The sequence below is a fragment of the Legionella stuttgartensis genome (assembly GCF_977063405.2).
Genome location: NZ_CDRUHA020000055.1, coordinates 1 through 57,671, shown reverse-complemented (window position 1 = coordinate 57,671; position 57,671 = coordinate 1). Strand labels below are relative to the sequence as shown.

Here is a 57,671-nt window from a genome sequence, read left to right as displayed (position 1 = left end):
TGATGGTATAAGCGCATTCATGGGAATTTTTACTTATATTCCATCTCTTGCAGTTATTGCCGTTGGGCTTGCATTTTCAATTGTTTCCATAATTGTATTTTGCAGTTTTGATTTAGTTGAGATTTCAAAGAACCTGGGGGTTAAATCTTCAGAAACCCCCAAATTAATTGATGCTGCACTTGACGAGTTTAACCAAATAAAAGCGGTACGTGCCCGCCTTACGCATTTTTCCAAAAAATCGAAAGAAGAACTTGAAGAATACCTTCAGCTGGCGCAAATGTTACTCCAAAAACACCGAGCATTAGATGTAATCCGCTATGAGCTAACATTAGCTTCAAATGATGGGCTCTTATATTATGCGAAAAAGATTACAGCTGGTGTTGCGGGCTTTATCTTTTTTAGTGGCGGTTTTTTTGCAGGGCAAACTGTATCCTTGGCGATTGGAGGTTTATTTGTTACTACATTGTCTGCAACTGCATGGCCTATTCTTGTTGCATCTGTAGCGATTGGTTTGGCAGCGTTGGCTGTGTACTGGTATGTAGAGCGTCCAGGAATTGAAAATTTAATCAGTCGGTGGAGAGGATTGGATAAAGAGAAAATTGATGAATTATGTAAAAGTGATGTTGTGGATAAAGAAACGCATAAACTAAGTGTATTAATTGAGGAGCTTACTTCTGAGATTGACTTGCTTAATGATAGGGCTACAGATAAAGCGCAAATCGAGGCAATGCAAAAAGAAATAGAACTTTTAAAGAGTGAGAAAAAAGCCTTAGGTTTACAAGCGATCGCCGCGGAAGAAAGAGCAGCTGGATTAAGTGCGCAACTAATGATTAAAGAAACACAACACGTACCAGAATCTGAACCCGCACATGCTGGGGCAGTGGATGCACCCTTTGATGAACCAGAATCCACTGTGCCATTTCAAATTTCTGGGAAACAAGGGTTTCCGTCAGTTTCTGAGAAGCACTCATTCTTTAGTATGAAAAGATCCGCATCGACCGGAGATCTTGTTTCTTTGCAAAAAAGTTTTTCTAAGTGAGTTAGCCTGTATTAGTAGCTACTAACTAATACAGGCTCGCGCAGTTTACAGGGAAGAATGACTCAATGTAGCATCGAGGTCCAAAGAGATATCCTGTTCCAATGAACGTTCTTTTTTTCCAGAAGAAGCCAAGAAACCGTTCCTCAAAAGCCCCTCGGTTACCCTATGCTTAGTCGCAGGTTGTTGCCAGACCGGTACTGTAACCGGTGTTTGCCCAAGAGCAGTTGGTGGTTGCGGTATCGGCCTTCTTCCGGGATTCAGTTCATTTTCCTCAGCCTCCAAGAATTTAAGTTGCTCTGCAGTCGGTGTTTCGACTTGGCTGGAATAAATAAAAGGTAACATACGAAGTTTGAACACCAATAAGAACGCCTCGAATTTATTACTTAACTCAGTGTATCCATGTCGAGATGGTGCAGCTAATGTTGCCTGCAATTGAGAAGGGGATAAAATCTCAATGTGATTGAGATCGGTACGATAATAAATTTTACCGTCATCTCCCTGTAAAATTAAGGGCTGTGGTTGGCGATATTCTTTATCAACATCCGGCATTTGTTCCAGACCGCCATATTGAGTCTGTTCAGGCAACTTGCTTCCGTTAAACACAGAATTTAAATCGTTTAATGAACAGGTCATACCTGCCAAACAGGCTTGTTTATTAAAATAATTATTTGCAGTATTAAAATCATCATCGCCACCTGCAGTAACCGGAGGCTCGCTTTTATCGGGTGAAGGATCGTAAATACGTTTGGTATAAACGGTTACTTTGTTTAACTCATCATGCAAATTGTTGACTAAAATACTACCCCAAACTCCAAAGCGTTGTGGAAGCAGGGCACGTAGATCCCCCATAAATGAAATATGACCTGCAGCAAAGTGATCGGTATAATAATGGAAGCAAAAGAACTCCATACCTAATGCCAAAGCTTGATATCGATGGGCTAGATCCTTCAGTTTTTCTGGTGTCAAGCCATTAGGAGTCTGTTTGAGAACCTCAAGTAGTGCAGTGAAGTCGCTGTTCTTTGATTGATAATCTGCATGCGTAATATATTGTTTTAACTCATAATGAATGAGTGCATATTTGAGAGCTATATGATGGCCTATAGTATAAACACGGACAGACCATGGGGTAAAATGCGATAAATTTCGATTCAAAATGTCACTGTAATTGTTTACCCTCAGAGCAAACATGAGCTGTTGAACGTAGAAATTTAAAGTAGTAGAAAAGGGGATGTAGTTGCCGTTATTTATAGTATAAATGGTATCAATATCACTTTGTTGTACGTTTTTATTTGCCAGTCGTTTATAAGAGCTAATTAATTTGTGTTCCTCATTCGCGGTAACTGGCTTTTTAATTAAATATTTACCTAAGGTTTCACTAGATCCTGTTCGATCAAAAGTTCTTCGTTGCGCCTTAAATTCACCAATGCTTGGTAAATCAAAAGAGACTTCTTTTCCACCAAAATAGTCGCCAGACATGGCAATAATGACGCCTGCAGATATATTTAATCCAATGGGTTCAGGAAGGCCCATTTCATTAAACCCTTGTAATTGCAAGTGCAAGCCTCCCTTCTCATCGATTGTTAGGTATGGATTGCCTTCTAAGCTCTCCCAATCTTGAAATCGTAATGCATCACCCAGTTCCGTATGTTCATTGGTGTTCATAAGCAAGCTCCATTTTTTATTTTTATTACGCTTTAAAAACAATGAACTTCTTAATCCTTTTACATTATGAGCTGTACGACACAATGCAAACAGACCAAGTTCTGTTCAAATTTTTGTTTCAAAAAAAGAAGGGTAAAAAATAAATATAGAAGTGGGGTCCAATATTTTCAAATAGGAGCGCTTGCTTCTGGGGCATCCCTCTAAGTTTATATTTCGCATCTATAATTAAAATTATCCCCGCAGTTGGAGATGATTATGAAAGATGAGAAAACCGAAAAATTAGTAGGAACCAACCGCAATACTCTATTTTCGGCAACAGAAAATACGGTCTCTTCTAAAGATCGCTTAAAAGATTTTGATGCATTGAAACAGGATCAATGGCTGGAGTACAGTAAAAAAGTGATTCATGAATTGGGATCGAAAATATCTTCTTTTCCAGAAGTGCCTCCCCCCGTTAGTAAAGATATTAATTGCCCTCCAGATATGTTGAGCTCTCAAGTAGGTTGTGCTTATGCTTGGTTGGCTGATAAAAGACGAGAAGTAGCGAAAATGTTGAAACAAGGCCCGCTAAGACATCAATTCGGATTAATCAATAAAGCAGGGTTTGTGTCCACAGATGATTTTAATTTATCAAAGCATCTTCCTACCCAAAAGGATATGATCTATGAGCATTTAATGGTTTTGATTCATCAAAAAAATAATCATGTTGAGGTAATGCGACAAGAACACAAATCCGAAGAGGGTGCAAAATATACGATTAAAATTAAATTAACTGCTGAGGAATTTGATTTATTACATAAGAAGAATACCTCATCCCCCTTTCCCTTTATTGAAGATGATGTTGTTCTTACGATTACCTTCGATGATTATGGGAAGAACGATAGTAAAACAGGGATCGTTATTGATCATTGTCCTACTCCTTTTCATCAAGATTATCGTGATCGCTCCAGCTATTTTCAGGTGCAATTTGAATTAATCCAACCTTATTTTAAGGAATGTGTTGATTGGACTCCTGAGCAGGATATAAAGGATTTTCTCATGAATGCGGGAAAACTTGCCTATAGTCTTGCCCGATTACAACCCGTTGGTCGAGGAAACTCAGCCATTGTTGAATGGATGGTTAGAGGACTTGCTCATGAAAAGAATATTGAATTAGGACCTTTTAACCACAATGAATTAGGTTGGGATTTTAAAGCCTTCCTAACCCCAGAGATTGATGACTATGCACAATGGTTTGCTGAAAAAGCATTTACAGGATATGTACTAACAGAACCTGACGATTTAACTCCGAAAATGTAAACTTCGAAAAAAGATTAGGGTATCGAAGTACTCATCCACATCAGTAATAAATATTTAATTATTTTTATTTTCGATAATTTACAAATTTTCGAAAATAATTAATACTATTCAAAATTTTTAAATTGAAGAACAATAACATGTCTCAAATTAAAGTGAAGCAATCAAAGACGAGCACGGTATTAGAGAAATTACGTCTTGATCTAGTGAACGGCTATTTTGAGCCGGGTCAAAAATTGCAAATGGAACAATTAAAAGAACGTTATGAGGTAGGATACAGTCCTTTACGCGAAGCGTTATCTCGCTTAGTAAGTCATGGCTTAGTCAACTTTGAGGATTTATGTGGTTTTTCTGTTCCTTCTTTATCTTTAGCAGAATTATATGACCTCTATGCCGTTAGGATTCAGATCGAAACACGTGCTCTGGAATTATCCATACAATATGGGGATGAGTATTGGGAAGCAGATATTATTGCCTGTTGGCATCGATATGCAAAATACCTCTGCCCATCATCAAATAAACGATTAAATCCTATTGAATGGGATGCGTTACAAAAAGAATTTACCTATACCCTGATCAAAGCCTGTCAGTCTCCTTGGTTACTCAAAATCCAAGATATGTTGTATGACCATTCATCACGGTATCGCTTTTTATGCTTAGGGCTCCATCATAACGATGAGCAAGTATTAATGGAATTCAAACAAGAAAATGAGGAGTTAGTCTCTGCGGTATTAGCGAGAAATACTGAGAAAGCAATTCAAATTTCGCAAATGGGTTGGGATAACTCAATTCAAATGATGGCAGACCGTTTGAAAGATAAAAATGCTTAGGGATAAAGCAATGAACGAACATAAAAAAAATTATCTACTCATTCCTTCGGTACCTACCCCTAATGGTCGATTGCATTTAGGCCATATTGGCGGTCCATTTTTGAGTGCAGATATACTATCAAGATACCTACGACTTCTTGGGCATACCGCATTGATAATCTCAGGAACCGACAGTTACGAGTCCTACGCAGCAGGAAAAGCAGAGGAGGAACATTTAAGTCCTGAGGAAACATGCCATCATTATCATGCATTAATTGCACATGATTTAGAACAAATGAACATTCAATGCGAACAATTTATTAATCCCCTCGATAAGCAATGGCATGCATCGTATCAGAAATGGCATGAGAAGATTATGGGGCAATTATTGGATAATAAAGCCACGACGCGATTAAAAGAAAAAATGCTCTGGGATGAAACGAATCAACGCTATCTCAACGGGTACTGGCTGCAAGGGGATTGCCCTATATGTTATGAACAAACCGCTAGTTATTTTTGTGAGCATTGTGGTGCCCATTTTCGCCCAGAAGAAATGATTCATGATCACAATTTAGAGCAAAAGGAAGTTGAAAATATTTTTTTACAACTTCCCAGAGATATTGATCTCATTTCCAAAGGAATTAATCCAAACATCCAATCACTATTTCAAAGTTATCAAGTGTTGCAAAACAATCGATTCAGGCTCACGACTCAGTGCGATTGGGGTTTAGTCGATAAGACTGATCCTGAGCATCCCAGAACGTTGTTTAGTTATGGTTTTGTATTTGCCTATTTTTTGATGTTGGGAGAACTGGCGGCAAGGCTCATGGATACCAACAGAAATGCGTTTGCGGCTGATTCTGAGGTGATTACTATTTCCAGTTTTGGTATTGATAATTCATTACCTTTTTTAAGCAGTGCCTTGGGAATTAGTTCTGGATGTCCTCAATATAAACCATTTGATTATTACCTCGTGAATTATTTTTATTATCTTGATGGCAGTAAATTTTCAACAAGCCGACAGCATATGATTGGCGTGGATGAGGCCATCAATCAAAAAGGGCTTTCCAGTGATATTATTCGGTTGTATCTGGCTTCGATTGATGTACGTAATCAAACAGGTAATTTTGTCATGGATGAGTTCATCCAATATTATAACAAAATTGTAGATTGGCTTGAACGCAGTGTTGTTCAAGGGATACAAAACGTTCCTGAATCCGTCATGAACTCTTGTACTCAATCGTTACAACATCAATTATGCGAATTGTTTACCATTCAGGAGAATGCATTACAACCGGCTCAATTTGTTCCCCACATAGGGGTTCAATCCCTAAATGATTGGATGCTTTTAAGTCAAAGCATCGATCCTTGCTCTGAGGATTATTTCTGGTGGTTAAAAGGGTTTTCTTTGATGATTTATCCTTATATGCCCGAACTCGGAGAAACAATCTGGCATGCTCTGGGATATGGGCAATTACCTACTTACGCTGACTTTTTTGTTAAGCCAACTCGGACAGTCCAGAAAAAAATACAACTCACACTAAAACGAATTACTCAGGAATTTGAGACACAAGCAGAGGGAATCTGTTATGAACAAAATAAATCATGAAATTTCCGATTTACTTGGAGTAGGTGTTGGACCATTTAATTTAAGTATTGCGGCTCTTTTATCATCAGTCGAAGAGATTTCCAGTATTTTTTTCGAGCAAAATGAAGAAATGATTTGGCATCCTGGAATGTTATTTCCTAAAGCTGAAATTCAGGTTAGTTATTTAAATGATTTGGTGACGCTTGTCGATCCTACTAATGCCTATTCATTCATTGCTTATCTTGCAAAACACAAACGCTTGTATCGTTTTATTAATGCACAATTTAAACAGGTGTTACGCACTGAATTTAGCCATTACTTAAATTGGGTGAGTGGGTCATTACCTAATTTATTGTTCAATGAACAGGTTGAGGATATTTATTTTGATAAATCGCATTTTGTCATGCATACAACGCAGAGAAAAGTTAAGGGAAAACATCTTATTTTAGGTAATGGCTTAACTGCAAGAGTTCCTGATTGTGCCAAACCTTATTTAGGTAACAATGTATTACATAATAAGAATTTTTTACTTAACCCCATAAATTGGCAGGGAAAACGAGTTGCTATTATTGGTGGTGGGCAAAGTGGTGCCGAAATTGTACAGCATATTTTATCTCATGATGAGCAATTACCTTTAGAACTAAATTGGATTTCGAAGCGACATCAACTCTTACCGATGGATACTTCTCCATTTGTAAATGAATTTTTCACGCCTAAATATACGGAATATTTTTTTCATTTATCTGAAAAAGAAAAAGCCTGTTTATTGCAAGAGCAACTCTTAGCCAGTGATGGTATTTCCTTGCACGTCTTACAAGCAATTTATCAAAAACTTTATAGCCTCGAATTTTTGGAAAATAAAGGGAGGTTGTTTAAGTTTTTACCGCGTCATGTATTAACAAATATGGAGAGCGAATTAGGTACCTATCAGTTAATACTGACCGAGCTTGATACGATGGAAAAAAGATTAATTTCTGCGGATATTGTTATTCTGTGCACCGGTTATCAGTGGGAGTTTCCCTCTTATCTTGCTTCGCTTGCCGATAAAATACCCTTAAATAATGGTGCATTTTGCGTCAATCCGGATTTTTCCATTGCCTGGGATGGGCCCAAACAACATCGCATTTATGTCCAAAATGCAGCGCACAAGGCTTATGGGATCGCTGAGCCCAATTTAAATGTTATGGCTTGGCGAAGTGCAAAAATAATTAATAGTATTGCACAAGCAAAAATCTATGAACTGGATCAGGAGAGCACGGTCTTGGATTGGGGACGGGAATTCCATGAGGAACAAAAATATGTCTCAATTGCTTGAAACGGATATTTGTGCAGCCCCTGGGTTAGTTTTTTCTAATCCTGAACATATTGCTCCCGGAGTGGTGGTAAATCCTATTGATTTTGCACAAAAAAAGGCATCGCCTCCGTTCCAAACAACTTATTTCCAAGTGTTGCCTCAGTGTGAAACTCCAGTGGATTATCATCAGGAAGAAGAAATTTGGATTGTATTAGAGGGCGGTGGTATTTTGACTTATGAAGGGGAGGTTCACTGTCTTAAAGTACACGATTTTTTTTACTTTGCAGCGTTTAAAAAGCATCAAATCCGTAACTCTTTGACCATCCCACTTCTGATTTGCTCTATTTATTGGTAAGCGATTATTGGGTGGTGGAGTTCTTGAGTATGCTCTTTGGCTAAGTAGCAAAAAATAACCCAACGGAACGAGTTACAACTGATTGAGAATTTAATGAAGAATTACAAGGTACGATGGTTACAGTCCATTGATAAAGAAGAGTGGTTTGCAATGTGGCATGAATATATGGAGTTTTATCAAGTATCTCTGCCTTCAGAAGTGGTCAATAATACATTTGATAAACTACTCTCTGCAGATAAAAAAATAGGATGTCTCATTGCGTGTGACTCCCAAAATGTCGCAGTGGGATTTTTGACTTTTATTATTCAGTTAAGCACTTGGAGCATTGCTCCCGAATGTTATTTACATGATTTATATGTAAAACCAGAACATCGAAAAGCTGGGGTGGCGAGAATGCTCATCGATGAATTAAAACAAATTAGTCAATTGCGGGATTGGAATAAAGTCTATTGGTTAACCAAACCAGATAATCAGGTCGCACGAGCACTGTACGATAAAATTGGACGAGGTGAACCATGGATCGTCTATGTTATGACGGATTAAGTTAATCCTTATTTTCCTTCGTATAAGCCCCATTTTAGAAAAAGTTAAATAGGATATTTTTTAGTATTAAATTCTAATAGACTATTAGAAAATCGCTGAAAAATAAGGATGTTTCATGCAAGACTTCATCAAGCCGGCACTTTTTAATGCGCAGTTAATAAGAAGCTTGGGATGTGCAACCTATCAAGGTGCTGAAATTGGAGAATGTTTTGCTATAGCAAGTCAAATAGAGCCGGGTGATAAAGAAAGCTGGTATGCTCGATGGACTGCCTTTGGTGATAGCAATTTTAGTATGGCTGAAACCTACCGTAGCCAAGGGTTGCACTTTGATGCAAAAATGGCATTTCTGCGTGCATGTACTTATTATCGGACCGCGTTTTTTTTCTTGGAGGATGTACCTACTGATCCCAGGATTGAGCAGGCATTACAATATAGCATTCGTGCTTTTCATCAAGCACTTGAGTATTTTGAAACTCCAGTAGAAAAAGTAGAAATTCCCTTTGAAAATACCTCCTTGCCTGGATATCTCTACCTAAATCAGACTCAATCTAATCATCCCAAACCCATTCTTATTGATACGGGTGGGGGCGATAGCACCAAGGAAGAATTATATTTTAGTACAGCAGCCGAAGCGCTACAGAGGGGCTTTCACTGCCTAAACTTTGAAGGTCCAGGTCAAGGCAGCATGCTCCGATTAAACAAAATGCCTTTTATCCCGGATTGGGAGCGAGTAATTGAGCCAGTCATTGATTTTATTATCAATCGTCCTGAAATCGATCCTAATAAGATTTTCTTAATGGGCCGAAGTTTTGGTGGTTATCTTGCTGCTCGAGCGGTAACAAAAGAAAAGCGAATTGCAGGTTGTATTGTGGATCCCGGTATATTTGATGCAAGTGGTAATCTCGAGGCTAAATTTAATTCTTTTATGACTCAGTTCCCAGATTTGCAGGATGTTCCTTTAGAGCATGCGTTAACACATCTCATGAGGACAGATGAAAATTTAAGGTTTATGCTAGAAAGTAGGAAGTGGCGGTTTGGTGCGAAAACGGTTGAAGAAATGCTCAGTAGAACTCGTGCGTATACTTTGAATGGATTGGTCGAAGGTATTCAGTGCCCCATGCTGGTTTGTGATAATACTTTAGAATACATCACCTTAGGTCAAGCAAAAAAATTATATGATCAGTTGCAATGCAAAAAACAATACATACTTTTTCATGATGAGGACGGTACTGGTGGTCATTGCGAACCGCTTGCGCCACGATTATTTAGTGCAAAAATTTATGAGTGGCTCAGAACTTTATAAAGATTTGGTAGCAAATGAAAAGAAATGAATCTAGAAATGAATAACAATAAGTGTTTAAAGAGTCAGGAAAGGTAAAATGCATTCTATAGGTACCTGGTGGTTATGGTTGTTTTTTATTGTCTTAATACTCATCGTCTTAAGTATTGATATTATTTTTTTAACCCGTAAAAAAGGGGGCCATACTTCGTTAAAGTTATCGATTATATGGGTCACGGTGTGGATTTTGTTAGCGTTACTATTCAATGCCTTTTTATGGGTGTATCTACTGCATAGTGAAACAAGCCATATTGCAAACCAAAAAGCACTTGAATTTTTTACTGCTTATTTGATTGAAGAGTCATTATCTATCGATAATATATTCGTTTTTGTCATGATCTTTAAATATTTTTCTATACCTATGAAATATCAGCGTCGTCTACTCTTGTTTGGGGTATTGGGTGCTATAGTGATGAGAATAACACTTATTATTGTTGGCATATGGCTTATCAATAAATTTCATTGGATTTTTTACTTATTTGGATTATTACTCCTTTATTCCGCATCTAAATTCTTTACTTTATTTAAAGACGAACAATTTATTGCGAATAATTTTGTTCTAAGAACATTAAGAAAATTCTTTCCCATAACAAAAACCATTACCGATGAACGTTTAATTGTTAAAAAGAATAATTCGTATTTTATAACTCCTTTATTCGTAGTTCTTATATTTATCGAAGTAAGCGATTTAATTTTTGCTGTCGACAGTATTCCTGCCGTATTGGGAATTACTCAAGACCCATTTATTGCGTGCTCTTCGAATGCTTTTGCCATACTGGGACTGCGATCCTTGTACTTTATCTTGGCACACATCCAAAATAAATTTTATTATCTCAATTATGGGTTAGGTTTAATTTTAGGTTTGGTTGGGATAAAAATGATTGTGCATGACATCATTGATATTCCTGTAGTATTAACCCTTGCAATGATTGTGATAATACTCGGGGGCTCAATCGTTGCGAGCAAGTTGTGGCGTAATAAGTAAATAAGCCAAACTGTGTTCACATGAAAAAGGGATATTTATGGAGCAATTCTTAATTTTTGCATTAGTTGGTTTTATTGCACAAATAGTTGATGGTGCATTGGGCATGGCTTATGGGGTGATTATTACCGGTATATTAGTTACTTATGGGATTTCTCCCGCAGTGGCAAGTGCGACCGTGCATACTTCTGAGATTGTTACCACAGGTATTTCAGGTTTTTCTCATGCAATGTTTAAAAACATTGATTATGCTTTATTTAGGCGTTTGGCTATCCCTGGGATTTTAGGATGTATCTTAGGAGCATATGGTTTAACAAAAGTTTCAGAAAAATTGGCAAAGCCTTTTATTGCAATTTACTTAATCATCATGGGTGTATTTATTTTGTACCGGGCTCTCCAAGGTGGAAAAATTATTCGACTCATAAAAAATTTTATGGTTAAACGAGTTACAAGGCGTGCGTTGCCTTCTAATCATGCACGGGGATTAATTCCACTTGGATTTTTTGGGGGGGTCTTTGATGCCACAGGTGGCGGCGGGTGGGGAGCTATAGTTAATTCTACATTACTAGTACAAGGTACGACCCCTCATTACACCATAGGTTCAGTTAATTTAACCGAGTTTTTAATTACTATTAGTGTTTCTGCTACCTTCTTTTTTACAATTGGAATCACTCATTGGTTAATTATTCTAGGGTTAATTGTCGGGGGGGCAATAGCCTCTCCTTTTGCTGCCTTCCTCGTTCGTTATATTCAACCTCGACTCATTATGTTGTTGGCTGGAATCGTAGTCATATTACTCGGTATTCACTCAATTTTTACAGTATTTATGAAGTAAAAGATGAGTGCGTAGACAATCAATATCATTCGAAATAGAAATGTATGCTAGGGCTCTATTTTGATTATCTTAAAAAAATATTTTAAATTAAGAGGGGCTTATCTTTTTGATATCTACTTTTACTGTTCATGGATAGACAATTTATAAACAAGGAGCTGTGTTTTGAAACTAAAATCACTTGTAATTTTATTGGCAGGAATTCTGACAAAAAGTTCTTTGGCTGGAACTATGGGGGCTATTGAACCTTCAGCGTTTCCCTGGGTTGGGTCGCTTAGTATCGGCCCTGTGTGGGAAGATGGGGGTAAAAGCCAAAGCCTTTTCCTAACTCCCTTTATTGAAAAGACTTATGCTGCAGATAACTCAACGGATGCACTAGCAAATTTTGAAGTATTTTTAGGTTTACACCGGTCATTTAATCCCACCATTCAGGGGCAGCTAGGAGTGGCAGTAGCTGCAACGACGAATGCAAGTCTTTCAGGGGAAATTTGGGATGATGCAGATCCTGAATTTGATAATTTTACCTATGGCTACAAAATTCAGCATACTCATATTGCTGCAAAAGGGAAATTATTGGCTGATATGGGATTTGTAGTGATGCCTTGGGTGAGTGGGAGTATTGGTGTTGGTTTTAATGAGGCTCGTTCTTTTAGAAATACTCCGAAGATTTTTGAAGCCATAGTCAATCCTAATTTTGCCTCTCACACTCAAACCACCTTTACTTATACTGTGGGCGCAGGAATCCAAAAATCATTGACTCAGAATTGGCAAGTAGGTGCAGGTTATGAGTTTTCTGACTGGGGTAAGAGTCGTCTGGGTAGAGCAGAGGGTCAAACTCTGAACTCTGGGATAACACTCAACCATTTATATACAAACGGTGTAATGTTCAATATAACCTATACAGCTTAAGGACTTTGTATGATAAAAAAGCTACCTATCTTTTGTTTTTTTCTCGGAATAAGCTGTATATCTACGGTACAGGCCGAGAAGCCTCTATGGACGATGACCTTAGAGGCTGGCAATAACAAACAATCTATTCCTGAAAATGTAACAGCAACGATTGCGTATAAGGTTCAAAACCAATCAAAAAAAGCGAAAATTCTCGCCTTACAACCGACACCCGGCCTTGTCCAGACTAATACTTGTCGTCTAGCACCTAAAGGAACCAAGAGAGATAGTTGTGTGGCTACATTTAAAATCATTGGGCATATGCTCCCGATTAGTGGTATCCATCACGGCCCAGTACTATGCCAGGCGAATTCAAATGGAGGTGCTAATCCAAATCAGTGTTATCAACCTGATAAGGACAATATTTTGTCCATTACTAAAACGAAAGAATTAGCGGATTGGAATAACTGGGGACAAAATATTCAAAATAGTCAGCACAATATCAACTCGGGTATTACTGTCGATAATGTGAAAAAAATCGTAGAATTATGCAAAATTGACTATACCCAAGGTCTTGTACCCACTCCATCAAATTCATCAAGTTTTTCGAACAGTGCCAAACCAGTTATTGTAAATGATACTATCTATTGGACTGGTTTTGCTGGAGTAATAGGGGCTCATCAAATTCAACGCGATGAGTATGGTAACTTTATAGGATGTAATCAACTTTGGGTACAAAACGTAAGTACTTTAGTGGGTCTTGTTCTTCCTTTTGGATTTACACCATCGGTTCGTTCCTCACCCGCTTATTATGAGCGGGGTAATGGTCAGGGGGCACTGCTGTATACTGCTATTGATAGCGTTTTTTCTTTACCTCCCAGCTTATGGTTTATAACCCCTCCCTTTGCAGTTGCGGTTGATGCAAAAACTGGCGAAAAATTGTGGCAAATAGACTTGGTGGACCCAAGTGAGGTGGCTGTGGGAATGGATGCGGTGACACCAAGTACTACGGCAAGTCCGCGCATCTATAAAAATACCGCTTATCTTGGATTTTCAAGTTTAAATAATGCTTTTGATAACATCCCCATGACTTTTAGAGGGCATATGATCGCCCTTAATTTAGGGGGGCAAGGTTTATCTCCAGATATGCCTTCAATCAAGTGGACCCAATTCACCATTCCACCCCGTCCGGCTAACTATCAACCAGGTACTTGGTTTGCCGGTGGTGGTGTTTGGGCGAGTGCCCCTTCGATTATCCCAGAGCTTGGTCTGGTTATTTATGGTGCGGGACAACTTTATAATTATCCAGATTTTGTTACTGCATGTATGCAAAGACCGCAATCAATTACTACGCCTACATTTAGTACCACGCAAAAAGGACAAACAGGAAAAGGGTCTACTGAGTGTTTAAAAGAAGCAGAGGCCAGATTAAAGCAATTAGGAATCACGCAACCACTTGCATCGAATTCTATAATTGCTTTGAAGATAAAAGATGGTAGCTACGCTTGGCATGTGTCAACACAAGGTATTGATAATTGGCAAGGTTCTTGTGGACTTAATATTGATCAACCGTGCAGTGTTCCAGTTCCAGGTCCTGACTGGGATGTGAGCGGTAGCTCTCCTATTGTGGCCGATCTCAAATCATTAGGTAAAGTGGTTATTTCCCATAATAAGGGCGGGTCCCTATTTTGGATTAATGCTGCGACTGGAAAGGTTATTAGAAAAGCTGATGTATGTGTAGGAAGCGCTCTAGGAGGAGCTCACTGGGGATTAAGTTACGATCCAAAGAATGAAACGATCTATATGGCTTGTTCTGCTGGTGGGATTGTGCCGAACTTTGGAGGATTTGTAAATTATTTGTCTATATTAGCAAATGGTAGGAAAACCTGTATGTCAGGTTATCTTAATGCGATTGATGCGAATACTGGGCAACTAAAATGGCAAACTCTACCTGCACGATCCGAGATCGTTGATGTCAATTCTCCTGGTTGTCCAAATAAGCTTTATTCGGTCGATGAGCGATTTAAATATGGGCTAAATTTTGACATCGTAATAAAAAATAAGCAATTTAAGGTACCGGTCAACGTAATGCCTAACAGCAGCAAAATTCCTTTAGCGCATCAACAAAAAGGGAGAAGTAATGGTGTACCTGCAAATGCGAATGACATTGTTTATTGGCCTGTCTATTATGGAACAGTGTATGCGCTTGATGCTAAAACAGGTGCCTATTTAAAGGAAATGAACTGTGATGAGGGGGCTATGTATGTAGGACCATCTGTTGCCAAAGGCCTTGTTATGCTTGGTTGCGGGTACGGTAATTTTAATTCTGCAGATGTTGGTAAATCCATCATGGTTTATGGGTTGTCTAACATTATAACAAATCAGACCAAAAGTGCTGGATAGATCATAATTAATCTTCGATCAAGATTTGAATCCGTGATTGGTGTTCAAATCTTGATCTGTTCTGCAAATGGTCCACATAAGTTTTAGTAAGTACGATCTAATGAAATAAATGCTTCGTGACGGTTTCAATAAAAAAATAGATGAAGCTGAAGTAAAAAATGATCCCAATATATCCTACAACAATAAGTAAGCCGTCGCGTTCGATTAATCCCAAGCTAAAAATAATGAGCAGAGCCGCAAAGATAAAATTGCTTAACGGGATCGGTAGCATCAACAGTATTGCTAAACAAAAAATAAGTATTCCATTGATTATTTCCATAATGCGAGAGGTCATGAACTCCCAGCGTGGTTTCAAAAAGTGTTCAATTTTAGTCAAATAAGGTACTGTCACACGGATTACTTTAGAAATGGTTTTTTGATGAATCGTACGTTTGGCAATAATTTGGGGTAACCATAATGTCTTTCTAGCAAATACCATTTGGCAGGCAAAGAGTGCTATGGGCACACTAAATACAAGCGAAACACCGGGCACCGTAGAAAAAGGTAAAGCGCTTGGTAAAGCAAAAAACAACAATACAATTCCAAATGCGCGTTCGCCTAGAATTTGTAAAATTTCTTGATAGGTTAATTCGCCTTGTAAATCCTTATGGTTGGCAATCTCCAAAAGGATATCAGAAGAGTGTGTAGTCGTTGTATTCATGATAACTCGCAGTTATAACTCGACATGATATTTTTAGTACTATTAAAGAATAGAACAAAATCCCTGATGAGAATGAATAACATCAAACCTAATGTAGCATATAACTACAAAATTTCTTATAACATTGTCTTAAGAGAGTAAATTAGCCCAAAGGATTAGGAAATTTTTGTAAATAAAGCGTACCAAATTGGTATGAAGCGTAATCAGTAATATGACCTACATCACGATATACGGGGATGCCATTGATGTCTGCTTTACAAACATTCTGCTCGCATTGTACTTCTTTGGGATCGATTATAATTAATTGCGGGTATTTATTTTTCATTTTATTAAATAATTGCTTAAACCACTGTTCCTCATTAAAGTTAAAATCACATTCATGAGGCGTATATGATGTTCTTAATTTTATATGTTTAAAAAAACAATCATGGAAATTATTTTGCATTAACGCGGTTGAGTGCATCAATACGGGTTTTGCTCCCGATTTGGTAATGATTGATAGAGCTTTATCCAAAGCTTCTTCCAATCGCTTTTTGGTCAAGAGTAAAGAGCGTTGATCATCCAAGTTATTGATGATGTTTTCTGACAAATAATCAGCCCATAATTGTCCAATAATGACATAATCATAATGATTATTTTGGATCATTTGATAATACTTTTGGGTTAGTTCATGACAGAGTGGATAAACTTGATTTTTAAAGTGCCACCAGTCATAAAGATAAATGTCAGGTAAGGTTAAGCAGGAAGATACGGTTTGCATTAAAATGGAAACATTCGCTGCTTGCCCTAATACATCGACAAAGCCCCAATAATGATTGGAAAATGAATCCCCAATCATTAACGCACGCTTACTATCTGCTTTCTTTGCGCCGGCGAGGCATTGCATATTGATTTCATGCAGGTGATCGGTAATACACACATCCCTAAGCGGGCTGTTGTATTGGTCTAATTGTTGATACACGGTTAATAGCTCTCCATCAAAACGTTGAGGAAACCCATGATTTTTTTTTATCACATAGTCAGTCAGGTGAACAACAAGCATGGGAGCTAATAATAGAAGCACAAAGGTATGACGAAAGGGCATGTTCTTCCAACGTTTGGATGGTTTTTCGATAAAACGCCAAGAGAGATAGGCTAAAACAAAAGTAATCCCTAAAGCAGCCAATAAAACGATGGGGGTTTCCACTATGCTTTGATATCTTAGAACTGAGAAAATAACCCAATGCCAAATATAAAGTGAATAAGACAACAGGCCTATGAATACTAAAGGTTTACTGGAAAGTAATTGGCTGAAGATGTTTTTAGGGGAACACGTTCCTATGGCAATAAGAAAACCAGTGGCACTACATACAACCAAGGCATTCACATCAGGATACCCTGCTAAAATTGGATTAAGACGAGCAATATAGAGTAAGGTTATGAATGCCAGACCACCCATAAGGCTTAAAAGGTATTTCTTGGTTGAATGAATTGTCATCTGAATGAATGCAACACACGAACCAGTTAAAAATTCAAAGATTCTACTGGGGAGTAAGTAATACGTATGCGCAGGTAATGTTCTGGCATTGTATAAAGAGCCTAGCAATGCGAAAAAGGTCAGTCCAATTAGAATAGGAATCAAATATCTCTTAGGTGCGAAACGATGTAAACAATAGATAAGGAGTGGTAAAAGTAAATAACATTGCCATTCTATTGAAAGAGACCAGGTATGCAGTAAAGGAAGTTGATGCGTATCCGGTGAAAAATAACCGGTTGTCGTTTTATCAAAGAACATATTAGACAAAAATAAAGAAGTTTTGCGAGCGCTCCTGCTGTATTGCATTAAGTCATCAGGTAAAAAAAACATCAAAGTTAAGGTAGTTGTCAAAAAGAGCAAACAGATAAAAACAGGTTGCAAGCGCCAGAGTCTTCGATTGTAAAAATCTAAAAAGGAAAATGAATCATTTTGGAGTGATTCATGGATAATCCGCGTAATGAGAAAACCAGAGATAACAAAAAATACATCGACTCCTATAAATCCTGAAGGAAAAAAAGAGAGTCCTGCGTGATAAATTAAGACCAGTATAATCGCAATGGCTCTAAGTCCATCAATATCAGGGCGGTATGTCATTGACGTTCAAACAAAAAGTCGCAATCCTATCACCTTGATTAAAATTTATCTATAACCCATTCTAATTGATAGAACCGATTACTTCATGCAACGAGATTTGCGGTCTATAGGACAGTCACATTTGAGCAATACTATTATAGATAGTCCCAATTTATGAGGAAAATGATGCATACATTACGAACTTTTTTCGCCATTGTCCTCCCGAAGGAAACTCAGGTTGGTCTCTCAGCTGATTTAAAGATGTTACATCATATTATTCCTTCAGAGTACATTCGCTGGGTTCATATAGAAAAAATGCATATTACATTACAGTTTCTCGGGAACTTACCGCAAGAGCAGTTGATGGCTGTGACTAAAAGCGTAGACGCTGCAATAAAAAATGTCCCCGCATTTCAACTCGAATTCGGTCCTTTTGAATGGTTTCCAACATTACGTCATCCTAAGATTCTTTCATTGTCCGTTCAACCCCAAGTTACTTTAGCGAAGTTGGCTGATACAATTGGGAGTGCGCTAATTGGTTTAAATATTCCAATTGAAACACGCCCATTTCGCGGACACATGACCATGGGACGATTGATTCGGAGGGGAATGCGCTATGAATTGTTGGAGACCATAAAAAAACCAACGATTCCCGCAATCACGGTTAATAAGATCCATCTTATAGAAAGTAGAGCAGAAAAGGGTGGGCAAAATTACTATCCATTGGCTGAGTTCAAACTAGCCTCGGTTTAGCTTACGCATTCATCCAAGCTTTAAGTTACAACCCCACACTTAGCCATAAACAGACAACAAATACTCCATGACTGCACGTAATCCCATGGCTTCTCCGCCTTCGGGTCTCCCAGGTTTACTTTGCTCATTCCATGCCATAATGTCAAAATGTACCCAAGGGGTTGTTTTGGTGATGTATCGTTGGAGAAATAATGCTGCGATAATCGCTCCACCATAAGGGTAGTCACTACTATTGGTCATATCAGCAATAGATGAGCGCAGAAATTTTTCATAAGCTGCAAATAACGGGAGTTGCCATACAGGATCAGCCGCTTTATGGGAGGCCTTGATTATTCCCGCGGCTAAAGATTCATCATTGGTAAAAAATGCTGATATTTCAGTTCCTACAGAAACACGAGCTGCGGAGGATAAAGTGGCAAAGTCAATCAATAATTCAGGCTCTTCTTCACAAGCTCTTACTAAAACATCGGCTAAAATCAGACGTCCTTCCGCATCTGTATTATCGATTTCAACACTTAAGCCATTACGCATAATTAAAATATCACCTGGTCTAAAAGCATGAGGCCCAACAGCATTTTCCACTGCAGGGATAAGTAAATGTAAACGAATAGGTAAGTTTCGTTTCATAATCCAGTAAGCAAGACCTATTGCATGGGCTGCTCCGCCCATGTCTTTTTTCATGATGCGCATCCCGTAGGGAGATTTCAGATTCAATCCTCCAGTATCGAAACAAACCCCTTTGCCAATTAAGGTGATGTGAGGATTTTTTTCATCACCCCAGGTTAAGGAGAGCAGGCGTGGTTCTGATTGGGAGGCACGGCCAACTGCATGAATGGCGGGATAATTAGCCTGTAACAATTCATCGCCAATCCATTGTTCGAATTGTGCATTATGTTCGGCGGCTAATGCGTCCACCGTATTTGCCATTTCTTTAGGTCCCATATCACTCGCGGGCTGATTGATTAGATCACGTACTAAAAAGTGAGCTTGGGCTAAAAGGATTAAATCAGAAAGTATTGGGGGTTCAACTACTAAGACACGAGGAGGAGGAGCGTCTTTTTTGTATTGTTCAAAACGGTATTGCGCTAACGCCCAATATAAAGCTGCTTCCTGAGAACAAGGTTCTTGCAGTTGATAATGGTTTGCTGGTAATAAGAGAGCTGCATGAGCCATCGCTAATATTTGCGGTTCATTACCAGTCCCTACATAGACTTTCTCTAATAAACCCTCGGTATTATGAAATAAGCAATATTCGCCGATTGCTCCATTAAATTGAGTTTGGACAAAATAATTACGCTCTGCTGGAGTTAAGGTCGTATTTTGGTTCTGTAATTGCTTCGGAGATATTAAATAAAGTGGAATAGAGTTGACACGATTGATTGTATAAAAAAGCTCAGCGTGCATGTCATGTTCTCAAGTAAAAGTAAAATGATCTTTAAACTGATAATTAATTATCAGTTCTGGATTGTTTTTTGTCAAAGAGCAGTGGAATGCATTTGCAAAAAAGATGTTTGCCAAGTAGATTTGGCTTAGAATAGTGCATTATAGCCTGGGTGCGGTAAAGTGAAATTCGTGTATTGCTTTGCTGCACCCAGGCTACATTTTTGTAACGTATACAAACCGGTTTTATTGCTTAAATCTTTGGTATATTCCGACTAAATCAGCTTCACCGATAACATGTCCAGTCATGGCATTCAAAACTAAATCTCGTGTTGTACCATCACCTAGATTTAATACGGTATCTAAAGCGTATAATTTAAAATGATAGCTATGAGCAATTCCAAAAGGAGGACAAGGACCTCGATATCCTAAACCATCCCAACTATTTTTTGCATTTGCGGCTCCAGAAGGAACTGGGCTTCCAGCTTCTAAATTTTTTACATTGGGAGGTATATTAAATAAAATCCAGTGCGTCCAGATGCCTTCAGGAGAATCTAGATCGTCTACAACCAGCGCAAACGATTGTGTTTTGGGTGGGATGTTACTCCAAGCTAAAGGTGGAGATTGATCTGCTCCAGTACACGTATAAGGATCTGGAATTAGCGAATTCATTTTAAAGTCTGGACTTTTTAAGGTGAGTGAATGGGCAACATTATTGTATTGAAACAGAGAAAGGACTAAGAACAAAAGGAGAGAATATTTTTTCATAATATTTTTTACTCCGACTTATCTTTATTTAAAAAAACTAGATAATAAAGTATGGCACTAAAATCATCTAGATAAAAAAGAACAAATAATAGTGTAGTATTTTTTACCTGCAATTGAGGTAATTCCTGAGGTATAATGGAAGTAACAATAGGGATATAAAATGACCAATGAATGTGTTATTGATTTGATCGTGGCAAAAAAAGAAAAATCATTTATTGTTTTTGAAGACGAGCATTTTATAGCCTTTCTGGACTCTCGACCTCTTTTTCCAGGCCATACATTGTTAGCCCCTAAAATGCATATTAAAACATTTTATGAAGTACCTGAGGCTCAGGTCGCCCCCCTTTTTTTACTCACGCAAAAACTGGGAACCGCTGTTGAGAAAGCGATGGGCGCGGCAGGAAGTTTCATTGCAATGAATAATTCAATTAGCCAAAGCATCCCTCATCTTCATATACACATTGTTCCCAGAAACAAACACGATGGACTTAAAGGTTTTTTCTGGCCGCGAACTAATTATAAGGACGAAGCAGAGATGCTTGAAGTGCGAGAAAAAATTAGTCGGCAGTTAGACAAACACACACTCCAAAAATAGCATATTTAATGGTTTTTAAAGTTCATAACACAACTCATTTGTTGCTTTGTAATGTACTTGTTTTGTTTGGGCGCCTTGTTTTTTTAATTGCATAACCAATGATTTATTATTAAAAGTTCCCACCCATTTTTTAATCTTGGAAACAGGCCATCGGTGTTTATTAATGACCTCACCATTGCTATCCAATTCTTTTACCACAAGGGTTCTTGGTAACTTAAAAGGTAAAGCCTCTTCGTTCAAAATGAGAATGGCTAAAAAGATGCGTAATGAATAAAAAGAGGGTTGAAAGTCGCCACTTCGATGATTAATATTTTTTAAAGTCGTGCATTTGGAATTGGTAAATTTTATATTCCCAGCAGTTTGACATTGCGCTTTATTTTGAGGCTTGCCAGTCATTTGAAAATGTTTAGGAGCACTGATATTGGGGCGAGTTTCCCTGGCGAACCATACACGCCCGTCCATATCAACTAAAAAACGTAGGGTAGGGTCTTCATTCCTAAACCGCTTTTCTTCAAGTAATTTTTCTAAAGTGGATAAAGACTCAATAAAATAAGTACATTCTTCATGATGAACTTTATTAATCAAGTGAAAACAATTAGAAAAGTCTGGTGCTACGGAAAAAAACTCTTCATGGAGTTTAGAAGAAAACAACATACAGCATACCTCTTATTCCTTTTCCTTTGGCTAGATTGCAAAATTTAAATATTCCTTAGAGTCAACCTAAGGATGGGGGCTGATTTTTTCATTCTTGCTTTACAAGGTCAATAGTATATTATTGATTTTAGTCCCAAAACGGATTCAGTTCTGAGTTTCAATAATATTAGGGATAACCATGTATTTTCTCTCATTTATAATACTAGGATGGTTTACGATGACTTCTAATTTATCAGCAGCTGATACACCACTTCATGACAATGCATATGATTATTCATTTCATACATTACGCGGGCATGATTCCCTTCCCTTGTCATCTTTTAAAGGGAAGGTGTTAATTGTTGTAAATACGGCGTCAAAATGTGGTTTTACTCCGCAATATGCACGCTTAGAAAAACTTTATGAAACCTATAAAGATAGGGGTTTAGTTATACTTGGAGTTCCTTCAAACGATTTTGGTGGTCAAGAGCCGGGTACTGAGGAGGAAATTGCTAGTTTTTGCCAAGTTAATTATGGTGTAACTTTTCCGATGGCGGCGAAAGAAGTGGTTTCAGGAAAAGATGCGCATCCTTTTTATCTTTGGGCTAGACAGAAATTAGGGTTTGGCACGGCACCAAAATGGAATTTTCATAAATATCTTATTAATCGTAACGGCGAGCTTATTGACTATTTCTATTCAACTACATCTCCAGAAGCGGGAAGATTAGTCAAAGTTGTTGAGCAAGCGCTTGATGAAAAGGCCTGATTTAAAGCGATGTAGTGAAACCTGGAATTGAAATTAGAGTCTATCAAGAGGTAAATCATGATGGTACTAAGATAAGACTATTTTTTGATATTTCCTCTCTGCCTACTGCCCGCGACGTGTTCGCGGGATCCAGTAAATTACCCCGCTGCATATCCTCCCGCAACAGCGTTATACACTTGCACGAGACTATCGAGTAATTGAGCCTTTTGTTGAATTAAATTTAATTTACTTCGGTCAAGATTTATTTTTGCATTGATCACATTGCGATAATCTCTTGCCCCTGCTTTATATTGGGCTTTTGCAATAGCATATGCTTTTTGGGCTGCCAAATATCCTTTTTGTGTTTGTATGTAAGATAAATTGTTTTTTTGCTCGTTTGTAAGAGCATCATCAACATCTACGAATGCAGAGTGAAGGGTTCCAAGGTAATCATAATAAATTGCTTTGAATCCAGCCTTGGCTGCTTTGATGTTTTGATAGGAACTGGCATTGAGAATTTTTGTTGATGCAGCTGCTTCAGCAATCCAAATGTTAGTACTCAATTTTAAAATATGGGTTAAATCAACAGATGCCCCGCCAATTAAACTAGTCAGGGCAATCGTTGGGAAAAATGCAGAATAGGCGACTCCAATTTGCGCTTGCGCCATTCTCAAGTTATTTAAGGCGATCATAATGTCAGGACGATTTTTTAATACTGCTGAAGGTAAGGATTTAGGTATCAGATGACTTGTATTTAAAGAAAATAAGCTACGATGAGTAGTAATAGGCCCTGGATTTTGATTCAATAAGAGGCGAATTGTATTTTCACTTTGTGCTGCGATATTTTCAATTAGAGGAATATTTGCTTCCTCTTGGGCAATCTGTTGATCTAAATTGGTGATGGCTTCGATATTACTGGCGCCTTTTTTGAATCGAATTTGTTCGAGCTGACGTAGTTTCCGCAAATCGCCACTCAGAGCTTTTTCTACGGCCAATTGTTCTCGTTGACTCAAGAGCATAAAGTACGTACCGCTCATTTGGCTAATAATACTTAATTTTATTGACTGGGTTTGCGCTTCTTCCATGGCTAAAGAGGCTTTTGCCGCCTTAATATTACTAATATTATTTAAGATATTTAAGGTGTACCCTGGAACAAATCCGGCGTTGTATCCTCTAAATCTCAGATTGGAAATGTTTCCAAAAAAAGGATTATTTGCTAATTGGCCTTTGGGTGTAATATGAGTATTCCAAGTTCCACCTGTAAACCCAGTACCGCTTCCATCTAGAGTGGGTATCCAGGCATATTGAGCCGCTTTAAGTTGGGCTTGTGCTTGCTCAATTGTCGCATAGGAACTTCTAATCGAATCATTACAGGCTAAGGCTTGGGCCATAAGTTGATTGAGCTCTGGATCATGCAACTTTTTCCACCACGCAAAACGACTTAAATCAGCTTGGTTATTGAGGTATTTTACTCCACTACGCGTACTTTTAGGATAACTCACCTTTTCATGAATAATGCAGTTTTTGCAACATCCTCCAAGTATTATGGCAAATAGATTGAGCAAGATAATTTTTAGTTTCATAATTGGGCCAATTTTAAATAAATTTAATTAGTCGAGCTTTGTTCTAAATATTTTTCCTGTCAAAAGAATCAAAACAAAAGAGATTAACAAAATAGGTAAAATATTTGGGATAATTTGAACGAGTGTGTTGCCCTTTAGTAAAATTCCGCGGGCAATTCGGACAAAGTAGGTCATAGGCAGGCAGTATCCTATGAACTGAGCCCATGTCGGCATGCCATAAAAAGAAAAAATATAACCCGATAAAAACATAGAGGGTAATTGATAAAAGACACTCAATTGCATCGCTTGCATCGGCATCTGGGCGATGGTAGAAAAAATCATGCCAACCATTAAATTAGCGATAATAAATGGCGCGACGGCTATGTAAAGCAAAAGAATGCTTCCTTCGGTAGGAATATGAATTAATAACTTGCCAAAAATGAGTATGCTTGTGAGTTGTAAATAACCTAACACAATGTAGGGGATCACTTTACCAAGAATGATCTCCAATGGTTTTAATGGAGTACTTAAGAGCATTTCCATAGTGCCAGATTCTTTTTCTGAGGTAATCGCAGTTGACGTCAGCATTACCATGGTCAGGGTTAGCAACACACCAATTAAGCCAGGAACGATATTATAAGAACTTGTATTGGATTCGTTATAAAGTCGGTGAATGGTGAGATTAACGCTTCTATCTGAATGCGTTGGAGAGGGTGAGCCTAAACCTTGTTGATTGAACGTATTTAGGGTTCGATTCAATATAGGCAGTGCATTGCTAAGTGCACTGGCACTGCTTCCTGGATCGGAGCCATCGATTTCAACCAGTAACTGGGGATTTTCTTTACGAATGTACTTCCGCGTAAAATTGGGAGGAATAGTAAAAGCGAGACTTATTTTTCCATTCGCGAAATCTTGATTCTTTTTATGTTCATCTAATAGTTCGTTCGTTATTTTAAAATAACCTGAAGCTTCAAGTGCGCTGACATAGCTTCGAGTCAGTGGTGTGTTATCATAACTGATGATGGTAGTAGGCAGGTGCTTTGGATCGAATTGAATGGCAAAGCCAAAGAGAATAAGTAGCATAATGGGTAAAATAACGAGCATCGCAATGGTACCATGATCTCGAGTGACAAGAATAAATTCTTTACGTATTAACCCACCAAGACGGGTTAGAGATATTCCTTGTAATAGACCTTTATAGTTCATCGCATTAATCCGATAAAAACCTCTTCAAAAGAAGGTGTGCTCTCTGTAAATGAACGATCGCTGTTTTCTTGAATGACTTTATCCAATAAATCAGGATCGCGTGATGAAATTCGCAATTCATTATTTACAATTGAAGCTAATAGCTTTGGGTATGAATCAAGCAATTGTTCCATTAATTTATTTTGCTCTTTTCTATCAACTTCTAAGATATATGTTTTAACTTTTGACTGCGGAATTAAATCTTTTGTGCGGCCTGTATATAATAATTTCCCTAAATTAATGTATGCCAGATCAGTGCACTTTTCGGCTTCATCCATATAATGGGTAGTTACCAGAATTGTGGTGCCGTCGCGTGAGGAAATCTTATGCAAATAATCCCAAAATTCTTTACGTGCTTTTGGATCAACGCCAGCTGTAGGTTCATCCAAAAATAATAATTGAGGTTTATGCAGCAAACTGCATGCTAAGGCCAAACGCTGTTTCCATCCCCCCGATAAATTACCTGCTTGTACTTTTTGATAGTCTGTAAGCCCGAGTTCTTGAATCATTTCTTCTATTGCTTGATCGCAATTTTTTACTTGAAAAATATCGGCAATAAAGCGGAGGTTTTCATGAACAGTCAATCCCGTATAAAAACTGAATTTTTGAGGCATATACCCAGTGCGTTTTTTTATCTCATCACTTTGGGTTTTTATATCATATCCAAGACAGGCCCCTTCTCCATCTGTGGGCGTTAAAAGACCACAGATCATCCGGATCGTTGTTGTCTTACCACTACCGTTTGAGCCCAGAAAACCAAATATGGAGCCTTTTTCTACTTGTAGGTTAATGTGATCGACTGCCACTTTATTATCGAATTTTTTTGTTAATTGTTTCACATCAATTACAAAATCACTCATCAAGCTAATTCCAAAGTCACCGGTTGCCCGAGATGAATTTTTTCTAGATCAGGACAATCGATTTTGGCTTCGATTCTGAATACAAGGCGTTGACGTTCCTCGCGAGAATAAATAATAGGGGGAGTGTATTCAGCAATATTTGAAATAAAGAAAATATGCCCCTCAGCAAAATTTTCATTGTGATCGGTCTTAATCTTAACGTGCTCATTAAGGCTCAATTGAGAAAGCCGTTCTTCAGGAACGAAAAATATAGCTTTAATATTGTTTTTGGTAATTAAGGAAAGCACAGGCGCACCTGCTTGGACAAACTCGCCGCGTGTGTAATACGTATCAAATACAATTCCCAAATCCGGTGCAAAGTTCTCTTTGCGCGTCATCTGCCATTTTTTGTCGGCGGTATCTACCTGATTGTTCTTGAGTCTAAAATCAATATCATTAAGTTGCTCTTTTGAAATGTTTAAATCTCGTTGAGCTGCATCAAGATCATTTTGGCTTGCTGCATTTTGCTTACGCATTTCCAGGGTACGCCGATAGTTGATTTCATTGTAATTGAGTTGGGTCACTATTTGTTGACGTTGAGCAAGCAGATCTTTTTGGGTTAGTTTGCTCATTTTGACATTAAAAAGTTCACTCGTTTGTTCGAGCTTGAATAGAAATTGATTTGTTTTGACTAACTGTCCTTTTAATACAGCTAAATCGGTTAGTCGACCGCCAAAATCCGCCGACAAATAGACTAGATCCGTATCAATATATCCACTAAATATCTTATTTTCTTTTTCGCAGGCTGTGAGCAATAAAAGAGTCAAAGCAGCGAGCAGCAGTTTATGCATTTCAAACCCATCCTGAGCTTTATTACGAACTGCTGAAACATCAGCAGATATGCAATCTTGGGGTATTTAAGTTATGTATATTAAGCCCAAGAATTCTATGTGTCAAAAAGAGTTGTTCATTTGATGAGTGACTCAATTTATGATGCAGATATCCCTCTTTATTTATGGCGGTGATACTATTTGACCTACGCTTAGTAACATGTTAAACAACAACCCGGCATTAAGTCACTAAGTGTTTAAAAACCCCAAGGAGTATCTGATGAATTTTAAATCGTTTTTTTGTCTAACAATTGTAGCTTCTTCTTTATTAGCCCAGTCTGTCTATGCTGAGCAAAAAACAATTTCTTATAAAAATGAAAGAGGATCAATTTTAGAGCTTAATATCTTGGCAGATAATAAAATTGAAGGTTATTTCACCACCGCAGTTGCTTCTAAAACGTGCCCACAAGCAATTAATCAAAAAAGACCGATTATTGGTTATATGGTTGGTAATGCGCTATCGTTTAGTGTGGTTTATCCAATGTGTGAATCGGTATTGAGTATTAGTGGTCATTTTGATAAAAACCAGCAAGCCATTGACACCATATCCATACTTAGCAAGCAAGCAAGCGACATTACTCACGAAGGTCCCGGAGCGCGTTTTATTGTCCACGATTCTTATAAAAAAATAGGGTAATTCATAAACCCGTATTTAAGAGCCTGGGCAAAACAGTATTGACTCAGGCCTTTCCCCTTAACTGCAGACATATCATCTAACTCCAGAACGAATCAATCTTTAATCTTAGTGATGCCTATTACTAATAAAAATTGGGCGGCAAAATAGAGAAACATGATTAAGATCGGCATGAGTTTATTATCCGTTAATACAAATAAGTTTAATGACAAAACAAAATCAGAGAGTAAAAAAAGACTCGCTCCAGTCCTTATCAATAGCGAGTGTTGTTTTACTTGAAAGGAACAAAATACCATTAAGGTCAGCAGGCATAGATAAATGGCTACTGGTATTTTCATTTCCCCAAGATAAGGAAATAAAAAGTAAAAACTTATTAGGACAAAGACTAAAACGGGTAAAAAGAAAAGCAAATTTTTTCTTTGAAATCGCATGTTCTTTAAAAAGATACTAATGTACATGCAATGGGCGCCCATAAATGCCAAGATTCCTAGATGCAATGCAATCTTCATGGGAAGAGTCAAAAAGATATCACCGATTAGTGAAAAGCCTAAGGCACAAAGTAGTAAGATTTTTATGGGTCTTGAGGGATTGGTTTGGACGGTAAATAACATCAGTAAGGCAATGGGAATTGCTTTGAATAAGGTGGTCAAAGGATATTGAATAAAAGAGAGTAGCAAAAGGTAAAGTAGCATACTGAGTAAAATAAAAAGTATCGTTATTTTAAATGGCTGGCCTAGCATATAAAAGTCCTTATTATTCAGTGATCTCTTGTCATTTCTAGTATACATACTCTTTGCCCATCTCTTTAAAATTTTGTTTATTGAGACAAACTATGGTTTAATAAAGCGCTCTTTGTGTTTTATGAGACCTAATTATGAAAAAAATAATCTTACTTTTACTCATTACTTCTATTTTTTCAGTTGGACATGCCAGTAAGCTTAGTAAATTTTTAAAACAAATGGATGAGGAAGATAGGGCCCGTCAAGAACGAGAATGGCAACAAGATATGAATTTTGGTGATTTTTCATTTCGTTTAGATAGACGGTATAGCGATGATCATGGGCAACGTTGTCGTGATTATAAGTTTAGATCGCGCAGCAATCCTTTTCGCCATGGATATTACACTGTTTGTGATGAACGCTAAGCGCTAACCAATTTACAGGAGATAAAAGTGTTACGAACCTTTTCTCCTAGTCACCGTAGTTAATTCTTCACTATTCTGATGTGCATTTCATGAATTAAATGGATAAATTAATTACATATCCTACAATAACATCATATAGACCTAAATCTTGCTTTAGCGATGCAATTCAACTTTAAGGATGCATTTATGAGTAAGTCTATGACGATACTGCTCTTCTTGGTGGTTGCTTCTTGTGGTTATGCTAACATTGCCAATAATATCTTATTAAGCAGAACATCTGAACAGAAAACACAAATTCTAAGTGGAATAATCAATGCAGCAGGAGAGCCGTGTATTCCTAAGGAAGCTTTTTATCAGGGGGTGGATCTTAATGATGCTGCCTATTGGAATATTGACTGTTCTTATGGTCAATCATTTGTCATTCAAATCGCTAATGACGCTGCTGCGACAACAACAATAATTCAATGCAGTGCGATGAAATCATTAGGGGTTCAGTGCTTTAAGAAATTTGGTTTTTAAGTGAAGATTTCAATCAAGAGCTACGAGTAAAAAATTTACCATGGATGGATGGGGTAAATATTGATGGAGTTGAGAGGAAGCTGGTTGTATACTCCATAAAAAGAGGTATTAATTATATTAGTGAATAAAAAAAGGATTTTTTATGGCGCAAACAGTAGAACATCGTGTTATAAATTTAATTTCAAGAACTCAAGAAATCCCTGCTGAAGAAATTGATTTGGATCAATCAATCGACCAAATTGTTCCTCGTTCTCTGGATTTAGTTAATTTATTTTTTGACTTGGAGGATGAGTTTGATCTTGATATTCGTAATGACATCCATAAAGAAAAAACAATCCGTGAAATCGCACTTGATATTAAACAATTAATTGCGAAAAAAAATTAAGTGAAAATGAAGTTCTCTTTAATAAATTATTAGCACTGTTTCTTTAACTCGACTTTAGTCTTTTAAAAAGAAAACCTATCCCTCTCCAATAGAAAAAAGAAAAATAAATCAAAAATTTATGCATCTAAGCACTATTTTGCACATTTACTCATTGTCATTGTTCTAAATTAAATTTAGAATGCCTTTTTTATTATGAGTAGACCAAAATGACATCAGTATTATCATTTTTAGGAATGAAAGACAAAGAGCCCTATACTTCAATGTCTGAACTGGGTATTAACAGTGATCTCAGTAAGTTGCAATTGGAATCACAAAATTATTTTACCATTGCAAAAGGAGCTCAGGCTGCTGATTTTAACGTACTTGGTGTAGCTATTAAAGAAGGGGAGCATTTCCAAACAAACACTAAAGCTCATATCGATTTTTTAAAGAGATGTACTGCGCTTGTTAAAGAAAAATCCACGCAACTGAAGAGTATTGATCACAAAATCATAGGAAGTGTGGTCTTTGGTGCAGCAGCAACTGCCTTATCGTTCCTGCCAGTAGTGGGCTTTTTAGGTTGGATAGGCTGGGGGGCGGCCGCTTATTTTATCCAACAACGTGCTATTGCATATACTCAATATCAAGAGTCATTAGCTCTTTTAGTGGGGGCATGTAATTGGAGTCTTGGTGAAGGTGTGAATCAACGCCAAAGCATTATTAGTAATTTGACTACGAATGAATCAGTACGAGATATGATGGCTGTGCTTTATCCTGTTCTTACTGAAAAACAAGTAAAACATCTCATTGCGGATGATATTGAAGAGAAATTTGCTGAAGAATTACGAGAATATGAAAAAAGATATCAATTAGGTTTCAATCCAAGTCAATTCTTTTCTAAAACAGATGATACCATTGCATTAAGTAAAAAAGGTGCAGAATTTAGCCGTTGTATTTACGGCTATAATAAAGGTGGTTTTACTGATTTTCTTGATGCCATTGTATCCGTCCTTCCCGATTTATATAGAGCAGCACTTCATGGTTGTCAAAAACTACAATACTGGTGGCAGGAGAAGAGTCATTCAGTAGAGAAAGAAGAAACACATGATCACCACGTTCCGACCACTTTAACTAACAAATAGATAATTATGCATCACCCTAAAGTTCTGGTTTACATTCGGACTTTAGGGCAATAAATAATATAAGTATTCATGTGGTTTTTCTTTACGACAAAAGATGACCATTATTTTCTTTTTTATAGCCTATCTTATTGATATTTCTATGTTTTTTATCACTATTGCGCGCGAAAAGCGTGATTTTTAATTCGAGCATACATTTGTCGTATGTATATGGTTTTATGATTGCAACTTGAAAATGAGGAGGAAAAATGGAGCTTAAGATAGAAGCAAGGGAGGATGCGGATGTTTTTATATACGGTAAAATGGATCCCAATGAAACGAACAGAATGCTTTTATCTAAGGTAAGTCAAAATATTAAGCCTGATAGCTTCTCAAAAATTGCTAAGTTACAACACAGTGGCGCGAAGCTATGGTTAATCCGCGATAGTCGGGTGCCTGGCTTACTTACAGTTCAATCGATTAGCTGGAATAAAGAATTCTCATTCTGGGGAATTAATGAACCTGAGCGATATATGCTATCAAATCACTATGGATGGATTTTAAATAATTCGCTTCCGGACAGCGATGCATTTCTTGCAGTAGTAGATTCAGTGGGGGGCTTTATCGATATGACTGAAGATAAAGCGAAGCCTCATCTTCCTGGATTATTAAAAATTCTTTCTGAGAATGGATATGATGTAGAAAATAGAGTTAACCCGAAAGTTGGGGAACAAACACAATTAATAGGATATACAAGCTACCATATCGATCTTTTGCCACCAAAACGAGAAGATTCGAGTCCCAAGCTGGAATCTACGGAAGTTTGTTTACCAGAAGGGCTCATTATGGCACTTTCTTGCCCAATTACGCTATTAAAAACAGGGCAGATGAAAGTAATGAAGGACCCAGTGACCCGAGTTATTGATGGTATTTCCTATGAGCGTGGCTATTTACTGGAAAAATATCCTGATTTGCAAGAAGGAACGGATTTTTATCCCAATATTAGGCTCAAAGCAATTATCAACTATATCTCTGCAACTTCTTTGAAGCCAGAAGACTATTGGGCGAAATTACAGAAAATAGATGAAGATATTAAAGATCCAATATTTTTGGAAACCCTGATAGAACCTGTTTTAAGTCCTAGCGGTCATTCCTATGAGAAAAAATCTATCGAGGAATGGATAAAAAAGAAACAAGTTGATTTGCCCACAGTGAGTAATATACTTCCAATTCCTGATCCAACGACTGATGAGAATATCAGAGGTAAACCTCTTATTCTTAATAAAAATTTAATGTTATTTATTAAGGCTTGGCCAGCTTTTTACGAGGACCAAGAGTTCCAATTGGCAATAACCCTCTCCAAAAATAATTTATCATGAGGTACTACTCTTTTCTCAAAGGCAGAAAAAAGTACTATGAATAATATGGTAGCCTGGGTTGCAGCGCAGCGAAACCAAGGGAAAATTGATTATCTACTCCCAAGTTTCGCTGCGCCGCACCTCAGGTGTTATTCTGTAAATAGTTATGAATAAATAATACGTGCGAGTTCAGCACCTAGGCGTGCATTGTTTTTAATTAAAGCAATGTTGGCAAGCAAACTTTTTCCTTGGGTGAGCTGAGCTACTTCGGCTAAGAGAAAAGGAGTTAATGCTTTTCCTGATATGTTATTTTGTTCCGCTTTTTGTATCGCATTCATAATTACTGGTTCAATTTCCTGAATTGGGATATTAAATTCAGTAGGAATTGGATTGGTGACCAAGACTCCTGATGACATGCCTAAATCCCAATGCGCTGTTAATATATGAGCAAGGGTTGATACATCATCTACCCAGGTTGATAAGGGATAGTGGGTTGCATCGGTATAGAACGCGGGTAGTACCTTCGTGCGATAACCAATGACTGGTACACTCATCGTTTCTAAAAATTCTAAGGTACGTGGCAGGTCCAGTATAGCTTTTGCACCTGCACAAATCACGGCAATTGGTGTTCTGGAAATTTCAATGAGATCAGCCGAAATATCTTGAGCATCGCCTCGATGAACCCCGCCAATTCCTCCAGTAGCGAATAATTTAATACCGGCTTTAGTAGCACAAAATAAGGTTGCAGCAACCGTGGTTCCGGCAGAGTGTCTATTGGCCACTATAAAAGGTAAATCGCGTCGGCTTGCTTTCAACACCTCTTTATTGTTTGCAAATTGCTGCAATTCATTAGCTGTTAAACCAATTTTAATTGTTCCATCAATCACAGCAATTGTTGCGGGCGTGACATCATGTTCGCGCACAATTTGCTCTACTGCTAGTGCGGTTTCATAATTATCAGGATAAGGCATCCCATGGGAAATAATTGTGGACTCTAATGCCAGTATCGGTTTTTTATGCTCGAGCGCTGTTTTTACTTCTGGGGAATAATCAAAAAATTGTTTCATGATGAGTTTCTCTTACTGAATGGTTTAATTGAATATTTTTTAATGCTTCATAATTAATTTGTTCATTGACGGTGTGGCACGATTGTACGGTTAAAGCCGCCATTGCTGCCCCTGTATGGCAGGCATCAATAATTGATTTGTTCTGTTTCAATTCATAGAGGATCCCTGCAATGAAAGCATCGCCTGCTCCACTGACATCGACTATTGGATCGATAAAAAATGCTGGAACATGTTTTTGAACGGTTTCATTAACAATTACATAACCAGATTTTCCCAAACTGATAATGCAATTCCTAACCCCTTTATCTAACAACAATTTTCCTGCTCTGATGCAGTCAGCAACTGAATGAATACGGGTATGGGTCAATGCTTCTGCTTCAAAACGGTCTGGTTTCAACAGAAAAACATTCTCTAAGGAAGATGGTAATTTTTGGGCTTTAATCACTGAAACCGGATCAATGCATAACTTAATATTTTGGATGCCTGCTATTTGAATTGCATATTCAATGATTGTATGAGGTAAATTGGTATCTAGAAAAATAATTTCTTCATTAGTCCATTCTTGCCACGATTGGGTGAATTGGTCATATGGAACATGATCAAAAATTTCCATGTCGGCTAAAGCAAGAATTAATTCTCCATCTTTATCGAGAAGAACATCATAGTGCGCTGTGGGTTTATTATGAATTGTAAGGATATTTTGGATTCCTATACCCATATTCTTTAAATGTGCAATTGCCTGCAGTCCATCATTATCTTGGCCTACTACACTGTAGATATGAACATTGTTCGTCAACAATGCAAGATTTTTTGCTACATTATGAGCAACACCGCCAAATGTTGAGATGGATGTAACGGGGTTGGATGTCCTCAATTGCAATTGATGAAGTGAGGTTAATTTCCGATCAATGGTTATGCCGCCAATACATATTATTTTTCTATTCATTAATGGGTCAATAAAATGTTTTGAGTCAAGCATCATAGCATGAGAACAGCTGAGTTTCCTGAGGGATAAGAATTAATGATTCTTGTGCTATTCTTTTCTAATGTCGATTGCAATAGACAAAATCTATAATTTGTAAAAAAAGTTTTCTAATATAAACCGTTTTGCAGATTACTTTTATGAATTTATAAGGAAAAAATCATGGGACTTCTCGTTGATGGTCAGTGGCATGATGTTTGGTACGATACTTCTAAAACAGGAGGGGCGTTCAAACGAGAACCCACCCAATTTCATTCCGCGATCAGTAATGAATCCAATGCTCGATTTCCTGCTGAAAAAGGACGTTACCATTTATACGTATCTCTTGCTTGTCCCTGGGCCCACCGGACTTTGATTTTCAGAAAACTTAAAAAACTGGAAGACTATATTGATGTTTCTATAGTGCATCCGCATATGCTTGAAAAAGGTTGGGAGTTTAAAAAAGAAATGGGTGCTACTGGAGATACCCTTTATGGATTGAACTATTTATACGAACTTTATGTTAAGGCAGATAAGAAATACACAGGTAGAGTTACTGTCCCTGTTTTATGGGATAAAAAGGAAAAAACCATTGTTAGTAATGAATCAGCGGAAATTATTCGTCAGTTTAATCAGGCATTTAATCATTTAACAGGGGATAATCAAGATTTTTACCCTGCATCTCTGCGTGCGGAAATTGATGTACTAAATGACCGAATTTATAATGCCATTAACAATGGAGTTTATCGTTGTGGATTTGCGACAACTCAAGAGGCCTATGAGGAGGCATACATCCAATTATTTCTTTTACTTGATGAACTGGATGGACGCTTACGTAACCAAAAATATTTACTGGGTGAGCAGTTAACTGAAGCGGACTGGCGATTTTTTACCACGTTAATTCGTTTTGATGCGGTATATTACAGTCATTTCAAGACCAATCAGCAGCGAATTAGTGATTATGAAGCGATACAGCCTTATTTAGAAAGACTTTATCATCATCCTGGAATACGCGGCACTGTAAACTTTTTACATATCAAGCAACATTATTATTTTAGTCATAAAACCATAAACCCAACACAAATCGTACCTTTAGGACCAAAACTAAAGTTTGATTCTTGATAATTGTTGCTGCAATGATACCCATAGGTTGGGTCCATTTTGAGCTGAGTGGGTTAATCAATGTCAGTATTAATGATTCCCTTTTTCTCTAAATTGAAGTCTAATTCCGCTTAATTGATGTCATTCCCGTGCAGGGGAATGACACTATATATAGACAATTTGTGTCTAACACATTGAGATGGAATCAATTTGGCGCATTGTTCCTGTTTGCTAGATCTTTTTTCACCCAATTAATTAATCCACCATCAATAAGCAGTTCAATTTGACGTTTGGACAAGGTTTGTGCTACCTCAATTTCTTTATCATTAATTTTTATTTTAAATGATTCTTTGTCCAGAATGTCTGGTAAGTCCTGGATTTCAACAACATCATATAGATGGATTTCATCGTAATCCTTAGTGTTTTTGAAAACCAAAGGTAAAATGCCAAAATTAATCAGATTTTGCCAATGGATGCGCGCAAAACTTTTTGCAATGACTACTCGTAAACCTAAATAGCGAGGAGCTAAAGCTGCATGCTCTCGGCTAGAGCCTTGACCATAATTTTCTCCACCTATAATCGCATGGCCCATTTTATGTGTTTGAGTACGTTTCGCGTAATCAGGATCGACATGACCAAAAGTAAATTCACTAATTTTAGGTATGTTACTACGGTAGGGAAGAACCTTTGCACCAGCAGGAGAGATTTCATCAGTTGAAATATTATCTTCTACTTTGAGTAATACGGGTACTTTTAATGAATGAGGTAATGGTTCAAATTCTGGCAAAGTTACGATGTTTGGGCCTTTCACTAGTTCAATTTTTTTTGCTTCTTCTAAAGGCAACGGTCCTTCAAAACATGCTGGATTTAATATCCTTTGCTTGGGTATTTTTATTTCTGGATAGGGCATGTCCAATGTTGTGGGATCAGTAATCACTCCTGTCAATGCAGACGCCGCTGCAGTCTCTGGGCTGCAAAGAAATACCTTATCTTCCTCTGTACCCGAACGTCCCGGAAAATTTCTAGGTACGGTTCGTAAGCTATTTTTGTCTGTTGCAGGTGCTTGTCCCATCCCAATGCACCCATTGCATCCTGCTTGATGGATGCGCGCTCCCGAATGAATAAGACTTCCTAAATAGCCATCGCGTACCAACTCTTCTAAAATGGTTCGCGAAGATGGATTGATGTCAAATGATACATTGGGGTGTATCGTCTGACCTTTGACTATTTCAGCAGCAATTGCAAAATCACGATATCCTGGGTTCGCAGAGGAACCAATATAGGTTTGATAAACCTCTTCGCCGGCTATTTCGGCTACAGGGACTACATTACCTGGGCTAGTAGGCTTTGCAATGAGGGGTATCAATTTAGATAAATTGATTTCTACGTGTTCATCATAGGAAGCCTTGGGATCTGCGGTTAATTCCATCCAGTCTTTTTCACGACCTAGACTTAGTAAAAATTCTTTGGTGATTTCGTCTGAAGGAAAAACGGTAGTCGTTGCTCCTAACTCCGCGCCCATGTTAGCAATTACATGTCGGTCCATGGCAGTTAAGTGTTTTAATCCTTCTCCATAATATTCCAAGATGTAGCCTACCCCACCTTTAACATTATAACGTCGCAGCATTTCTAGAATGACATCTTTTGCACTGACCCATTTAGGTAAGGAGCCTGTTAAATGAATACCCATAACCTTGGGCATTTTTATATACAGCGGGTAGCCGGCTATAGCCAGTGCGACTTCGAGCCCACCCGAACCAATGGCAATCATTCCCAAAGAGCCAGCGGCACAGGTATGGCTGTCGGAACCTGTTAGTGTTTTACCCGGTTTTCCAAAGTTTTGCATATGTACTGCATGACTAATGCCATTTCCAGGCCGGCTAAAATAAAAACCAAATCTTCTTGCTGCACTTGCAAGAAAAAGATGATCGTCAGGATTTTTATTGTCTTCTTGAATTAGATTGTGGTCGACGTACTGAACGGATATTTCGGCTTTAGTTTGTTCAAGTCCAATGGCTTCCAATTCAAGCATGACCAGAGTTCCTGTAGCATCTTGACACAGAGTTTGATCAATTTTTAAGGCAATTTCCTTACCGGGTTCCATTTTGCCTTCTAGAAGATGTGCTTTGATGATCTTTTCTGTTACATTCATCGCTAAATCCTCCTTGAGAACAGCTGATTGTTAAAATATAGCACAATGGAATAAATAAACTTGCGAGAACAAGATATGAGTTATAGATTGGAAAAAAGTCAGAAGGATGCTGCGAAATCCATTTTGTGACCTTCCAAAGTATGAACTAGACTTCAAATTGAGATCGTTTGGAGAATAAGGCAATGAACTATGATGATCGATATCAAGCAGGCCGTGTTCTAGTGGATTCACTAAAGGATTACGCGAAACGGACAGATGTAATCGTGTTGGCATTACCTCGTGGCGGTGTTCCTGTTGCCTACGAAATTGCAAGTAAACTCTCGCTTCCACTTGATATTTTTATTGTTCGTAAGCTTGGCGTCCCGGGACATGAAGAGTTGGCTATGGGGGCTATTGCTTCTGGCGGAATAACTGTTTTTAACGAAGAGATAGTCAATTCCCTGCATATATCAAAAAAAGCGATTAGTACTATTCAAAAGTCAGAACAAGAAGAATTATCACGACGTGAATTGGTTTATCGTGGTAAGAAACCGTTCCCTGAGTTAGCAGGAAAAACTGTAATTCTTGTGGATGATGGTATTGCGACAGGCTACACCATGAGAGCTGCAATTGCCGCATTGAAACAGCGAAATCCAGCAAAAATTATGGTTACAGTGCCAGTTGCCGCACGTTCGACTTGTGATGAAATCGCCCCTTTAGTTGACGAGATTATTTGCCCAATGCGCCCGGTTAATTTTTATGCTGTAGGATTGTGGTACAATGATTTTTCACAAACAACCGACGATGAAGTGATGCAATTATTGCAAAAAAGCTAAGCATTACTAGGAAAAATATATCAAACTTAATACCTTCACATCGAGCATGGAGAGATCTTTGGATCTCTTTAATTGTCAATATACCCTAATAAACAGTAAAATTTTACGATTGCAAAAATGAGGGGCAAGAGATGAACGATTTAACCAATAGAATTATTTTAGTTACCGGAGCTTCCAGTGGAATTGGTCAGGCGTGTGCTCGGTTGTGTGCACAGCATGGAGCTCGGTTAATACTCTGTGCTCGACGAGTCGAACGTCTTGAAGCTCTAGCAAAAGAGTTGACTCAGCTTTATGGAGAGGAACATTACGTATTGCCTTTAGATGTATGTGATCCTGAGCAAGTTAAAAAACAATTGGGTTCTTTACCTGGCTCATGGCAATCTGTTGATGTATTAATTAACAATGCAGGGTTAGCTTTAGATACTTTGCCTTTGCAAAAGGGAATTGAAGAACATTGGGATATCATGATTGATACCAATATTAAAGGACTACTCTATGTCAGTCGTACTTTGATTCCTGGTATGTTGGAGCGAGGTCGTGGTCATGTAGTAAATATCAGTTCCGTGGCTGGTCATGAATGTTATCCCAATGGGAATGTTTATTGTGCGACGAAACATGCTGTACATGCTCTTTCAAAATCAATGAGATTGGATATGTTAGGTAGCCCTGTTCGAGTTACTGAAATTGCTCCGGGTGCAGTAGAAACTGAGTTTAGTGAAGTACGATGGAATGATAAACAAAAGGCAAAAGAATTTTATCAAGATTTTCAACCTTTATTAGCTGATGATATAGCTGATGCGATACTGTATTGTATTACTCGCCCACAACATGTGGATATCGAGGAAATGACGATTATGCCTACAGTACAAGCTTCTGCGAATCATTTATCGAGAGATAAGAAATAAGTAAATTTTGTGCAAAAATTACACAGCCATTACCTTCAATGGTCTATTATTTATACATATAGGTGATGACTAATCCTGGCTGAACCATTTAATAGTTTCAGATTGGGAGGTTGTGTTGGAGTGTGGTGAGCAAGCCTATGTACCTAGTAGGAAGCCTAAAGCACTCCATAAACCTCCAGAGTGAATCACGTAAGAGGCTCAGGATACAGGAAGTCGTCGCCTGTATTTCTAAGTAAAAATCCCAATAATTTATAATAATATTCATTTTGATTAAATTATATACATATCGTATACTTAAGCTACAGAAATTAGAGTTCTAATAAAGGCCAGGAGGCTATTATGAAAAAACTAATTATTTCCGTAGTCTTAAGTACACCGCTTTTCTTAACAGCTCTACCTGCTTTTTCGGCTCTACCCTCTGCTCTTGAGAATCCAGCATTGAGGAAAGATGCTGCTGTAGTTAAAAATAATTTACCCAAAGCAACCAATTACGCCTATTGGTATCGATGGCATCACTGGAACAGATGGCATCATTGGCACCATGGGTAAATTTTTATGTTAAGTCTCTAAGTTTTCACTATCGAGGACGAGATCATGAACAGATTAATGCTTATTTTAATGGTATCAGGGATCACATTTTTAGTCACAGGGTGTGTTACGGAGCGTGTTTATTATAATCCATCCTATACTAAGACTTATTATACCCCAGCGTACAAGACTCCAGCCTACACTTATTCGGCCAGTTATCATACTAGTCCTTATTGGGATGTAGATTATTATAATGATAGCGATGCTTATTATTATGGTTATAACGATTTAGGTGATGTTGGGTATTGGGGTATGTACAATACCTATCAGGTTTATTAATTACATCTTGGTTTTTCTAAGGTGTCAGATCCTCGTGTTTAGGTGCGAGGATCTATTGATTTCATCTACTTTTAACTAATTTAAATGAAATTGGGTTTTTAAGTGTTACTTCACATTCAAAAAACTCCCTAAAAATTAGGGAGTTCATTTGAATTATTCTTTAGCTCGAGAAACGTACTCCCCTTTGCGAGTATCTACTTTAATTAACTCTCCAGTTTGTACAAATAAGGGAACACGTACTACAGCCCCTGTTTCTAAGGTAGCTGGCTTTCCACCACCTCCAGAGGTATCACCTTTTAATCCTGGATCTGTTTCAGTAATAGCTAAAATCACAAAATTAGGTGGTGTCACTTGGATTGGTTCATTATTCCAAAGGGTAACGATACAAATATCCTGCTCTTTTAACCATTGGGCCGCATCTGCGAGTACTTCTTGGCTTAAGGCATATTGTTCAAAATTCTCAGGAACCATAAAATGCCAGTGTTCACCATCATTATAAAGATATTGCATTTCCACATCGGCAACGTCAGCAGAAGGTAATGTTTCATTTGATTTGAACGTGCGTTCTACAACTCGACCTGTTTTCAAGTTACGGATTTTAATGCGAGTAAAAGCTTGTCCTTTTCCTGGTTTTACAAATTCACAGTCGAGAATGCTGCATGGGGCGTCATCAACCATTACTTTCAAGCCATTTTTAAATTCATTGGTGCTATAAATTGCCATTAGTGCTCCACAGTTGAGATTTTGCTTGGTTTTAGTTAAAGTTCGCACAGTTTATCAAGTCTGTGTAATTAATGCGAGATACCTCTTTAAGTTGGCAAAAAAATTTGGCGCAAGGTTTTGCTTCTGTTACTGAATTATTGAGTTTTCTGGAGCTGCCTTTATCTACTGGAAACGTGCATGCTGAAAAGCAATTTTCCAGTCGTGTTCCTTTAGGATTTGCGAAACGGATGCAAAAAGGAAATCCTCGCGATCCTTTATTGCTCCAGGTTTTAGCAACCGAAGATGAATTACAGGGAAATGAAGGGTATAGTATCGATCCTTTAGAGGAGCGTAGTAGTAATCCAATTCGAGGATTAATACATAAATATCACGGTCGCGTGTTGTTAACTTTGACTGGGGTTTGCGCTGTGAATTGCCGTTACTGCTTTCGCAGACATTTCCCATATCAAGACAATAATCCTGGCCGCAACGGATTTAAAGCCATTTGTGACTATATAGCCCAAGATACCAGTATTACCGAGGTAATTTTAAGTGGCGGAGATCCCTTATTGGCATCCGATTTGGTACTGACTGAGTTAATAAAACAATTGGAAGAAATTCCTCATTTACATACCTTACGCATTCATACACGAATTCCTGTGGTTTTTCCAGAAAGGATCGAGCATGGCTTGCTTTCACTATTAAAAACAACTCGATTCAACAAGGTAATCGTGTTGCATTGTAACCATGAGCAAGAACTGGATGACTCGGTACGCCAAGCGCTTCGTGAGTTGCAAAATATAGGATGTCATCTGCTGAATCAAACTGTTTTACTCGCAGGAATAAATGATGAGGCTCATATCTTGGCTAATTTGAGTCAAACTTTATTCGCATATGGAGTTTTACCTTATTATTTACATCGATTGGATAAAGTAAAAGGAGCCGCACATTTTGATTTGCCTTTTGATAGGGTACAAGCAATTTATCAGCAACTACAAAAACTTTTACCAGGATATCTTTTGCCTCGTTTAGTATGTGAGGAGCCAGGAAAATTAAGTAAAACTCTATTAATTTAAATGTATACATTAAGTACGAGAAGAGAGCGTAACTATTTGAAACATTTTACTTTGTTTTCTTTAAAAAAAATTGCAGTAGAATAGTGTGATTACAATTCATCGTAGTCCACGTTCCGCGACTTGTTCGCGTAATCCAGGAATGGAGAATAAAGGCTGAAATGTTTGGCTATAAATCAGATCGCTGTGGACTCAGCGAACAAATCGCGGAACGTAGGTGGTGAAGATAAATGTCAACATACCTTAGTTTTTATCCCCATGAAAAGTTTTGAAGAGGTAAAGAATGAAAAAATTACCTGTATTAAGCCCTGGAGATGCGATTGAAATTATTGCACCTTCATCTCGTAGTACGGACAGTCAATTGCTTGAGTTGAGTGAATTACTAGAGTCTTGGGAATTAAAATGTATTGTTCAAGAAGACATTTTTGCTCCAGATTTATTATGTGCTAATACAGATGAGATGCGATTTAAACATTTGAAAAGCGCGCTACACAATCCCAACACAAAAGCAGTAATTTGTGTGCGTGGTGGTTACGGTTCGACACGTTTAATCCCCAAATTAGCAGAAGTTGGACCTCCAGAATCAGTCAAACTATTTATTGGCATCAGTGACATCACGTGTCTGCATCTTTATTTGCAACAACATTGGAAGTGGCCAACAATTCATGGTGCTGCTGCGCCTGATAAATTTTCCAAAGAATCAATTGCTGCTGTGAGATCTATTTTATTTGGTGAGGGTCCGGTTAAGTTCACTGGTCTAATTCCATTGAATAACCCTGCACAAAAAGAAGATATTATTAAGTCTCAGGTCATTGGAGGCAATTTAGCAATTATTCAATCTGGGGTGGGCACGTGTTGGCAAATGGATGGTCGAGATAAAATTATTTTGCTCGAAGAAATTGGTGAACGAGGATACCGTGTTGATCGAATGTTGGAACATTTAAAGCAAGCAAACATTTTTACCAATGCGGCTGCAATCATAGTGGGAGATTTTCTCAATGGTGATGAACCGAACGGTTCTTCTTTAATTGAACCTATCTTAAAACGTTTTGCTGAAAGTAGCCCTATCCCAGTTCTCAGAATTGCAGGAATAGGTCATGGTTTCATTAATTTCCCGATTCCTTTGGGAACAGAGGCGCATTTACAACTTGGTGAACGGGCCCAATTAACGTGTTTTCGGTAAACCTGAGGACAGCAAAGTAGCCCCAGGTACTACATTATTTATATAGTCCTTCCTTCATCTTGATAAAGCTTAATCAGTTTTTCTTGAGCGCAAGTATTTCCTTGGGTTACGGGTTTATAACTACCATCACTTTGCATTTCCCACGTATTGCTGTTGTCTTTGAGGTAGTTTTTGATAATTTCTTGCTTGATTCGTTTTTTGCAGTTTTCATCCAGAATTGGAAACATAATTTCAATGCGATGGTATAAATTTCTTTCCATAAGATCAGCACTAGAACAAAAATAATGTTCCTCTTCATGAATACGAAAATAAAATACTCGATGATGTTCCAAGAAGCGCCCAATATAGGAAAGCACACGTATATTTTCCGAAATACCGGCTATTCCGGGTTTGAGACAACAGACTCCGCGCACCAGCAAATTTATTTTCACCCCAGCTTGTGATGCCTTATATAAAGCTTGAATTATCGTTTTATCAGCTAATCCATTTACTTTTAAAAGGATTTCGGTGTCTTCATTTTTTAATGCAGCTGCAGTACATTGCTCGATATATTGAAGTAATGTTTTTTGTAACGTAAATGGCGAATGACTTAGTGCTTTGAGTTTGACTACTTTACCCAGCCCGGTTAACTGTTGAAAAATGATTTGGATATCAGAGGTGATCGTCGGTTCGCAAGTTAATAAACCTAGGTCAGTGTATCGTTTTGCCGTGTATTCATGGTAGTTTCCGGTGCTCAAATGGACGTAACGCTTTAGTTTTCCATGAGCTCGGCGAACAACTAGAGTCATTTTAGCATGTGTTTTATACCCTACTACCCCATAAAGCACTAGAATGCCCGCGGCATGTAAACGGTTTGCTAATTTCAGATTGGACTCTTCATCAAAACGAGCCCGTAACTCGATAACTGCTGTCACTTCCTTACCCGAATGAGCTGCATCAACCAAAGCATCGACCATTACGGATTCTGAACGAGTACGATATAAAGTTTGGCTAATTGCCAAAACATTGGGATCGCTTGCTGCTTGTCTAACAAAATCAATAACGAGCTCAAAGCTTTGGTAGGGGTGGTGGAGAAGGATGTCTTGCTCATCAATAACATTGAATAGATTTCGTTCTGATTTAGGAAATTGAGGGTATTGCGCTGAAAAAGGCGGGTAATTCAAGTCAGGTCTATCAATGCTATTAATCGCAGTTAAATGGCGCTGTATATTAACTGGCCCATCACAATAATAGGTGTCTTCATGACGGAGATGATATTTTTGTAATAAAAAATCCACAATTTTTTCGGGGCAATTTTTTTCAATTTCCAGTCGAACCACATGACCATAATGACGAGAAAAGATCTCGCGTTGTACGGCCTTGGCCAAATCATCAATTTCTTCCTCTCTTAAAAAAAGATCGCTATTTCGAGTTAGACGAAAGGAATAACAACCACTTATTTCCATTCCTGGAAATAAACTATTAACATGGGTAGTAATAATAGATGAAAGATGAACAAAATAATGAGCATCTCCACACAACTCTGAAGGCAAATGAATGACTCTAGGAATCGATCTGGGGGCATGCACTACAGCATAATTAATATTACGGTCAAAAGCATCTTTACCACTTAAAGAAATAATGAAGTTTAAACTTTTGTTAATCAGTTGCGGCAAAGGATGTGCCAAATCAAGAGCGATAGGACTAATTACTGGTTGAATCTCATGTTTAAAATAATGTTTTGCCCACAAGTGGATGTCATCGGTCCATTGCTCGGTATCAAGAAAATAAATATTTTCCTTAGCTAAGGCTGGGAGAAGTTGCTTATTAAAGATGGAGTAAAGCTGATCAATTAGTTTATGTGTTTTTTGGCTGATTTGGCTAAATGCTTCATCAGAGCGTAACCCATCAATAGTTAATTTTCCTGATGACATGGCAATTTTTTCTTTAAGCCCAGCTACCCGTATCTCAAAAAACTCATCGAGGTTACTGCTACAAATGCTTAGAAAACGCATTCTTTCCAGCAAAGGAACCCGTTCGTCATTAGCCAGCATCAAAACACGCTGATTAAATGCGATAATAGAGAATTCTCTATTGATATAGTATTCAGGATTATCCAACACAGTGTCCAAGGGTAACTCCATTTTCTTACAAAAAGTAATAAGGCCTGGCTATGGTACTATTTTAGGTCTTAACGAACCAGAAAAAAACATACAACGATAAATCCTAGAAACCCATAAAAAGGTGATAAATTCCAAAAAGTCAAAGCAAGGAAAAACACAAAGCAACACAGCGCCATAGGGATTGAAAAATACATCCCTACAACACCCTGAGCAACGGAGTAACTTGCGGCTGCGAGCAGGGCTAATGCGCCATATTGTACGCCAATCATTATTTTTCGCATTCCAGGTCCATTATGGCTTGTAAGCCAATGATAGCCGGCTATAGCCATCAGGAGTCCTGGTAAATTAAGACTGAGAACAGCAAGAATTAAACCGGTGATTCCGGCCGCTTTATATCCAATAAGGGCAGATAATTTGACACCAGTTAATCCTGGAAAAATAAAGCTTGAACCCACCATCGCGATAAATTCTTCCTGCCCTATCCAATGTCGATATTCAACAGCCTCATACTCCAGCAGTTTTAACATTGAATTCCCACCACCTAAGGAAATAAGACCAATTTTTCCAAAGCTTAGAATGATCGCGACCAAGGTGTTTATCATAATTTCATTAAATTTTTCAGGAAAGTTACATATTCGCAGGAAACAGGCTCATCCAGCAAGTGTTTGGAAATAGTCTCTACCAAATGCAGCGATTTTCCTTCAATACATAAGCTAAAATAAATTTGATTGCATACTTCGAGACGAGCGAGCTCAATTTTTATACTTGGATTGGTCGGTAATTTATAAATAAGCGCTTCCTTTTTGACATAAACTTCTATTCCTTCTCGTTCAACCTGTTGCGCTATTTCATGTAGGTCGGGGGGAAGAATTTGATCTTGAGGGCCGCTAAGAATTATTTTTGCTCCATAACCTGCAGCATGGTTTGATTGTTTGAGTAGAGGCTTGTAAAGCAATTGTTCCCGACGTTTCTTAATGTTGTAATTTGTTCCTGGTAGCAAATAATAGTAATCTTCTCGATGTTTTTGCTTGTATTGAGCTAAGTCGAGTAATGACGGATCAATAATATTTAAGGTAATTATCGTATTATCCGGCCAAAAAAAACGTCGCTCCCATTTTATCTTTTCGTCTTTTTTATCCACTAAAGTGGCCAAAGACAAGCTTGTTTTGGGAGTAAATTCGAAATTCCAAACCAAACGTTGGTTCATGCTCAATTGCTACTCGTAAAATAAAGAGTATATACTACACCTTTATTATGCAAAGCAAGGGAAGGTATTGATATTATGGCCATTCTGTTTTTTTTAGTTTACCTAATATTTACTTTAATTGTTCTTTATAGAGCAATGAATCCATTAGTTTGGGAGTTGGGTAGCGTTTTTTACTTAATTGTTGCCACATTTGCTATTGGTTTGCCTTGGATAATTGGTTTTTTGCTCTGGCTTGTGATTATTGTTGCACTACTCGTAGTCTACCTTGAGCCGTTACGCGCATCGATAGCGGATTACCTTTATAAAACCGCTGGCAAGTCGATTCCTAAGTTATCCAAAACAGAGGAAGAGGCACTTAATGCCGGTGATACTTGGTTAGAACAAGATATTTTTACTGGAACTCCTAATTGGAACCGATTAGCAAGTGTAGTTACAGTGCTGTCCGCAGAAGAGCAAGCGTTTCTTGATAATGAAACGAACACTTTATGCAGTATGATCGATGAGTGGGAAATTAGCCAAAAACGTGATTTACCTGAAAATGTCTGGTCCTATATGAAGGAAAATGGATTTTTTGGATTGGTCATCCCAAAAGAATATGGTGGTAAGGGATTCTCTGCGCGTGGGCATTCTGATGTGGTAATGAAAATATCCAGTCGTTCGGGGGTTGCTGCGGTAACCGTGATGGTACCTAACTCCTTGGGCCCTGGCGAATTAATTAATTATTATGGTACCGAAGAACAAAAGAATCATTACTTACCCCGTCTTGCAAAAGGTATTGATATCCCTTGCTTTGCTTTAACTGAACCCGGGGCTGGTAGTGATGCAACCTCCATTCAATCAACTGCAATCGTCATGAAGAAAAAAGTTGATGGTAAAATGGTGCTTGGATTAAACATTACTTTAGATAAACGTTGGATAACTTTAGCGCCCGTAGCCACCTTAATTGGTCTCGCAGTGAATGTGAAAGATCCCGATGGTTTGTTGCAGGGTGAAGGAGAAGAAGGCATCACCTGTGTGTTGATTCCACGCGATACCAAAAATCTAGAAATTGGCAATCGCCATTTACCTTCTGATCAACCCTTTATGAATGGCACGATTCGTGGAAAAGATATTTTTGTGCCAATAACAACAGTGATTGGTGGACAGCAACGAATAGGTAATGGATGGCAAATGTTAGTTGAATGTCTATCGATTGGTCGTTCCATTTCGTTACCGGCGCTTGGAGCAGGTTCTTCCTCTACGTGTTATCTCGCAACGAGTGCTTTTGCCCGCATACGTTGCCAATTTAATGTGGAAATTGGTCAATTTGAAGGAATTGAAGAAAAACTTGCAGAAATCGCAGGTTTAAATTATTTGATTAATTCAAATCGCTTACTGACGGTAGCCGCAGTGAACGAGCATAAAAAACCGTCTGTGGCATCGGCGATTGCGAAATATTTTAATACAGAATTGGCGCGAGCTGTGGTTAATGCTTCGATGGATGTTCATGCAGGACGTGCCGTAGTTGTGGGGCCCCGTAATTATCTTACTAATTTTTATAATGGAGTGCCTATTTCTATTACGGTGGAAGGAGCCAATGTGATGTCACGCAACTTGTTGATTTTTGGACAAGGCTCGATGGCATGTCATCCTTATATCCGTCAAGAATTTTACGCAATTTCTAATCAGGATAAAGAGGCTTTTAGAGATGTAATCTGGAAACATATTCAATATTTCATGCAAAATTTTGCCAAAACAATTTGTTCTGGATGGACAGGTGGGATATTTATTAGCGCTCCTAAGCAAAAAATGAAACGTGAGTATAAACGTTTGGCTCGTCTAAGCCACGCATATGCATGGCTTGCGGATTTGTCTTTGATTATGCTTGGTGGGGATTTAAAACGTAAAGAGCGTCTCTCAGCACGTCTTGCTGATGGTATGTCCTATCTTTATATGGCAATGGCGGTTTTACGCAATGTGCAATTGAATAATGAAAATCCTGATGATTTAGTGCACGCTCAATGGGCAGTGTCTTATTGTTTTTATCATGCCCAACGAGCAATGATCGCGTTGTGTTACAATTTCCCATCCAGATTTTTAGGCGCTTTTGCTCGTGTTTTGGCATTTCCTTTGGGGCAAACGATGCGTTACCCAACGGATAAGTTGGATCAGAATTTAGCACGATTGATGACCACAAATAATCAGTATCGTGATCGATTGAAAAATCTAGTTTATTTAAGTGGGGATGCAAAACAACCAATAGACAAAGTGGAGCATGCTTTACAACAAATCATTAAAACAGATGATCTTGCCAAAAAAGTGGGTGATTTAAGACGGGTTAAATTTGGTAAGTTAAAAGATAAATTGAAAGCAAAAGTGGTGAGTAATGAACTCACACAACAGGAAATGGATGCGTTACTTGCAACCGAAGCGGCTCGATGGGATGCTATTTTAGTTGATGAGTTTACTTTTGATTCTATGAAAAACCAGTTATTTAACTCGGTTATTGACGAGATTAAATCACCATTTATGCAGGAGGATGCTTCTTCTTAAGGAATGGATGTCCCTCGGGAAACCGCGGGTTTACGTTTTGAGTTCTATCGGTTTTGCCGCGAACAAAGAATAAGAGAATTAAAATACGTTTCCTGGCGTATATTTACAAATTTTTAACAGACGAGCTAAAAAAGAAGTTATCTTATAAACAGTGTTGGTTTGCTATAATTAGGTCAATACAAAATAGAATTCATGTGAGAGATTAATGTATGTCTGCAACTTCACCTGTAATATCATCGGTTAATGATAAAACATTTGTTAGAGAAGATCTTTTAAAAGCAATGCAACTCGCAGGAACTTCAGTAGAGTTGGCTCAATATTTAAGACAACAAGTCCATGATATAGTGGATAATTCACGAGCTTTTAAGAAATCGCCCGAGAAAATGCAAGTGGCGCAACAAATATTAAAAGCAGTAGATGAGTTTACCCAACTTGTGGAATATAAATTTTCTGAAGAAGAAAAGAAAATCTGGGCTGGTATACCACCGAGTTCCAAATTTGAAAATATACATCGTGGAATTACCCAAGAGGCTGTTGAATTATTAGAGAAAAAAGGTTATCCAGGAATTCGATTCGATTTTGCTGTCAAGCAGGCTGGCGATGACAAAGGACATTTTGTTCGCGGCTATGCATCTATAGAAAAAGGAGCTCCTCCGTTGGATGAAGAAACAGTTGATGCATTAGATCGATTGTTTAACGCATGGTTAGCGAATGAACATCAAGTTTTAACTGAAAATGGTTTTTTCTTTAAAACGGACGCAGAAGGAAATAAAACGAGACAACTGACAGCAGATGAAGTAGAAGCGATAATGGCTGATTCAGCACAAGGCTTTAAGGATTATTTACAAAGTAATCATGCTGAAACCCCACTTGTATCTCGACAACGAGACTATCCAGGTGAACATCGATTGGAAGAAGCCAAGAAGGCCGCAGCTCAAAAAGCTGTCGAACGTGTTATCGAGGCCGAAGAAGCGGAGAAAATCGAGCCCGAAGTGCAACCGACAAATATTAGCCCTAGCTAATTAGGGCTCTTTTTTTACCCCTGAATAAGCATTAAATAAGGGCTTAAGTTAGTACATGTAGTGAAGAATGATGATTTTTTGTTAAATCTTATTCACTGCATGTAGTCTCTCTAGAGTTCCTATATCAAACCAAAGGCCTTCATATAGGCAAGCAGTTACCCTATTTTGATCCGCGTATTGACGGATTATAGGGGCAACCGAATAGCGACCTTGTTTGTAATTTGCAAATATTTGTGGATGATAGCAACAGATACCTGCAAGCGTATATTTTCGATTTTCGTTACTCAACTGAGTTTGATTGATTAATCCGAAATCTCCAGGATGATTAAGGGCTGGATTTTTATTTACTAAGATTACATGAATTGCACGAGTAATTTCGGGTTGTAATTGAGAGAAATCAAAATCCGTATAGATATCCGCATTGACGGTAATAAACGGTTTATCGCCGAGTAGCGGCAGTGCATTTACAATGCCCCCCCCTGTTTCCAAGCCTCCTGGCGGTTCAGGTGAATAACAAATTTCAATTCCCCAACGAGCTCCATCACCTAAATGTTGTCGAATTTTTCCCCCAAGGTAGGCATGGTTTATGACTAATCGTTCAAAACCTGCTTTTGCTAGATTGATTACATGATGTTCTATTAAAGGCTTTTCTTTAACAATACACAGCGCTTTGGGGGTGATATCAGTAAGCGGCTTTAAACGGTCGCCACGTCCAGCAGCCAATATCATAGCAGTTTTCATGGTAGATCAACTCTCATTTGCATAAATTGGAAGAAAGAATGCAATTCTTCATAAGTTTCTGTACATTCAAGGACATATTTTAAGGTTAAAGGTAAGTCTTTAAGATATCCAGGTTTGCTATCTCGTAAATACAAGCGACTAAAGATTCCTAAAACCTTTAAGTGTCTTTGTAAACCACAAAGATCAAATGCACGGATAAATTCAGGCAAGGAATAATCTTTAGTTAAAGCACTTTGAGTGTAAAAAAACTCCACCCATTCTAGAATTTTACTGCGCGGCCAGGAAATATAACAATCTTTGAGTAAAGAAACCAAATCATAGGTGAATGGGCCAACCATTGCATCTTGGAAGTCAATAACTCCTAAGGTTGATTCAGCTTCATTTTGTAAAAGCATCAGATTGCGAGAATGATAATCACGATGGATAAAAGTCAACGGTTGCTTAGCTACTTCTGTTGCAATCCATTCCATGGTTTGTTGTACTAAAGTACTTTCATCCTGATTTAGTTTTAAATCAAGATATGCTTTAAAAAACCATTCGGGGCATAAACTCATTTCTTTGAGCATATGCGCTTTATCAAACGGTGCAAGTATCGGATCATGAGTTGGGCACGTTTGAATTTTAAATAAAGTGTTTATGGCATGATGGTAATGAGCATTCACATTTTCAGAATGAAGATCATTCAAAAGAAGTTGATCTCCTAAATCACTTAATAATAAGAATCCATCCGCTAAATTAGCCGCCAGAATTTTCGGCGTATGAACATCCACTTTCTCCAGCATTTGTGCAATATGTATAAAAGGTTTTAGATCCTCTTTTCCTGGAGGCGCATCCATGACAACTCGTGTGAGACCGTTATATTGAAGACGAAAATATCGTCTAAAACTGGCATCTCCAGCCAAAGGAGCTAATTGGAAATCCTGTAGTTTTAGCGTATCAATTAACCATTCTTTAAGTGCGTTTTCTCTAGCATGCATGGTATACTTTCCCATCATTATTTCTGGTTGTAACTTATAACCAAGATCTCCTCTCTCATGAATAGAGAGAATAAAGGAGAATGTTGTGGTATGAATTATACCGCAATACCTTTAGCGTGAACGCGACGATCTAAAGTGATTAGTTACATATTTTTGTGTGCATAATAAGGCATTTTATTACCCGTGAACAAGATTTCATTTAAATGGTTCTTGATGAGCATATGTACGACCTTACTTATTTTGCTCATGGTAATTTATCATGCGTTAGCCCATTCTGCTTCTTTAATTAATGAACCTGTTCAAGCATGTGTGATCGCTCGTGATGTTGATTTAACGGATGCGGTTAGGTCAAAATTTGCCCAGTGCTTGGGTTGGAATGCCGATCAAAGCTCTCCGATTTGTCTTGGTTCATATCAACCCCTCACTGTTACACCGCTTGCTTCACCTGATGAAATCAGGATTATGGCAGATAAAGTTTCTTTCTATCAGGATAAGCCATCAACTTTATCTGGACATGTTGAAGTACAGCAAGGCCAAAGAATAGTCAATGCCCAAACAGCGCATGTATATCGGGATCCCAAAAGTAAAGAGGTCACGAAAATTGAGTTTTTAGGTAATGTTCATTATCTGGAACCTGATAAAATATTGATTGCTCGTAAAGCAACAATTAATCCTCAAGATAAATCAGGTCAAACTGAAGATGTACTCTACCGTTTTAATACCAACAAACATTCGGCAATATTACCTGCATGGGGAAGGGCTAGTCTAATGCAGCGTTTCCCTAATTCAGATTACTTGTTACGTCGAGCGACTTATACTACCTGTGCGCCACAAGATAAAGCTTGGGATATTGAGGCTAAATCAATCGTTATTGATAACAAGAAAAAAATGGGTGTCGCCAGGAATGTGAAGTTGCGCATCCATGACTGGCCTCTACTTTATGTTCCTTATCTGAGTTTTCCAACAACTAAAGAACGTAAATCAGGTTTTTTAATGCCGATAGTGGGGTATTCCAATGTAGGAGGCTTTGATCTAGGACTTCCTTATTATTGGAATATTGCTCCCAACTACGATTTGACTTTAACACCGCATCTTTATACCGAGCGGAACGTCATGTTAAGTGGCGATTTCCGATATTTAACTCCACATAGTGTCGGATTTCTTACTGGGAGTTTTTTACCGAATGATGCTGCATATCGGAATTTTTTGAACAATCATGCGGAAGAATTTCCTTTTTTTAGAGATAAGTCAACAAACCGATGGTTATATGGGGTACGTGATACCACGCAATTGAGTCCCAATTTGCGTTTAAATGTAAATGTTCAACAAGTTTCTGACGATTATTACTTTCAGGATTTTAGTACCAATTTGGCCCGAATTACCCAGCGACAATTATTGCGTCAAGCTGATTTAACCTATTCGACAGAACATTGGACTTTTAGAAGTATGGTTCAAAGTTTTCAAACATTACATCCGATCAATGAGACCCCTATTCTTGATCAATATGAGCGTTTACCTCAAATAAATGCTCGTGGTTATTATTATGAATTACCTGCACAAGCAAATTTAAATATAACTGGGCAATATGATCAGTTTTTTTGGCCAACATCAACACAATTTTTTGTGCGAAAAATGCCTCAGGGACCTAGGTTTCATCTTAACCCAATCCTTTCAGTGCCGCAGCGAGTTAGTTGGGGATTTATTACACCATCGGCTGAGTTCGTAGAAAACTACTATCAGGTCCAGAATAATTGGGTTGATACGAACACTGAAGATAACCGCTTTATTCCGCGTTTTAGTACTCATGGCGGTTTATTTTTTGATAGAAACTTTAATTGGAAGGGTAATTCATATACGCAAACTTTAGAGCCAAGTTTATATTATTTGTATGTTCCCTTTTATAATCAAAGTCAGCTACCTATCTATGATACTGCCAATATGATTTTTAATTTTGATCAGCTTTTTAGAACCAATCGTTTTTCAGGGTTCGACCGAATTGGTGATGCAAATCAATTATCCTACGCAGTAACTACTCGATGGATGTCAGAAGGGACCGGTGCTGAATTAGCCAGTTTTTCTGTTGGCCAAATCAAATATTTTACTGATAGACAAGTACAGTTATGTCGTAGTCCTACCGGCATTTGTACCGCAAGTCCTCTTGAAATTGGACACTTATCTCCATTTTCTGGAACATCTCCTATAGCTTCTCGGGTGGTTTATCACTTCAGTCGGTCTTTAAAAATTCTGGGTGATTATGTATGGGATCCTGCTACTTCTGCGACAAACAATGGAGATTTAAATTTACACTATCAACCTAAATTTAATGCGGTTATTAATTTTGGCTATAGCTACCTAGTCAATGGAGATGTGACCAAAGTTAGGAATAATGCAGGAGTTGATAATGCATTACATCAAGGTATGGTTTCTGCTGCATGGCCTATCAGTGATCGATGGAGCGCTATTGGTGCATACAGTCATAATATTAGTAAAGATTACAGCATGATGTCTTTATTAGGAATGCAGTATGATAGTTGCTGTTGGGCTGTGAGAATTTTGGGAGGAAGGACGTTTAAGAGTTTAAATGAAGAATATATGCCCCAATATAATAACAACATCTATTTGCAAATTTTATTAAAAGGCTTAGGATCAGTGGCAAATAGTGATCCTGGAAGTGTATTGCGTACTTATATTCCCGGATATAGTGATCCATTTCATAGTTAGATCGAATAGTGGTATAAATTAAAACAGAGCCGCTTGTGTTTTGAATAAAAATAACCTAAATTGCTCGAAAAAAAAGTAATAAGGATTAACATGTATAAAAAAATAACCCTTGCATGCATATTGTTTGCTGTCGTTGGTATGGCCGAAGCGAAACAATTATTGGATAAGGTGGTTGCAGTTGTTAATAACGGAGTGATCACAGAAAGTGAACTAAACAAACAAGTTGAATTAACAAAGAAACAAATTATTGCGCAAAGAATGCAAGTTCCAGAAGATTCGGTGTTGCGTAAGCAAGTTCTTCAACATTTAATTGATGTGAATGTGCAGCTGCAAATGGCAAAGCAACATGGTCTTACTGTAGATGATACGGAGTTAAATCAGGCAATTGAAAAAATAGCCACTGCGAACCACGCTACTGTAACTCAGTTGCGTGAGGAAATTACTAGGCAAGGAATGACTTGGAATGAATATAGAGAAAATATTCGCAAAGAAATTCTGCTTTCTAACTTACAACAAAAAGCGGTAGGGCGGGACGCTGCTGTTTCGAATGAGCAAGTCGAGCAATATCTTAAAACGGAAGGCGGAATAATTAATCGTTCTGCGCTCACCTATCATCTTCAGAATATAGTTATTCCATTAAATGAAGAACCTACATCTGAAGAAGTAAAAAAAGCACAAAGCAAAGCTGATTCTTTATTAGTGCAGATTAAAAAAGGTGGAGATTTTAGCCGTCTGGCTATCGAAAACTCCAGTGGTGAATTTGCATTGGAAGGAGGAGATTTAGGTGAGCGTCATTTAGCTGAATTACCAGAATTGTTTGCAAAGGAAGTAGTGAACATGAAAGTGGGCCAAGTAGCAGGTCCCTTACGTGCAGGTAATGGTTTTCAGTTAATTAAACTGGTTTCTATTGGTGGAGACAATCAACATCATGTCATTACCAAAACCCATGTTCGTCATATTCTTTTAAAGCCTGATCCAAGCATGCTTCCTGAAGATTCAAAGAAACAAGTGAAGAACATTTATCAGCAATTAAAATCAGGTAAAGATTTTGCACTAATGGCAAAACAATATTCCCTGGATTCATCCAGTGCGGTTAAAGGCGGTGATTTAGGATGGGTTTCGCCAGGGGTTTTAGTCCCGGAGTTTGAGAAAGCCATGGATAAGCTTGCTGTCAACGAAATTAGTCCTCCTGTAAAATCACAATTTGGTTGGCACCTTATTCAAGTGCTTGGTCGTAAACAAGAAGATGATTCGGAGGCATTTAAAAAGCAGCAAGTACGCCAATTTTTACAACAACGAAAATTTGCCGAAGCAGTTCAAAATTGGCAACAACACATACGTTCGGATGCTTATGTGAATATTATTGAAAAGGAACTGGCGTGAAGCCACTGCTTATAAGCAGCGGAGAACCTGCCGGAGTTGGTCCAGATTTATGTCTGGCTCTTGCGGAGTATGGTTTTCCTTTGGTAATTTTAGGAGATCAGGCTGTATTGGAGGCCAGAGCTGAAGAACTAAATTGCGATATTTGTTTTACACCTTATAAAAGCGGACAAGTTATTGAGCCTAAACCTGGTCATTTGACCGTATGTTCGGTAACTTGTCCTGAGACAGTTCAAAGTGGCTGTCTTAACCCCAAAAATGCTCCTTATGTAATCGAGTTATTAAATCAGGCTGCCATATTATGTGGGCAAGGTGATTTTTCTGGTTTAGTTACGGCTCCTGTCCACAAAGCAAATATTAACGAAGCGGGCATCTCATTTACTGGTCATACAGAATTTTTTGCACAATTTTATAAAGTAGATGTGGTGATGATGCTGGCGTGTAATGTAATGAAGGTAGCATTAGTGACTACTCATCTTCCATTGCGTATGGTGTCTGATGCAATTACATCCGAACTCATTATTAAAGTGATTACTCAGGTACATCAATCATTAATTCAAGATTTCAATATTAAAGAACCATGCATTAAAGTGGCGGGTTTAAATCCACATGCTGGGGAGTCGGGATATTTGGGGCGTGAAGAAATTGAGATAATCACTCCAGCTTTAACTGTATTACAAGAACGCGGTATGAATGTTCAAGGCCCTATGCCCGCAGATACAATGTTTATTAATAGTAATCAAAAAAATTGTGACGCATATGTTGCCATGTATCATGATCAAGGCTTACCCGTAATTAAGTATGCTGATTTTCATAATGCAGTGAATGTAACTTTGGGCTTACCTATAATACGTACATCAGTAGACCACGGCACTGCTTTAGAGTTAGCAGGCAAAAATAGACTCGATTCGGGCTCAATGTTTGCTGCTGTCGATATGGCGAAAGCTATGGCATTATCTAGGATGAAATCATGATTAGTTTAATTGCTGCAATTGATGAAACTGGGGGATTAGGCCTTAATAATCAATTGCTTTGCCATTTACCCGCCGATTTACAACATTTTAAATCTGCAACCATGGGTAAGCCCATTATTATGGGAAGGAAAACATTTGCTTCTATAGGGAAGCCACTGCCAGGACGATTAAATATTGTACTCAGCCGTAATGTATCGTCAATTGAAGGAGTTACTGTAGTTGATTCCTTGGAAAAAGCCATCAAGCAAACAGAAGAATTCCCTGAAATTATGATTATAGGTGGCGCAGAACTTTTTGCGGAAGCAATAGGAAAAGCAAGCCGTCTATATATAACACGTATCCATCATCAATTTGCAGCAGATGTTTTTTTTCCAGAAATTGATGAATCATTATGGCTTTGTTGTGATGAACAATTTAGACCATGTGATGAAAAAAACGAATACGACCTGACCTTCCGCACTTATGAGCGTACCAGATAGTAGTTTATATATTTATAAGTAGCTCAGTACTAATTTCAATTCTATATTGAGTTTCATCGTAGGGCGTATCTTAGTCTATCGGTGAACTCTTCCATATTCTGTATCACAAACTACTCAAAAACTAAAGTGAAGTGCAAGTTGTTGAGGCAAAAAATGTCCAAAATGGGCTGGTAGAGATCGATATGGACTACTCTAGATAAATAAAAGAAAACAATTAAAAAAAAATGAAAAAAGTGTTTGACACTGAGGGTGAAATCAGTAGAATACGCAGCACGCCTTCGGGGCAGGTTCATTAAGAAGAGAGAAGACAAACTGTGTGGGCACTTTGAATAACCTTTGAGTGC

At 38.0% G+C, this 57,671-nt stretch carries 54 protein-coding genes (1 of these 54 running past the window's edge); 34 read left to right on the top strand and 20 right to left on the bottom strand.

All coding sequences use genetic code 11. From position 1 onward, the window contains the following. Positions 1–1,039, top strand: the 3' portion of a protein-coding gene (locus tag ACWTEW_RS13290) for a hypothetical protein (protein ID WP_454782124.1). The gene continues 332 nt to the left of window position 1, outside the view; 1,039 of the gene's 1,371 nt are visible here — the last part of the coding sequence; its start codon lies off the left edge, out of view; it ends in the stop codon at positions 1,037–1,039. 45 nt (positions 1,040–1,084) lie between these two features. Here ACWTEW_RS13290 and ACWTEW_RS13285 read toward each other — a convergent pair whose 3' ends face one another. Next, the gene (locus ACWTEW_RS13285) at positions 1,085–2,701 is read right to left on the bottom strand and encodes a hypothetical protein (protein WP_454782123.1); all 1,617 of its coding nucleotides are present in this window, start codon (positions 2,699–2,701) and stop codon (positions 1,085–1,087) included. 255 nt (positions 2,702–2,956) lie between these two features. On the opposite strand from ACWTEW_RS13285, the gene ACWTEW_RS13280 reads away from it, so the two are divergent. The 11 genes from ACWTEW_RS13280 to ACWTEW_RS13230 all read left to right on the top strand — a co-directional run bounded on the left by ACWTEW_RS13280 (position 2,957) and on the right by ACWTEW_RS13230 (position 15,030). Beyond that, positions 2,957–4,000: a hypothetical protein gene (locus tag ACWTEW_RS13280; RefSeq protein WP_454782122.1), complete on the top strand. Its 1,044-nt coding sequence runs from the start codon at positions 2,957–2,959 to the stop codon at positions 3,998–4,000. A 137-nt stretch (positions 4,001–4,137) separates the two neighbouring features. Then, positions 4,138–4,827 carry a GntR family transcriptional regulator gene (locus ACWTEW_RS13275; RefSeq protein ID WP_454782121.1) on the top strand — a complete coding sequence of 230 codons (690 nt, stop codon included), beginning with the start codon at positions 4,138–4,140 and terminating at the stop codon, positions 4,825–4,827. 10 nt (positions 4,828–4,837) lie between these two features. Beyond that, the gene (locus tag ACWTEW_RS13270) at positions 4,838–6,415 is read left to right on the top strand and encodes a methionine--tRNA ligase (RefSeq protein WP_454782120.1); all 1,578 of its coding nucleotides are present in this window, start codon (positions 4,838–4,840) and stop codon (positions 6,413–6,415) included. After that, positions 6,396–7,709 carry a lysine N(6)-hydroxylase/L-ornithine N(5)-oxygenase family protein gene (locus ACWTEW_RS13265; protein WP_454782119.1) on the top strand — a complete coding sequence of 438 codons (1,314 nt, stop codon included), beginning with the start codon at positions 6,396–6,398 and terminating at the stop codon, positions 7,707–7,709. The genes ACWTEW_RS13270 and ACWTEW_RS13265 overlap by 20 nt, the downstream gene beginning before the upstream one ends. Continuing rightward, complete coding sequence (locus ACWTEW_RS13260; protein ID WP_454782118.1) at positions 7,693–8,043, top strand: cupin domain-containing protein; 351 nt, start codon at positions 7,693–7,695, stop codon at positions 8,041–8,043. The genes ACWTEW_RS13265 and ACWTEW_RS13260 overlap by 17 nt, the downstream gene beginning before the upstream one ends. Positions 8,044–8,136: 93 nt before the next feature. Continuing rightward, entirely contained in the window at positions 8,137–8,586 is a 450-nt protein-coding gene (locus ACWTEW_RS13255; protein ID WP_454782117.1) for a GNAT family N-acetyltransferase, read from the top strand. 115 nt (positions 8,587–8,701) lie between these two features. Continuing rightward, complete coding sequence (locus ACWTEW_RS13250; protein ID WP_454782116.1) at positions 8,702–9,889, top strand: alpha/beta hydrolase family protein; 1,188 nt, start codon at positions 8,702–8,704, stop codon at positions 9,887–9,889. A 76-nt stretch (positions 9,890–9,965) separates the two neighbouring features. After that, positions 9,966–10,910, top strand: a complete 945-nt coding sequence (locus ACWTEW_RS13245) for a TerC/Alx family metal homeostasis membrane protein (protein WP_454782115.1) — start codon at positions 9,966–9,968, stop codon at positions 10,908–10,910. A gap of 37 nt (positions 10,911–10,947) precedes the next feature. After that, positions 10,948–11,742, top strand: a complete 795-nt coding sequence (locus ACWTEW_RS13240; protein WP_454782114.1) for a sulfite exporter TauE/SafE family protein — start codon at positions 10,948–10,950, stop codon at positions 11,740–11,742. Positions 11,743–11,904: 162 nt separating this feature from the next. Further along, on the top strand, positions 11,905–12,648 hold the full coding sequence (locus ACWTEW_RS13235; protein WP_454782113.1) for an outer membrane protein: 744 nt from the start codon (positions 11,905–11,907) through the stop codon (positions 12,646–12,648). Positions 12,649–12,657: 9 nt separating this feature from the next. Further along, the gene (locus tag ACWTEW_RS13230; protein WP_454782112.1) at positions 12,658–15,030 is read left to right on the top strand and encodes a hypothetical protein; all 2,373 of its coding nucleotides are present in this window, start codon (positions 12,658–12,660) and stop codon (positions 15,028–15,030) included. 97 nt (positions 15,031–15,127) lie between these two features. Here the strand turns inward: ACWTEW_RS13230 and ACWTEW_RS13225 are convergent, their stop codons facing one another. Together ACWTEW_RS13225 and ACWTEW_RS13220 are read right to left on the bottom strand one after the other, a co-directional pair. After that, on the bottom strand, positions 15,128–15,730 hold the full coding sequence (locus ACWTEW_RS13225; protein WP_454782111.1) for an exopolysaccharide biosynthesis protein: 603 nt from the start codon (positions 15,728–15,730) through the stop codon (positions 15,128–15,130). Positions 15,731–15,872: 142 nt separating this feature from the next. Beyond that, on the bottom strand, positions 15,873–17,840 hold the full coding sequence (locus tag ACWTEW_RS13220; RefSeq protein WP_454782110.1) for an acyltransferase family protein: 1,968 nt from the start codon (positions 17,838–17,840) through the stop codon (positions 15,873–15,875). A 162-nt stretch (positions 17,841–18,002) separates the two neighbouring features. On the opposite strand from ACWTEW_RS13220, the gene thpR reads away from it, so the two are divergent. Beyond that, positions 18,003–18,572 (top strand): RNA 2',3'-cyclic phosphodiesterase, encoded by a 570-nt coding sequence (thpR, locus tag ACWTEW_RS13215; protein ID WP_454782109.1) that lies wholly within the window; start codon positions 18,003–18,005, stop codon positions 18,570–18,572. 39 nt (positions 18,573–18,611) lie between these two features. Here the strand turns inward: thpR and ACWTEW_RS13210 are convergent, their stop codons facing one another. Together ACWTEW_RS13210 and ACWTEW_RS13205 are read right to left on the bottom strand one after the other, a co-directional pair. Beyond that, complete coding sequence (locus ACWTEW_RS13210; RefSeq protein WP_454782108.1) at positions 18,612–19,976, bottom strand: leucyl aminopeptidase family protein; 1,365 nt, start codon at positions 19,974–19,976, stop codon at positions 18,612–18,614. A 222-nt stretch (positions 19,977–20,198) separates the two neighbouring features. Continuing rightward, a complete protein-coding gene (locus ACWTEW_RS13205) occupies positions 20,199–20,720 on the bottom strand; it encodes a YbhB/YbcL family Raf kinase inhibitor-like protein (protein WP_454782107.1) in 522 nt (173 codons plus the stop codon). A gap of 160 nt (positions 20,721–20,880) precedes the next feature. On the opposite strand from ACWTEW_RS13205, the gene ACWTEW_RS13200 reads away from it, so the two are divergent. Further along, on the top strand, positions 20,881–21,315 hold the full coding sequence (locus tag ACWTEW_RS13200) for an HIT family protein (protein WP_454782106.1): 435 nt from the start codon (positions 20,881–20,883) through the stop codon (positions 21,313–21,315). Positions 21,316–21,330: 15 nt separating this feature from the next. Here ACWTEW_RS13200 and ACWTEW_RS13195 read toward each other — a convergent pair whose 3' ends face one another. Continuing rightward, positions 21,331–21,969 (bottom strand): hypothetical protein, encoded by a 639-nt coding sequence (locus tag ACWTEW_RS13195; RefSeq protein ID WP_454782105.1) that lies wholly within the window; start codon positions 21,967–21,969, stop codon positions 21,331–21,333. 217 nt (positions 21,970–22,186) lie between these two features. Here ACWTEW_RS13195 and ACWTEW_RS13190 point away from each other — a divergent pair, with 217 nt between their 5' ends. Continuing rightward, positions 22,187–22,714 (top strand): glutathione peroxidase, encoded by a 528-nt coding sequence (locus ACWTEW_RS13190; protein WP_454782104.1) that lies wholly within the window; start codon positions 22,187–22,189, stop codon positions 22,712–22,714. 137 nt (positions 22,715–22,851) lie between these two features. Here the strand turns inward: ACWTEW_RS13190 and ACWTEW_RS13185 are convergent, their stop codons facing one another. Genes ACWTEW_RS13185 through ACWTEW_RS13170 form a run of 4 tightly spaced genes read right to left on the bottom strand, consistent with a single transcriptional unit; the run spans position 22,852 to position 27,190 of the window. Further along, complete coding sequence (locus ACWTEW_RS13185; protein WP_454782103.1) at positions 22,852–24,276, bottom strand: TolC family protein; 1,425 nt, start codon at positions 24,274–24,276, stop codon at positions 22,852–22,854. A gap of 27 nt (positions 24,277–24,303) precedes the next feature. Beyond that, the gene (locus ACWTEW_RS13180; RefSeq protein ID WP_454782102.1) at positions 24,304–25,461 is read right to left on the bottom strand and encodes an ABC transporter permease; all 1,158 of its coding nucleotides are present in this window, start codon (positions 25,459–25,461) and stop codon (positions 24,304–24,306) included. Next, a complete protein-coding gene (locus ACWTEW_RS13175; RefSeq protein WP_454782101.1) occupies positions 25,458–26,360 on the bottom strand; it encodes an ABC transporter ATP-binding protein in 903 nt (300 codons plus the stop codon). The genes ACWTEW_RS13180 and ACWTEW_RS13175 overlap by 4 nt, the downstream gene beginning before the upstream one ends. Then, on the bottom strand, positions 26,360–27,190 hold the full coding sequence (locus ACWTEW_RS13170; protein ID WP_454782100.1) for an HlyD family secretion protein: 831 nt from the start codon (positions 27,188–27,190) through the stop codon (positions 26,360–26,362). Before ACWTEW_RS13170 ends, ACWTEW_RS13175 begins: the two co-directional genes overlap by 1 nt. 259 nt (positions 27,191–27,449) lie before the next feature. On the opposite strand from ACWTEW_RS13170, the gene ACWTEW_RS13165 reads away from it, so the two are divergent. Next, a complete protein-coding gene (locus tag ACWTEW_RS13165) occupies positions 27,450–27,866 on the top strand; it encodes an avidin/streptavidin family protein (protein ID WP_454782099.1) in 417 nt (138 codons plus the stop codon). A gap of 92 nt (positions 27,867–27,958) precedes the next feature. Here the strand turns inward: ACWTEW_RS13165 and ACWTEW_RS13160 are convergent, their stop codons facing one another. Further along, on the bottom strand, positions 27,959–28,603 hold the full coding sequence (locus ACWTEW_RS13160; protein WP_454782098.1) for a lysoplasmalogenase: 645 nt from the start codon (positions 28,601–28,603) through the stop codon (positions 27,959–27,961). A gap of 134 nt (positions 28,604–28,737) precedes the next feature. On the opposite strand from ACWTEW_RS13160, the gene ACWTEW_RS13155 reads away from it, so the two are divergent. From ACWTEW_RS13155 to ACWTEW_RS13135, 5 genes are all read left to right on the top strand, one after another. Next, entirely contained in the window at positions 28,738–29,007 is a 270-nt protein-coding gene (locus ACWTEW_RS13155; RefSeq protein WP_454782097.1) for a hypothetical protein, read from the top strand. Positions 29,008–29,193: 186 nt separating this feature from the next. Next, positions 29,194–29,526, top strand: coding sequence for a hypothetical protein (locus ACWTEW_RS13150; protein ID WP_454782096.1), 333 nt, complete (start codon positions 29,194–29,196; stop codon positions 29,524–29,526). A 142-nt stretch (positions 29,527–29,668) separates the two neighbouring features. After that, the gene (locus ACWTEW_RS13145) at positions 29,669–29,911 is read left to right on the top strand and encodes an acyl carrier protein (protein ID WP_454782095.1); all 243 of its coding nucleotides are present in this window, start codon (positions 29,669–29,671) and stop codon (positions 29,909–29,911) included. Between the two features lie 206 nt (positions 29,912–30,117). Beyond that, positions 30,118–31,032 carry a hypothetical protein gene (locus ACWTEW_RS13140; protein ID WP_454782094.1) on the top strand — a complete coding sequence of 305 codons (915 nt, stop codon included), beginning with the start codon at positions 30,118–30,120 and terminating at the stop codon, positions 31,030–31,032. Positions 31,033–31,277: 245 nt separating this feature from the next. Then, positions 31,278–32,387, top strand: a complete 1,110-nt coding sequence (locus tag ACWTEW_RS13135; RefSeq protein WP_454782093.1) for a U-box domain-containing protein — start codon at positions 31,278–31,280, stop codon at positions 32,385–32,387. Positions 32,388–32,530: 143 nt separating this feature from the next. On the opposite strand, the gene ACWTEW_RS13130 is transcribed toward ACWTEW_RS13135, so the two are convergent. Together ACWTEW_RS13130 and ACWTEW_RS13125 are read right to left on the bottom strand one after the other, a co-directional pair. After that, complete coding sequence (locus ACWTEW_RS13130; protein ID WP_454782327.1) at positions 32,531–33,436, bottom strand: pseudouridine-5'-phosphate glycosidase; 906 nt, start codon at positions 33,434–33,436, stop codon at positions 32,531–32,533. Beyond that, positions 33,417–34,379, bottom strand: a complete 963-nt coding sequence (locus tag ACWTEW_RS13125) for a carbohydrate kinase family protein (RefSeq protein WP_454782092.1) — start codon at positions 34,377–34,379, stop codon at positions 33,417–33,419. The genes ACWTEW_RS13130 and ACWTEW_RS13125 overlap by 20 nt, the downstream gene beginning before the upstream one ends. Before the next feature lie 198 nt (positions 34,380–34,577). Between ACWTEW_RS13125 and ACWTEW_RS13120 the strand changes: the two genes are divergently transcribed. Continuing rightward, entirely contained in the window at positions 34,578–35,516 is a 939-nt protein-coding gene (locus ACWTEW_RS13120; RefSeq protein WP_454782091.1) for a glutathione S-transferase family protein, read from the top strand. A 184-nt stretch (positions 35,517–35,700) separates the two neighbouring features. Here the strand turns inward: ACWTEW_RS13120 and ACWTEW_RS13115 are convergent, their stop codons facing one another. Then, positions 35,701–37,647, bottom strand: coding sequence for an aconitate hydratase (locus ACWTEW_RS13115; RefSeq protein ID WP_454782090.1), 1,947 nt, complete (start codon positions 37,645–37,647; stop codon positions 35,701–35,703). Positions 37,648–37,829: 182 nt separating this feature from the next. Between ACWTEW_RS13115 and ACWTEW_RS13110 the strand changes: the two genes are divergently transcribed. The 4 genes from ACWTEW_RS13110 (at position 37,830) to ACWTEW_RS13095 (ending at position 40,234) form a co-directional block, all read left to right on the top strand. Further along, on the top strand, positions 37,830–38,462 hold the full coding sequence (locus ACWTEW_RS13110) for a phosphoribosyltransferase (RefSeq protein ID WP_454782089.1): 633 nt from the start codon (positions 37,830–37,832) through the stop codon (positions 38,460–38,462). Between the two features lie 131 nt (positions 38,463–38,593). Beyond that, complete coding sequence (locus tag ACWTEW_RS13105) at positions 38,594–39,367, top strand: SDR family NAD(P)-dependent oxidoreductase (RefSeq protein ID WP_454782088.1); 774 nt, start codon at positions 38,594–38,596, stop codon at positions 39,365–39,367. 339 nt (positions 39,368–39,706) lie between these two features. After that, on the top strand, positions 39,707–39,916 hold the full coding sequence (locus ACWTEW_RS13100; protein ID WP_454782087.1) for a hypothetical protein: 210 nt from the start codon (positions 39,707–39,709) through the stop codon (positions 39,914–39,916). 45 nt (positions 39,917–39,961) lie between these two features. Beyond that, complete coding sequence (locus ACWTEW_RS13095; RefSeq protein ID WP_454782086.1) at positions 39,962–40,234, top strand: hypothetical protein; 273 nt, start codon at positions 39,962–39,964, stop codon at positions 40,232–40,234. Between the two features lie 153 nt (positions 40,235–40,387). Here the strand turns inward: ACWTEW_RS13095 and efp are convergent, their stop codons facing one another. Then, the gene (efp, locus tag ACWTEW_RS13090; protein ID WP_454782085.1) at positions 40,388–40,957 is read right to left on the bottom strand and encodes an elongation factor P; all 570 of its coding nucleotides are present in this window, start codon (positions 40,955–40,957) and stop codon (positions 40,388–40,390) included. 71 nt (positions 40,958–41,028) lie between these two features. Here efp and epmB point away from each other — a divergent pair, with 71 nt between their 5' ends. Both epmB and ACWTEW_RS13080 read left to right on the top strand, forming a co-directional pair. Further along, a complete protein-coding gene (epmB, locus tag ACWTEW_RS13085) occupies positions 41,029–42,012 on the top strand; it encodes an EF-P beta-lysylation protein EpmB (protein ID WP_454782084.1) in 984 nt (327 codons plus the stop codon). Between the two features lie 280 nt (positions 42,013–42,292). Further along, entirely contained in the window at positions 42,293–43,192 is a 900-nt protein-coding gene (locus ACWTEW_RS13080) for a S66 peptidase family protein (RefSeq protein WP_454782083.1), read from the top strand. Positions 43,193–43,230: 38 nt separating this feature from the next. Here the strand turns inward: ACWTEW_RS13080 and ppk1 are convergent, their stop codons facing one another. Genes ppk1 through ACWTEW_RS13065 form a run of 3 tightly spaced genes read right to left on the bottom strand, consistent with a single transcriptional unit; the run spans position 43,231 to position 46,501 of the window. Beyond that, on the bottom strand, positions 43,231–45,303 hold the full coding sequence (gene ppk1, locus ACWTEW_RS13075; protein WP_454782082.1) for a polyphosphate kinase 1: 2,073 nt from the start codon (positions 45,301–45,303) through the stop codon (positions 43,231–43,233). Positions 45,304–45,362: 59 nt separating this feature from the next. Beyond that, positions 45,363–45,896: a chromate transporter gene (locus ACWTEW_RS13070; protein WP_454782081.1), complete on the bottom strand. Its 534-nt coding sequence runs from the start codon at positions 45,894–45,896 to the stop codon at positions 45,363–45,365. After that, positions 45,893–46,501: a hypothetical protein gene (locus ACWTEW_RS13065; protein ID WP_454782080.1), complete on the bottom strand. Its 609-nt coding sequence runs from the start codon at positions 46,499–46,501 to the stop codon at positions 45,893–45,895. Before ACWTEW_RS13065 ends, ACWTEW_RS13070 begins: the two co-directional genes overlap by 4 nt. Before the next feature lie 75 nt (positions 46,502–46,576). On the opposite strand from ACWTEW_RS13065, the gene ACWTEW_RS13060 reads away from it, so the two are divergent. Beyond that, entirely contained in the window at positions 46,577–49,033 is a 2,457-nt protein-coding gene (locus tag ACWTEW_RS13060; protein WP_454782079.1) for an acyl-CoA dehydrogenase, read from the top strand. A 209-nt stretch (positions 49,034–49,242) separates the two neighbouring features. Further along, positions 49,243–50,055 carry a hypothetical protein gene (locus ACWTEW_RS13055; protein ID WP_454782078.1) on the top strand — a complete coding sequence of 271 codons (813 nt, stop codon included), beginning with the start codon at positions 49,243–49,245 and terminating at the stop codon, positions 50,053–50,055. Between the two features lie 81 nt (positions 50,056–50,136). On the opposite strand, the gene murU is transcribed toward ACWTEW_RS13055, so the two are convergent. Together murU and ACWTEW_RS13045 are read right to left on the bottom strand one after the other, a co-directional pair. Further along, positions 50,137–50,796, bottom strand: coding sequence for an N-acetylmuramate alpha-1-phosphate uridylyltransferase MurU (murU, locus tag ACWTEW_RS13050; protein ID WP_454782077.1), 660 nt, complete (start codon positions 50,794–50,796; stop codon positions 50,137–50,139). Further along, positions 50,793–51,773 (bottom strand): aminoglycoside phosphotransferase family protein, encoded by a 981-nt coding sequence (locus ACWTEW_RS13045; protein WP_454782076.1) that lies wholly within the window; start codon positions 51,771–51,773, stop codon positions 50,793–50,795. Before ACWTEW_RS13045 ends, murU begins: the two co-directional genes overlap by 4 nt. A 213-nt stretch (positions 51,774–51,986) precedes the next feature. On the opposite strand from ACWTEW_RS13045, the gene ACWTEW_RS13040 reads away from it, so the two are divergent. The 4 genes from ACWTEW_RS13040 (at position 51,987) to ACWTEW_RS13025 (ending at position 57,327) form a co-directional block, all read left to right on the top strand. Next, positions 51,987–54,494 (top strand): LPS-assembly protein LptD, encoded by a 2,508-nt coding sequence (locus tag ACWTEW_RS13040; RefSeq protein WP_454782075.1) that lies wholly within the window; start codon positions 51,987–51,989, stop codon positions 54,492–54,494. Between the two features lie 90 nt (positions 54,495–54,584). After that, a complete protein-coding gene (locus tag ACWTEW_RS13035) occupies positions 54,585–55,877 on the top strand; it encodes a peptidylprolyl isomerase (protein ID WP_454782074.1) in 1,293 nt (430 codons plus the stop codon). Further along, positions 55,874–56,848, top strand: a complete 975-nt coding sequence (pdxA, locus tag ACWTEW_RS13030) for a 4-hydroxythreonine-4-phosphate dehydrogenase PdxA (protein ID WP_454782073.1) — start codon at positions 55,874–55,876, stop codon at positions 56,846–56,848. Before ACWTEW_RS13035 ends, pdxA begins: the two co-directional genes overlap by 4 nt. Then, positions 56,845–57,327, top strand: coding sequence for a dihydrofolate reductase (locus ACWTEW_RS13025; protein WP_454782072.1), 483 nt, complete (start codon positions 56,845–56,847; stop codon positions 57,325–57,327). The genes pdxA and ACWTEW_RS13025 overlap by 4 nt, the downstream gene beginning before the upstream one ends. Positions 57,328–57,671 lie beyond the last annotated feature (344 nt).

Coding starts and splice junctions, on each gene's coding strand:
- ACWTEW_RS13285 (WP_454782123.1), bottom strand. CDS start 2,701: ATGAACACCAATGAACATACGGAACTGGGTGATGCATTACGATTTCAA.
- ACWTEW_RS13280 (WP_454782122.1), top strand. CDS start 2,957: ATGAAAGATGAGAAAACCGAAAAATTAGTAGGAACCAACCGCAATACT.
- ACWTEW_RS13275 (WP_454782121.1), top strand. CDS start 4,138: ATGTCTCAAATTAAAGTGAAGCAATCAAAGACGAGCACGGTATTAGAG.
- ACWTEW_RS13270 (WP_454782120.1), top strand. CDS start 4,838: ATGAACGAACATAAAAAAAATTATCTACTCATTCCTTCGGTACCTACC.
- ACWTEW_RS13265 (WP_454782119.1), top strand. CDS start 6,396: ATGAACAAAATAAATCATGAAATTTCCGATTTACTTGGAGTAGGTGTT.
- ACWTEW_RS13260 (WP_454782118.1), top strand. CDS start 7,693: ATGTCTCAATTGCTTGAAACGGATATTTGTGCAGCCCCTGGGTTAGTT.
- ACWTEW_RS13255 (WP_454782117.1), top strand. CDS start 8,137: ATGAAGAATTACAAGGTACGATGGTTACAGTCCATTGATAAAGAAGAG.
- ACWTEW_RS13250 (WP_454782116.1), top strand. CDS start 8,702: ATGCAAGACTTCATCAAGCCGGCACTTTTTAATGCGCAGTTAATAAGA.
- ACWTEW_RS13245 (WP_454782115.1), top strand. CDS start 9,966: ATGCATTCTATAGGTACCTGGTGGTTATGGTTGTTTTTTATTGTCTTA.
- ACWTEW_RS13240 (WP_454782114.1), top strand. CDS start 10,948: ATGGAGCAATTCTTAATTTTTGCATTAGTTGGTTTTATTGCACAAATA.
- ACWTEW_RS13230 (WP_454782112.1), top strand. CDS start 12,658: ATGATAAAAAAGCTACCTATCTTTTGTTTTTTTCTCGGAATAAGCTGT.
- ACWTEW_RS13225 (WP_454782111.1), bottom strand. CDS start 15,730: ATGAATACAACGACTACACACTCTTCTGATATCCTTTTGGAGATTGCC.
- ACWTEW_RS13220 (WP_454782110.1), bottom strand. CDS start 17,840: ATGACATACCGCCCTGATATTGATGGACTTAGAGCCATTGCGATTATA.
- thpR (WP_454782109.1), top strand. CDS start 18,003: ATGATGCATACATTACGAACTTTTTTCGCCATTGTCCTCCCGAAGGAA.
- ACWTEW_RS13210 (WP_454782108.1), bottom strand. CDS start 19,976: ATGCACGCTGAGCTTTTTTATACAATCAATCGTGTCAACTCTATTCCA.
- ACWTEW_RS13205 (WP_454782107.1), bottom strand. CDS start 20,720: ATGAAAAAATATTCTCTCCTTTTGTTCTTAGTCCTTTCTCTGTTTCAA.
- ACWTEW_RS13200 (WP_454782106.1), top strand. CDS start 20,881: ATGACCAATGAATGTGTTATTGATTTGATCGTGGCAAAAAAAGAAAAA.
- ACWTEW_RS13195 (WP_454782105.1), bottom strand. CDS start 21,969: ATGTTGTTTTCTTCTAAACTCCATGAAGAGTTTTTTTCCGTAGCACCA.
- ACWTEW_RS13190 (WP_454782104.1), top strand. CDS start 22,187: ATGACTTCTAATTTATCAGCAGCTGATACACCACTTCATGACAATGCA.
- ACWTEW_RS13185 (WP_454782103.1), bottom strand. CDS start 24,276: ATGAAACTAAAAATTATCTTGCTCAATCTATTTGCCATAATACTTGGA.
- ACWTEW_RS13180 (WP_454782102.1), bottom strand. CDS start 25,461: ATGAACTATAAAGGTCTATTACAAGGAATATCTCTAACCCGTCTTGGT.
- ACWTEW_RS13175 (WP_454782101.1), bottom strand. CDS start 26,360: ATGAGTGATTTTGTAATTGATGTGAAACAATTAACAAAAAAATTCGAT.
- ACWTEW_RS13170 (WP_454782100.1), bottom strand. CDS start 27,190: ATGCATAAACTGCTGCTCGCTGCTTTGACTCTTTTATTGCTCACAGCC.
- ACWTEW_RS13165 (WP_454782099.1), top strand. CDS start 27,450: ATGAATTTTAAATCGTTTTTTTGTCTAACAATTGTAGCTTCTTCTTTA.
- ACWTEW_RS13160 (WP_454782098.1), bottom strand. CDS start 28,603: ATGCTAGGCCAGCCATTTAAAATAACGATACTTTTTATTTTACTCAGT.
- ACWTEW_RS13155 (WP_454782097.1), top strand. CDS start 28,738: ATGAAAAAAATAATCTTACTTTTACTCATTACTTCTATTTTTTCAGTT.
- ACWTEW_RS13150 (WP_454782096.1), top strand. CDS start 29,194: ATGAGTAAGTCTATGACGATACTGCTCTTCTTGGTGGTTGCTTCTTGT.
- ACWTEW_RS13145 (WP_454782095.1), top strand. CDS start 29,669: ATGGCGCAAACAGTAGAACATCGTGTTATAAATTTAATTTCAAGAACT.
- ACWTEW_RS13140 (WP_454782094.1), top strand. CDS start 30,118: ATGACATCAGTATTATCATTTTTAGGAATGAAAGACAAAGAGCCCTAT.
- ACWTEW_RS13135 (WP_454782093.1), top strand. CDS start 31,278: ATGGAGCTTAAGATAGAAGCAAGGGAGGATGCGGATGTTTTTATATAC.
- ACWTEW_RS13125 (WP_454782092.1), bottom strand. CDS start 34,379: ATGAATAGAAAAATAATATGTATTGGCGGCATAACCATTGATCGGAAA.
- ACWTEW_RS13120 (WP_454782091.1), top strand. CDS start 34,578: ATGGGACTTCTCGTTGATGGTCAGTGGCATGATGTTTGGTACGATACT.
- ACWTEW_RS13115 (WP_454782090.1), bottom strand. CDS start 37,647: ATGAATGTAACAGAAAAGATCATCAAAGCACATCTTCTAGAAGGCAAA.
- ACWTEW_RS13110 (WP_454782089.1), top strand. CDS start 37,830: ATGAACTATGATGATCGATATCAAGCAGGCCGTGTTCTAGTGGATTCA.
- ACWTEW_RS13105 (WP_454782088.1), top strand. CDS start 38,594: ATGAACGATTTAACCAATAGAATTATTTTAGTTACCGGAGCTTCCAGT.
- ACWTEW_RS13100 (WP_454782087.1), top strand. CDS start 39,707: ATGAAAAAACTAATTATTTCCGTAGTCTTAAGTACACCGCTTTTCTTA.
- ACWTEW_RS13095 (WP_454782086.1), top strand. CDS start 39,962: ATGAACAGATTAATGCTTATTTTAATGGTATCAGGGATCACATTTTTA.
- efp (WP_454782085.1), bottom strand. CDS start 40,957: ATGGCAATTTATAGCACCAATGAATTTAAAAATGGCTTGAAAGTAATG.
- epmB (WP_454782084.1), top strand. CDS start 41,029: ATGCGAGATACCTCTTTAAGTTGGCAAAAAAATTTGGCGCAAGGTTTT.
- ACWTEW_RS13080 (WP_454782083.1), top strand. CDS start 42,293: ATGAAAAAATTACCTGTATTAAGCCCTGGAGATGCGATTGAAATTATT.
- ACWTEW_RS13070 (WP_454782081.1), bottom strand. CDS start 45,896: ATGATAAACACCTTGGTCGCGATCATTCTAAGCTTTGGAAAAATTGGT.
- ACWTEW_RS13065 (WP_454782080.1), bottom strand. CDS start 46,501: ATGAACCAACGTTTGGTTTGGAATTTCGAATTTACTCCCAAAACAAGC.
- ACWTEW_RS13060 (WP_454782079.1), top strand. CDS start 46,577: ATGGCCATTCTGTTTTTTTTAGTTTACCTAATATTTACTTTAATTGTT.
- ACWTEW_RS13055 (WP_454782078.1), top strand. CDS start 49,243: ATGTCTGCAACTTCACCTGTAATATCATCGGTTAATGATAAAACATTT.
- murU (WP_454782077.1), bottom strand. CDS start 50,796: ATGAAAACTGCTATGATATTGGCTGCTGGACGTGGCGACCGTTTAAAG.
- ACWTEW_RS13045 (WP_454782076.1), bottom strand. CDS start 51,773: ATGCATGCTAGAGAAAACGCACTTAAAGAATGGTTAATTGATACGCTA.
- ACWTEW_RS13040 (WP_454782075.1), top strand. CDS start 51,987: ATGAGCATATGTACGACCTTACTTATTTTGCTCATGGTAATTTATCAT.
- ACWTEW_RS13035 (WP_454782074.1), top strand. CDS start 54,585: ATGTATAAAAAAATAACCCTTGCATGCATATTGTTTGCTGTCGTTGGT.
- ACWTEW_RS13025 (WP_454782072.1), top strand. CDS start 56,845: ATGATTAGTTTAATTGCTGCAATTGATGAAACTGGGGGATTAGGCCTT.